Below are 57671 nucleotides of genomic sequence, written 5' to 3'. Positions count from 1 at the left end.
GTGCCAGTAGCCCGACTGCTCACGCATCAACAACTTCAACTCGGATTTCGTCCCCATGAAACCCGTTTTTTTAATCACCTCGGCAAGATACTGCACAGCCCTTGACCTCTACCCTAACGCTGAGACTGACACACAACTAGAACATACAACAACCGTAATAATACGCATGACGAAATTAAGTGAATGAAGGATGCAACTTTTCGTCTGTCCGCGATCGCTGGAATCCAGAACCCTATATTTTTATTAAACACCCATCGGCAAGTGTTCAGCAGTGGCCTGAATCACTCGGTCGGGGACTGGAGAATTGCCAAGGCCAAGGTGGTTGAACTATTGGTCATTATAGCGAAAGGAGGGTTGCTACCCGCCAAAAGTCATTAATGTCATTAATCATCGCTGGCAGCGGGCATCCAAGGTTGCTGTGGCAAAAAGACGCGATCGCGCGGCAGGGGGGCAACGGGTTCTGTGAGGGTAAAACGACCACTGTGGATCCAGTCTTTGAGGACTTCGGCAATGCGCTGACTAAAGTAAAGACTCGTTAGGGGAGCGGTGCGCACAGTTTTGCCTTCAATCTTGATTTTGCCTGACTTGAGTTGAGCATAGTTGACCATGCCAAAGGTGGGACGCACGCGGCGGGGAATTGAAAAGTCAATAATCGGCGCCACCACTTCCTCATCGCGAATGGCACAGCGGGCAATGACCTCTTGATCCAGCACCGGCAGCGGAACCCCCACCCCCAGCATCAGGGACGCTCCATAGTGCTTGAAATAGCAACCGCGCACCCAAAAGGGATCCATCTGTTTGGCATCACCAATCAGGGCAAGGGTGGCCGCTGGACCAATGGGGGTGTCGTTAGCCAACCGTTTTTGCAAGGGGAAGTGTTGAGTGCCTTCCCACGCCACATAACCAATGCCGCCGCCGAGAAAAATGCGCGTGCCAATCCCCACCAGTCGCAAGTAGGGATCATTCAATAGAGGTGAAAGGGCACCGCCACAGGCATAGACAGCATTCCCCAGTTGCGGTTGCAGCGGACCAAGGTAGGTATAGAGCGGGCGATCGCCCCCATTGACACCGACAATAAAATTTTGATAAAGATTGCGGGGGTTATAGAGATAGAACTGATTGATCGTCTCTTTGCTAATCACCGTTTCTAAACTGGCGCGGGGATAACAATCCGTGACATAGCCCACTGCCCGTAGGGGAATGGCTTTACCCGCAATCAAATCGGCAATGACATGGCCCCCCCCGCGCTCCCGCAGACTGTCGGCTTCGCCCGCTTCGGAATTGGGATCCAGCGATTGGGCTGCCCCCAAGTACAGATCGACGGCGCCAAAACCACTGTAGGCAGGAATGCCATCGAGCCAACACTGCCGCAGTTTAATCGGTGGATCCGTCGGCCCCAAGTTAATCATCGCCCCAGACGATTCCATGGGTTCAAACGTGCCCGTCGTGATCACATCCACTTGGCGCGTTGCTTCCGCAATGCTCAAGCTTTCAAGGCGGGCTTTGAGTTCTGCCAATGTCCAAACGGTGGCTTTGCCTGCTGTAATCTTTTCATTGATTTCGGCAATCGTGCGTTCCACAGGCGTTACCGCAGATCTTCAGGATGGCGGATTTGCCAAGTGCCGTCAGGCAGCCGTGAGACCTTACCTCCTAGACGTTCAATATTCTCGATGGCCGTTTGTCGCGAGCGATCGCTGACCGCATTCACCAGTGCCCAAATCCAGGCATTGATCTGTGCCATCCGACTATCGGGATCCCGCCGTAGGGTTTGTGCCAAGGAGCGATAATACTCTGCTGCGGCGCGGACTTGTGGATCTGGATTCATTTCTGCCCAAGCCGCCGCGCGATCGTAGGACTCTGCTGCCGCTTGCCCCTTGCCCAAAAAGAGCAATTCATCCATCGCCCGAAATACCCATGCCAAGTAAGCTGTCGGTTGATAGGCAGGATCCATCGCTGCCAGACCCCGATCCATCAAGGCCACAGAGGTTTGCGGCTGTCCTGCATACACCGTAATTGCCGTTGAAAGATAGGGATAGGTTGGGGCAAAGCGGGGGTCTTTAGCGATAATCACCGCAAAGAAAGCAGGTGCATCGTCGTAACCCGTGACTTGGCGGGCAGCGGAATCACCAAAAAACTGCAAAAATTGCAAAAACGCCCAATCGGCAACTAAATTGTCAAAACCAAAGGAAGGGAGATTTGCCAAAAGCCGCATCTGTGTAATGGTCTGGGCATTCTGGCGCTCATATTCAGCATCAGTGAATTGTTCTCCCGTTTGAGCCTGTAACTGACGCAGGGCATCCTGCTGCATAAAGGCAATAATGCTCAAGGCCACAACCGTCAGACCTAGACCCACAGCTTCTGACCAGTGCCAGCGTTTTTGAAGCATGGCCCACCCTCAAGCCAGTTAAGAATTTTTGTTGCTTGCTTCTCCCGGTTCAGTAATCCGCTGAAAGAGATAGCCTGTTCCCCGTGCTGTCAAAATTAATTCTGGATTACTGGGGTCTTCCTCTAGCTTAGCCCGCAAGCGGGAAATGTGGACATCCACCACCCGCGTATCCACATGGCGTTCTGGCGTGTAGCCCCACACCTGCTCGAGAATTTCTCCCCGTGAGAAGGGTTCCCCCGAGCGTCCCACCAGCAATTCCAAGAGCATAAATTCCATACCCGTGAGGCGAATGCGCTCATCCCCCTTATAGACTTGGCGCTTGTTGGTATCAATGCGAATATTTCCCACCTGAATCACCCCAGAGCTAGGGATACCAGAGGTGCTAGTTTTCTCAATGCGTCGCAGCACCGAGCGAATGCGGGCTTCCAACTCCTTGGGGGAAAAGGGCTTGACCACATAATCATCGGCGCCCAGTTCCAGCCCTGTAATGCGATCGGCGACATCGCCAAGGGCAGTGAGCATAATGATGGGGACATCAGATTCTTTGCGCAGTTCTTGACAGACGCCATAGCCATCGAGTTTGGGCATCATCACGTCAAGCACTACTAAATCTGGCTGCTCCTGCCGAAATGTGGTCAGGGCTTCCTCGCCATCGGCAGCAGTGACGACGGTATAGCCAATCATTGACAGCCGAGTTTCTAAAATGCGGCGAATACTCGCTTCATCATCAACAACGAGTATCTTTTCTTTGTGGCTCTCCAAAGTAACGGACACTCCTACTCAATGAGAACAGTAATGGATAAGAAATTAAAATGTGAATTTTTTGTACTCTATCATTTTTTTACTGGCTATAGAAAGACTCCCAGCCCTCACTAGGACAGGATTTTGCCGATTTTTCAGAATTGAGAATCTTTAAGATATTTTAATGTGGTCTTGTCGAGAAAAAAAGCGGACACCCCTGCAAGAGCATCCGCTAGTGTATTGATTCACCAGTGGTTAGTGGCAGCGTTCCCTAGTCGCGGTGGCTTGGCTGAATCCCCACCAACGAGGGCGAGAGGCTTGACCAAGACTGCTTCACCAAGTCGGCCTCGGCCTTGACACTGCCAATGTAGTTGCCCGCTGGCAGGGTGGGGAAGCGTTTGTAGGGCACGACATCTTCGCCAAAGTAGCGGCTGTACTCAGGGCTATTCACCATCGTTTCGACAGCAGCCTTGAGGCCTTGATCCGCCAAGATTTTGTTGTATTGGCGAATTTCCGCTTGGGTGGCCGGGGCGCGACCGAGGAGGTGACGGAAGAGGAATTCAATCACCTTGGTGTTGGGATAGGGGGTGTAGAAGCGGTTGCGATAGATCTCCGAGCTGGCCAAGGTACGCACAAACTCGCGAACCGTAATTTCACCGTTGCGCAGGCGGCTCTCGAGATCAGGGCGCCGGAACTGGCTGGGCACTTGGCCACTGAAGACATCCATCACTTGGCAGTAGATGGCATTGATCACCAGTTCCACTTCAGCACTAGGTGCACCCACGGTCATGCGGAAAATGCGAGCAGGACGGCGACGGGTGGTACCGACCCCCACTTCCACCGATTGACCATCGCCATTGCGGAAGGAGCGTCCCAATTCGATAAAGCGGGGTTTGCTGGGATCCGCTTGACGCGCTTCGGCCTCTTGTTCGGCGATCGCCCGACTGAGGAGCGGCAGCTTCGTGTTATCGAGGCGAGGTTTCACGGGTGCGAAGCTGGGCACGACAATCGCATCACTTTGCTTCGTGAGTTGATTGTGCAATTTCTCAGTGTTGGGGAAGTTGGCCGCCGGCAGGGTGGGGAAGCGACGATAGGGCACCGTATCCTCACCAAAGGCTTCAGCGTATTCAGCACTACTGACGAGGGCTTGGACAAAGGCCTTTAAGCCTTGGGTGGCCAGAATTTGGTTGTAGCGGCGAATTTCCGCTTGATCAAGGGGCGCTCGACCTAAGAAGTGCTTGGTGCCCAGTTCGATCACCTTGGTGTTGGGGTAGGGGGTGTAGAACTCCTTCTGATAGAGTTCCGAGCAACCCAAGCCCTCGATAAACTCCTTGAGGGTAATCTCGCCGTTGCTGAGCTTCGATTCAAGGGCAGTAAATTCATCGCGGACAATGTAGGGCGCCACATCCCGCTCAAAGACCTGACGATAGGCCGCCTGAATCACTAGTTGCAGATTTTGCTTGTCATTGAGATCTGTGAGCTTAAAGACCTTGGTTTGGTCGCGGCGCTTGCTCACCCCTTGATTGGCACGGAACTGAATTGCTGGCTCGGTTCGTAGTTCGGTCACCGCCCCCAGTTCGACAAAGCGAGGTGTTTCTTCTTTTTCAGGGGGTACGCCAGTTTCACCAATCGTGCCAGTGCGGAGCGATCGCAGAGCCAGACCTTGGGGCGTAATGTAGCGCTCGTAGGGAACCGTATCTTCGCCAAAGGCTTCGCTGTACTCTTGGCTGTCAATGATCGCATCCACTAAGCCATAGAGACCTTTCTTCGAGGCAATGTCGAAGTAGGTATTCATCTCTTGGCGACCATAGGTGGGACGACCCAAGAGGCGACGGTGAATATATTCAATCGCCTTCGTGACGTACAGCGGTGTCCAGTAGAGGCTGCGGAAGAGGTTTGACTTGGCCAAAATCCGCACAAATTCACGCACAGAGATTTCACCATTTTCCAGTTTGATCTCGGCCACTTTTTGGCGCTGCCCTTCATAGACATCGCGGCCAAAGACTTGCAGATAAGCGGCACGAATCACCCGCTGGGTCGAACTTTCAGCAAATTTGACGCTGTCGCCGCCCGTCGCGATCGAGCGTTTGCCAATGCGGGCATTGATGCTGGGAAGCTGATCCAGTTTGAAGACTTTTGGCCCTAGGCTGCCGGGGGCGACCCCACGCGCTGCGGGATTGCTCACCTGATTGTTGATCCCTGGCCCGCGCGTAATGAGAATGCGGCGGGTGTCTTTGTTGAAGGGTTGGGGGCGAGCATTGGGATTTTTCTTCTCTTTCGGGAAGATGGCGCCAAACTGAATTTCCAAGGGATCGTTGCCCGCACCGTAGGGGTGTTGATCCGGCAGCGGCTGATCCTGAGCGGCAAAGGTGGTGATGAATTGCGGGACTTTACGGAAGGGAGCACTGTACTTGAAGAGATCCTGTTGGGCACCCCAGTTGCGGCACTCTTGAGCCTCTTGACCCAGACCCCGCAGATAGGGCACCGTCTCTTCACCAAAGTAGTCGCTGTATTCCTTGGAATCCACAAGGGCATCCACTAAGGCTGGAAGACCCCCTTTGGAAATAATGGCAAAGTAGGTTTGCACTTCCTCACGGCTCGAAGGCCCACGACCCAAAATATGGCGGAAGGCCAATTCTAGGGCACGGCTGTTGATATAGGGTTCGTAGAAGTTTTTGCGATAGAGGGGCGATTTGGCCAGTTGGCGGATGAACTCCTTCATGGAGATGGAGCCATTTTTCACCTTGGATTCAAGGTCAGAGATGCCCAAGCCGTAGGCACGGGAGATGTCGCGCTCAAAAACTTGCCGATAGGCGGCTTTGACCACTTCGTTTTTCTCGGCAGCGGATAGCCCCGGCTTCATCACAAATTTGGGACGGCGCTCGGCGGCATTGAAGTAAATCTGGGGTAGTTGCAGACCTTGAAGATCCGTGGAGTTGCGCTGCCGCACTTTATCGGAGGGGGCAGGGGCAATAAATTCGTTGATCAGAACTTCAAAGTAGGTTTCCACAATGCCCTTGGCTTCGGCGTCTTTTTCAAAGTAGCTAAGAGCCGCCCGCCGCATTTCCTGTAGGGCAGCAATGGTGGCATCAGTGGAGCAAGCAGCCTCAATAATTTCCCGCAAGCCGCGCGTATTCACCGCCAGAATGTTGGGATCGCCAGCCACAATGGCATAGGTGGTATAGCGGAGGAACCAATCCAAGTCGCGCAGGGATTTTTCCATGCGGGCAGGGCCATAGCGGGCAATGTTGATCGGCTTGAAGCCCACGGGTGCACCACCACCAGAGGCACTAAAGACGGAGCGCAAGCCCTCTAGGAATCCACCACGGGTGTCCACATAGGTTGCGGTTCCCAACTTCATGGCTTCTTTCATGTCAATGGCTTCGCCCCTTGCCCCAGTGGTGAATTGGGGGGCTTCTGCAGTTTGGGGACGGGAGAGGAAGGCCATGGGGGAACCACCGACAAAGATGCGGTTGGCAGCACGGGAAACAATGATGTCGGCGTTGCGGGTGAGGGTGGTGGCAATTTCAAGGCGTTTTGCCCCAGAGCGCAGATAAACAGCGAGTTCATCCAGCTCACCCCGATTCAGGAAGCGATCCTGCTGTTCGGCTTGAATAATCGTTGAAACGGGGACTGTTTGATAAAGTTGCGGGCGGGCAACCGAGCTTCCACCACTTGCTTTGACAACCATGGTTACTAAGAGGCTCCCTTTACTTTTAGTTAACGCGCTAACTTAGATTAGAACGATTCGGGGGTAGCTCGGTATTTTTTTAAGAAATGTATAAATTTATGGGGATTTATCGGCGATCGCCCCTAAGCTTTATGAATTTTTGTAATATTCCTTGACGGCGGTGCCCGACCTCAACACCCATGCCTGCTTCAGGCAACTAATTCGCCCACTCAACCGATCGCCTAAAAGTGCTGAAAAAGTTGATCGGGCTGCAGGGGCAATAATTCACCATTGAGCTTGAGTTGCACTCTCTTTTCAGGAATCATTTCCCCAACAATGGCGGCTTGCTCACCCGCTGCCCTACAAAGTTCTTGAGCCAAGTCTGGGGCAAGGCACAACACCAGTTCAAAATCTTCACCGCCATAGAGTGCCCAGTTCAAGGCCTGCGGGCGATCGCTATAGCCCACCATCGGAATTTGCTCTGCCCAAAGAATCGCACCCACCCCACTGGCTTGACAGAGTTGCAAGACAGCTGCCGCGAGGCCATCACTACTATCCATGCCAGCCAGACGCGGCGGGGGCACCTGTTGGCGCAGCCATTGCACAATATCCAATCGAGGTTGAGGGCGTTGATGGGCTTGGATCCACGCTTGCCGTAGTTCTGCGGACACAGTACTGGCCCACTGCGGATACAAAAGGCACTCGAGACCAGCGCGGGAGGCACCATGAACCCCCGTCACGACAATGACATCCCCCACCCGGGCGCGATCGCGATAAATAATCCGTTCTGGCGGCGCACTGCCCAAGACGGTGATGCTGAGACTGAGAACGCTAGAGCGACAGGTATCACCACCGATAATGCTGGTGCCATAGGCCTGACAACAGGCGGCCATGCCTTGATAAATCTCCTCAATTGTTGCCACAGGACAGTTGCGCGGTGCCGCGAGACCCACCGTTAACCCCAAGGGCAATGCCCCCATGGCTGCAAGGTCGGATAAATTGGCGGCCAGCGATCGCCAGCCCACATCCACTGGCGTCATGGTCACAGGGGTATCGCCCATGCCTAAACTAAAGTGCACCCCCTCCACTAGGACATCGGTACTGACAATCAGTTGCTCCCCAAGGGGTAGCGACAGAACCGCGGCATCATCGCCAATCAATTCCCTGTGGCAATAGGGGCGCAGGCGCTCAATCAATTCCAGTTCGCCACAGTCGGTGAGGGTGAGCATCACTAGTCAAACATCCGAAAATAGGGGGGGCGAATGGGGGCGCCGGGTTCTTTTTCGAGATCAAAGTTAATCACATCCCAGCGCTCCTCTTGGCTAGCGGGGGGGCTAAACTCAACGGGCAAACCAAAGAGGCGCAGCATTTGGGGATCCGTGGAGCCTCGCCAAGGGGTGCTGCGTTCGAGGTAGGCACAAAAGAGATCCCGATAGCGTTCGGCAATAATGACTTTGGTGGCGCGGTAGCCTTGGGTGTAGAGGCGATCGAGGGCATCGTGAATTTCAAAGCGAATCCCGTCGGGGTGGGTGTGCTGGCGATACCATTCGCCGTTCCAGAGGCGCCAAATGCGGCCGGATTGTAGGTGCATTAATTCCCCCGTTTTGGCATCAGCTTCAAAAGGACCGTGGCGCGGGCACAGGTACGTATCGGTGAGGGTCAGGGCGGGAATGACTTGCCGACAGTGGGGACAACGAATTTCAGGACCAAAGATCGGGTAGTGAGAGCCGGATGAGATCATGGACAGTTACCACACAGCGGCAGCAAATCCACCGCGATCGCCCTTATTATAACGAGTTGACTTCAGGAGCGGAAAACAAGGCGCCGTTCCCCCTCAAGTGGGTGGTTTGGGCTACCCTTAAGGGGTGGCAGATGCCAAGATAAAGAAATGTGTAAATTGGGATTGAAGCGTCAAGAATGATCCTTGGGGATGAACAGCGGGACATTTTGATTATTGGTGGCGGCACCATGGGGCTGGCGATCGCCATCGAATTGGCATTGCGGGGGGCACGACCCACCGTTCTCAGCCGCCAGTTTCGGGAAGCAGCGCTCCATGCCGCAGCGGGAATGTTAGCCCCCCAAGCAGAAGGCTTGCCCGCAGGCGCCATGTGGAATTTGTGTACGGCGAGCCGCAATCTCTATCCCAGTTGGATTGATAAGCTTGAGCAACTGACGGGCATGGATGCGGGCTACTGGCTCTGTGGTATTTTGGCACCCGTGACCGATGAGCGGCAGCGCGATCGCGCCCACCCTATGGAACCCGACAGCCGCTGGCTCGATGCATCTGAACTTGGGAACTATCAACCGGGCTTTGCGGAGAGTGTGCTAGGGGCTTGGTGGTTTCCCCAAGATGGGCAGGTGAATACGCGCAACTTGGCTAAGGTCTTGGTGAGTGCCGCTCGCATTCTAGGAATCGAAGTGATTGAGGGCATTAGTGTCCAGCGGTTTCAGCAAACCCCCCAAGGGGAAATTACAGCCTTGGAGAGCGATCGCGGGCGTTGGTCTGCGGGGATTTACATTCTGGCCACAGGCGCATGGGCACAAAGCCTACTTCCCCTACCCGTCACCCCCCGCAAGGGGCAAATGTTAGCCCTAAAACCGCCGGGGCAACCCCTACTGAACCATGTGATCTTTGGCGATCAACTCTATCTCGTGCCCCGTCGCTCTGGCAAAGTGGTGGTGGGTGCCACCAGTGAGGATGTGGGTTTCCAAGAGGGAACTACGGTTGCTGGCCTGCAAGCACTGCTGAATCGTGCCACCGCCGTTATTCCAGAGTTGGCCAGTTACGAGGTGATTGATACGTGGTGGGGCTATCGTCCAGCCACCCCCGATGATTTACCGATTTTGGGGGAAGGGCCAGCGGCGAATCTTTACTTGGCCACGGGGCATTACCGTAATGGCATTTTACTTGCCCCGATTACAGCGAAGCTGATGGCCAACTTGATTTTGCATCGGACGGGCGATCGCCACCTGAAAGCCTTTTCGTGGCAGCGATTTCAAACTCCGTCGGCAGCCAGTGCCTAGGCCGTCACCAACTCAGGACTAGGACGTTTGCTATGGCGGATGCCCGCGATCGCTGCTGCGTAATCCGGTGCCTTGAAGACCGCTGAACCAGCCACAATGGCATTGGCACCGGCTTCGAGAACTTGCCACGTATTTTCCGCCTTGAGACCGCCATCCACTTCGATCCATGGGTCTAAACCGCGCTCTTCGCACAGCTGCCGTAGCCGCCGAATTTTTGGCAAAACCGCTGGAATAAATTTCTGGCCGCCAAAGCCAGGGTTGACACTCATAATCAGCACGAGATCACAGACATCAAGGACGTACTCAATGAGTTCAAGAGGGCTAGAGGGGTTGAGCACTACCCCCGCCTGTTTACCCAGTTCCCGAATTTGACAGAGGGTGCGATGCAGGTGAGGCGAGGCGTTGTGTTCCGCATGGACAGAGATAATATCCGCCCCCGCTTTGGCAAAATCCGCCACGTATTTTTCTGGCTCAACGATCATTAAGTGCACATCGAGGGGCTTTTGGGTCAAGGGGCGAATTGCCTCAACAACCAATGGCCCAATCGTGATATTGGGAACAAAACGACCATCCATGACGTCGACATGGATCCAGTCGGCTCCCGCCCGATCCACCGCTTGGATTTCTTCACCCAAACGACTGAAGTCCGCAGAGAGAATGGAGGGAGCAATCACGACGGGCTTAGCACTCATGACCGATTCATTCCGTAAATAACGTTACAATTGTTTTTCAGTGTACCGAGCGATCGCCCCCACAGCAACTCTCCACCACCCAGACCACTTTGGCAAGTGCCTATGCATAGCCACTGCAGACCAACGGTACATTTTATAGTAGGCAACAATAGAGTTCGTCTGCACCACCAATATCATCAGCCAAAGGTGAGACACCAAATGTTGAAACAGCGCGCCACGATCATCACCATTGCCATTGGGTTGCTGGCCTCAGGCATGAGCGGCTGTGGCTTTATCGTCACTGAAGTCGAAATAGACCCTACCAATCAACCCAATCAAGCGGTGGCGCCACCGGCAGCAGCTGCCCCAGACCTTGAACCCGAACCCCCCAGTGTCACCGCATCTGCGGTTGCGGCATTAATTCCTCCTACCAACCCTAAAACCTATGTTGAGGGACTGACAAATGTCGGTCGTGCGAATCCCTTCGCCCCGCTGCTTCCCCCCAACAGGAACGAAGCTCCCAAGGGTGAAACGCCAAACGGTGCGCCCGCCGCTACGGGTAATGCGGGTAACGGTTCTCCTCAAACAGCTGCTAATGGAACAGGTACTCCCGCTGCCGCCATTCCACCCACCCCATCACCCCTGCCGCCCCCAGTGGACGCCCAAGCGGTGAAGGTTTTTGGTGTGGCTGCCGTAAATGGTCGCCTACAGGCAATTATTCGCTCGCCCAAAGAGAATGTCACCCGTACGGTGCAGGTGGGGGATACGATCGCTGGCAATGTGCTTGTGCGCGCCATTGATGCCTATGACACCACACCCGCAGTGGTTTTAGAACAATTTGGTCAAACGGTGCGCCTTACGGTCGGTCAGCCCACCACTGCGCAAGAGGCAACGCCACCCACTATCTAAGGCTAACTGTGCATACGAGGCAAGGGGTAGGGCGTGCTGAGAATCTCACTCTCAAGGACAGCCAACTGCTGCAATCGCTCTGCTAGCACCTCTTGACCAAAGGACTCATAGGCCAAGTACCAATAGGTGCCATAGTGGCGTGCCTCAGAGGTCACAAGGCTGGCAAAAAATTCTGCTAACTCCCGATCTGGGCAATGCTGAGCCAACAGTTGCAACCGCTCATGGCTGCGAGCTTCAATCAACGCGCAAACCAATAGGGTATCGAGAAAGCGATCGGGTTCCTGCGGGCGGACAGCGGCATTCAAGCGAGAGGCGTAGGGGGGTGCACTGAGGGGGGCAAGGGCAATGTGGCGGCGTTCCAGTTGCTGATTGACTTGACGGAAGTGATCGAGTTCCTCTTGGGCAATATCGGTGAGGGCATCTACCAATCGCTTGTGGGAAGGATAGCGAAACATGAGATTGATAGCTACGCCAGCCGCTTTGCGCTCACAGTGGGAGTGATCGAGCAAAATCGTATCCAAGTGAGCGATCGCCTGCACCACCCAATCGGCACGGGTGGGTTGCACAAGAAACTTAATGCGAACGGGCGTCTCAATCACGGCGGCGCTGAACGGTGAGCACAGAACAGGGGGCATTGTGGAGCACATAGTTGCTGACACTGCCAAGGAAGAACTCGCTCAAGCCCTTGAGACCCCGCCGCCCCAGCACAATCAAATCACTTTCCCAATCTTTGGCCAGATCACAAATGGCCCGACCCGCATCCCCTAAGGCTTGGGTAAATTCTGTGGGTACCCCTTTTTCAGTGGCAATTTGGGTGAGGTTGCGCAGCATATCCAAGCCTTTTTGCTCAAAGTTTTCCCACTGCTCCGCATAGGCACGCATCACTTCCTCGTGGAGTCCCACATAGACCCCGGAAGCGAAGGGGGTGGTAAAGATGGGGTCAGGATAGGATTCATTGGTGGGTGAAAGGACATGAATCAGCATCATGCGGGCTTGGTAGTGCTGTGCCAAATCCAGCGCCGTTTGAAAGACCTGTTCTCCCAGTTCACTGTCATCCACTGCAACGAGAATTTTCTTGTACATAACGCCCTGCCCTCCAATTTGCCTACCGCCTTTTTCACAGTCATGGAGTCCTGCTCAAGACTGCCCAAACCCATTCCTATTCCTAAAAGCGAATCTCACTCCTGACTCCTCAACTGTTCATCAAAAAATAGAAAAAGGCTCTATCTCTAGCTTAGAAGATTCCCACGGGGCTAAAACCTACATTTTGTAACATAGATTACTTTTGCGCAACAGTAATCGCCATTAGCCCGCCCAAGAGGGGATAGTGTTTCACGTGCTGAAAACCCACGTTTTGAATTAGATCACAGAGGGTGGCTGGGCTGGGGAAAGCCTGAATACTCGGCCACAAATAGTCATACTCTGCGGCCAAGCCATACTGACGGGCGGTGGGCACCACCCACTGTTGCAAGTACCATTGCTGAAATTGCTGGAGTGTGGGGGTTTGGGGATGGCTAAAGTCAAGAATGGCGACTCGCCCAGCGGGAATCAGCAGCCGAAACATTTCCCTGAGAGCTTGGCGAATATCCACGACATTGCGCAGCCCATAGCCCATGGTGATTCCTTGAAAGGTTTGATCTGCAAAGGGCACAGCCAAAGCATCCCCCTGAAGCCATTCAATTTGCGGGTAATGGCAACTGCGCTGACGGGCGATCGCCAAGGGTGCCGCCGCAAAGTCTAACCCCACCACCCGCCCCTGCCGCCCCACCCGCCGCGCCAGCACACGAGTCAAATCCCCCGTGCCACAGCAGAGATCTAAAGCCGTTGCCCCTGCAGGCAGTTCGAGCCAGTCCACGGCCATCTGTTTCCAGACATGGTGAAGGCCAAAGCTGAGTTGATCATTGAGGCGATCGTAGAGGGGGGCAATGCGCTCAAACAGGGCTTGGATATCGGTCATGGTTTAGCCTTAGCGCTGGCGACGCTGACGCAAATAGTTCGCCTCACGGCGTAATTGCTGAAAGTACTCCGTTTCGGTAATTTCTGCCACCTGCTGCCGCCGTTTTTCGTGATCAATTTCCACCCTTAGCTCTTCGATTTGCTGCTGCATCGCTTGCTCACGCTGTTTGCGCTCAGTAATGTCCTGCACCAATCCTTCATAGTAGAGAATCTTGCCCTCGGCATCCCAGACCGCCCGCATATCCAATTCGACCCAGATGATCTGGCGATCGCGCCGATAGGCCTTGAATTCAAAATGTCCCGTTGTTCCTCCAGTTGCAAAATGATTCAGAATCTCATCACGGGTGCTGGCTTCCACATAGATTTGGTCGCGAATACTGGTGACGCTCTGCACCATTTCTTCAGGAGAGTCAAAGCCAAAAATTCTGGCCATGGCGGCATTGACCCGAATAAACCGATTTTCTGTTGACGCCTGAAAAATCCCCTCAAGGGCATTCTCAAAAATACTGCGGTAGTTTTCCTCAGCAATGCGCAGTGCTTCCTCGGCGCGAATGCGATCGCTAATATCAATACCGACGGCAACCGTATGGGTACCCTGCATGTATTTTTGCAAAGCCACGAGGTAAAATGCGGTTTGACCATTGCGCTTAACGGAGATCACGCGTGAGGCAAATTGATCGGGAGAATCCACAAACTCCTGCATAAAGGCTGCCAACTCTCTATCCTCACGCAAAAAGCCCAAGGGACGACCAATAAACGCCTCTGGTGGCAAATTCAAGGTTTCTGCCAACTTGCGATTCACCCCCTTATAGATGCCCTCGGCATTAATCCACGAGATCGTACCCGGTACCGCATTGAGTACCGCCTCAAACTGTTCATTGGCCTCAAGCAGTTCATCACGAATCTGCTCAAGGGAGTGGTTTTTCTGGGCTAACTCCTCAAAAGAGATCCGCAACTGGCGCATCATGGCATTAAAGGCATTGGCCAGTTCCCCCACCTCATCAAGGGAGTGCACCTGTACCAGTGTCGTCAAATCGCCTGCCTGCACGCGGCGGGTCGAAGTCGCCAAGGATTGAATGGGTTTGACAATGGCATTGGCCGTGAGATAGGCCCAAACACTGGCCAACAACAGGGCACCAAGGGTAATGGCAAAGGCCACCAACCGTTTCTGGGTGGTCATGGTATGAATCCACGCTTGGGACTTCCCCACAAAGGCGATACCAATGGGCGGTGGATGCGGCAAATCGAGCTGCTGGCGAAAGTCCTGCAATGGACTGTAGATCGTTACATAGGGAGAACCCAAAATGTCAGTTGTGCCGAAAAACGTTTTGCCCTGATTGAGCACTTGAGTGGCCACTTCGCGAGCAACGCGGGTACCAAGGGCGCGAGTCTGACCATCGGTGTAAGGTACATTGGTGGCAATCCGCAAATCTTGGGCAAAAATTGTTGCCACCGTATCTACCGTGGACCATTCTGTGGTGGCATCCACAAGATCCGGCATATTGTTGAGTAAAATGCCCGTCAGAATTAGCCCCTGAAATTGGTTGTTTTCATAGAGAGGCTTTGCGGCAAAGGCCAGTAAGCCAATATTGCCGTCCGCAATGGGGTAGGTACCGACAGGGGCTGGCCGTTGCTTGGCGGGTAGAGTTGCAATGGGTTGAGGACGCAATGTGATCTTGGCCTGCTGGGCTAAGCCCAGTTCTTGTAACTGCTCACGACTGAGGAGCACCAGACCGCTAATCATCTGCTGGCGATCGCGAGCCACTTGAAACATCGGTAAGTGAGCAATACTGCTGGCTTGATGTGAGCTGAGACGATAGTAGGAATGAGTTTCGGGGGTCAAGTCGAGGAGTGCCTCTCCCGTTTTAGCCAAGACCATTGTTTGCTGGGCGAGTACCTGACCACTAGCATCGCTCACCAGCATCAGATTCATGGGACGCTCAGTGGGATCCACCTCCTCAAGCAGATCGCGGATAGTGGAGGGATTCATCATACGGGTGAGGGGTTGACCCACGTGCTGCACATACATCCCATTGGCAATCAAGAGGGCTTGAATGCGAGACTCATAGGCCAAGTTATCAATTTCCCACTGCAAATCCTGCAAACTAGAGCGCAGTTGCTGCTCAAGTTGACGATCGAAGTTATGATCACTGACCTGAATCAGGGCTTCGGTAATAATCACGGCTGGAAAGAGCGCCACAAGAGCCAAGGCCAAGGTAAATTTCCAACGCAGACTTAACCGCTGCCATGCGGTCGAGAATCGTTGAGATAAGGCTCTAGCGGAATTTTTCATCAAGATTGATACCGAGGCTACTGCAACTGCCGCAATTGCTACTTTCCAAGCTTGAGCGTTGCTGGCAGTACATTGATCTTAGACGACCTTAAAAACGGTAACGGAATTCAATAAAGCCTGTGCCCTGACCACTGGTGCTCACCTGTCCGCCAAGGCGAATCTGCTCTGTCACCTGAAACCCAAGGTTAAACCGCGTCGGATCACTGGGAGCGGTGAGCAACTGCAAGAGGGAAACCGAGGTAAAACTGTTCACTTGAAAACCCAGTTCAGCCCCTAGGGCAAGGGTTGGGGCTTGGCTTTGGGCCTGGCGATCGGGGGGCACGACGGCTGGAAACATCCGAAAGGAAGTGCGGTTACCCGTGGCCTGATCAATCAATGCCTGTAGGTTGTTGAAAAGAGCTGATCCGGCAAGACTGGCCACCGCCGCTTCTCCCCCCACTTGGTTGAGATCCGCAATTGAACCACCGCCCATCAAGGCAAGGAGTTCGGTCGTGCTGCGCGAAGGGGTACTGGATAGCTCAAGCACCGCAGGCAAATTGGTTTGCAATTGACTGGCACGACCATTGATACGGGCAGTGATCCGAATGGTGTTCAATGTTCCCAGACTGGTGGCTGTGAGGGAACCCGCATCGGAGAGTCGCGTCACGGTGCCGGGGGTATAAACTTCAGTGGCAGTGGCAGCAAGGGTGAGGTTGAGTTCGGGATCTAAGCCATTGGCGGGGGTAAAGAGCACATAGTTATCCGCTCGCCGCTGGAGCAAAAAGAGGGTGGTGAACAGATTCAGTTGCCCGCCTGTGAGGCGAATTTTGCCGTCAGGCTGGAGACTATTGAGACCCCCATTGAGGGTTAAACTGCCAGTGGCCGTTAGGTTGAGAACGGGCGATCGCGTCACCCGCAAGGCATCTGAGATATTAATTACCAAGTTATCAAAAGCTAGGGGTTCAAAGGGACTGTCAGCAGGAGTGGCTAACCCATTGCCATTGACCAAACCATTGATGGCGCCTAAATCCAAACGGCCTTGGCTGAGTTGGACACTGCCCCCCAAATCAGGACTCAGGAGCGTATCCGTAATCACGAGGGTGCCATCTACGGTGCCGCGATAGATATTGCCGGCATTCACTTGCAAGCGTCGCAAGGACGCGGTGAGGGGTGTGGCAGTATCGGGATCATCTGAGGCTAAGGGAGTCTGAATTGGTAACACCCCTGCCATGGTAATTTGCCCTTGGCTAAAGAGACCTTGAATGCCATCCACCCGCAGGCGATCGCGATCGAAGCGCACCCGCGCACTGAGATTAGTCACCGGTTCCTCAAAGGCGGGAGTTTTAATCACCGCATCATCCACACTCAGGACGCCATTCACCATCGGCTCCGCCCACGTTCCCCGCAGTTGGGCTTGGAAAACTCCCCTTCCTTGTTGCCATTGCACCTGATCGGTAAAGAGGTTGATCAACGACAATCCCTCATCCTTGACACTCACATCTAGGGCTAACTGCGGGTCCACCACGGGTCGCGGGTCAAGGGGATAGATCAAGGGAACCGAACCTGTCACCATGAGCGGTTCTGGCGTATCCAAGCGGGCGATCGCCTGAAGGGCAAGACGATTTTGGGCGTAGCGGAATGTGGCATTCGCTGCCTCCAAGGGACGTTGATTCAACCGACCCTCCGCAAGGGTCGCCTCACCGGCGAGAATGGGCTGCTGCCATGAGCCAGTCAACACCGCTTGGGCATTCACCTTACCTTCCACATCCACCCCCGGCGGCAAAAGACTTGCCACAAGACTCACAGGGAATTGCTCTAGCCGCAGTTGGGCATTTTGCTGGTTACCGCCAAGAATGCCATTGACGTTTAATTGCCCACCATTCACAAGCAGATTGAGGGTTGTCAGCACCAGTTGATTTTGGGCAAAGCGACCGCGACTCAGAAACTGATCAACTGCGTAATTTCCCCACTGCCAATTGGCGCCCTTAAGATCAAAGCTGGCCACCAGACCCGACTGCGGGGTTTGACTCAGATTGATTTGGCCATTAAAAGTCCCCTGAAGTTGCTCCAAGGGGGGCAGCAGCTCCGGCCGCCGCACCAAAGCCGCTTGGGCTTGTAGCATCTCAATTTCGGCAAGGCGGCGAATTTGTGTGAGCAGTGAGACTTGCAGACCTTCCCCTGCGGTGGGTGTGCCCAAATCTGCGGCAGTCCCCCGAGCGGTGGGTTGGCCAATCCCGAGGACGATGGCGAGTCCCGTTAAATCCGCTAAATTGCCTTGGGCAATCGTCAACTGCGCCCCCAATTGTTGAGGCTGGAGATCGGCAGTGAATTGATAGCGACTTTCCCCTTTTGTAAAAAGGCCAGATTGAATCGTCAGGCGATCGCGACTCAGACGGAATTGCGCTTGCAGGCGATCGCCCCGCCATGCCCCTAACCCCGGTCGCTCTACGGTAAAACTACCCTGCCCCCTCGTCCAATTTTGCAACTGGAGATTGCCTGAGGCCACTCCTGCGAGAATGGCTTTTTCGGGGAGTTCCGGGAGCCGTAACCGCAGGGATTCCACAGGAAACTGCTGCAGACGCAGATCAAAGCTCTCCCCTTGGCGCTGGCCGATCAGTTGCGCCTGTTGCCGTTGAACCAGCAGTGAGCGGGGTAAGCCATCAGCATCCAAACGAAATGCCAAGCGATCGCCCCCCCCCTGTACATTGAGGGCTGCCCCCTGTTGTTGGCTCAAGGTAACCGTGCCCGTGAGTTGAGGGGCAAAGCGCAAATCATTCACCGCCAATCCTTGGGTGAGCAGTGCCCCCTGAAACTGGAGCCTATCGAGGCGGCCTGTGAGTTGGCCTTGAAAGGACGTGGTACCGGCAAGGGTGAGGGGAACGGGGAAATTCGGTTCCAAGAAAGTGCTTAAGGTACTCAGGGGGAGATTTCTGGCTTGGATGCCCAATTGAATGTCAGTGGGTTGTAAGGCCGCTAAATCAACACCAATAGTGCCCTGGGCGCGGATCGCACCGAGAGTGGCTTCTTGCACTTGCAATTGCTGACCATCCCAGTTCACAACTGCAATCAGCGGATCACCCGTGGGGGTTTGATCCACTTGCAGATTGGCACTAGCTCGAATCGCTGGTAGCGTTAGTTGATCCACCCGTCCTTGGGCGATCGCCTGGCCACTGAGACGACCTTGTAACTCTTGATTCAACTGCCGTAGGGGAATATTCTCAGCCTGAGCCTGCAACTGCCACTGACCGGCGGCGGCTTGCACTTGACCCCGCAGACGCCCCCCTAAAAACTGCATTTGAAACTCCGGAACGAGCAGTTGAGTTTGCGTCAGACGGGCGGTGCCCCGCAGTGGATACTGAGCCGTCGGTAGTTGAAAGGCGGCATTGGCCTGCCAAGCCTCTGGGGTACGCAGATTGCCAGCAAAGTCCAGTTGTGCAAACCCCTCCCCTAGGGACACGGGCGGAGCCACATCGTAGCGGCGGGCGATCGCCTGCAGATTCACCTGCTGCACTTGTGCTTGGCCACGAAACTCGCCCGTGGGTTCTACCCCAACCGTTGCCTGTACCTCACCGCCATCCACCAACTGGGCGCGAACCTCCATCAGCCTAACCCCTTGCTCAAGGGACGCCATAAACGGCAGCCGTACCTGTTGCAGTTGCAGTTGATCCACTTGGAGCAGCGTTTGGCTGCGCAGTTCACCCCTGACTTGGGGATTCTCCAGATCCCCCTGCACGCGAAGGGTGGGAACTTCCACTTGACCCCGCAGGGGAACCGGTGGCGTAATCTGCAAGGCCGTTAAGGTAGGGGCGAGATCAAACCTCGGCACTTGCGCTTCAATGTTCCAGCCGCTTCGGAGACCGACGGTGCCTTGAGCCTGCCAGCGGACATTGGCGATCGCCCCGCGCAAATAGTGCAGCTTTGCCTGATTGCCCTGCAATTGCACATGGGCTTGTAATCCCTTGATGTCTTGGGGCACAAAGGCCGTGCGTAAAGTACCATCCCGCAACCAAATTTGACCCGTGACTTCGGGGGTTTCTGGTAAAGGCAGACGAACCCGTAATTGCCCCTCCAATTGGCCGCCTTGGACACGAATGGTCTCTGGCAGAATCTCATTCCCGAGCCCAAGGGGAATCTTACTGAAGCGCAAATCCAGTTGTCCTGATTCTTGGGGTTGGTTCCAGTCCCCCTGCAATCGCCATTGGCCACCCCCGGCCAGTTGTCCCTCCGCTTGACCTTCGAGGGCAAAATTCTGGCGATCGGGCGTCAGGGTCAATCCGCCATGAATTTGGTACAGCAGGTAGGCAGGACGCCGAAAGGGTTGAACCAGCACAGAGCCATCCCGCACCTTCACCTTGATTTGATTCAGTTGAAAAAAGCTCGGCTCCTCCTCTGGCAGCTGAACTTCTGTGCGCCACCACCGCCCTTGGGCATCCTGAACCACCGTGAGTTGGGGTTGGTGGAGAGTCACATCGAGATCTAGTTTTTGACCTGTCAGAAGCTGCCATGGATTAAAGGCGACTTCAATGCCATTGATTAGCGCGTTGTCCAACTCGGGAGTGCCATCTTCTGACGTGTAGCTGGGAACCGCTGAGGAGCCAAAACGAACAACATTCAGCCCGACGTGCTCAACGTCGCCAATTTCCACTGGCCGATTGAGACGCTGTTGTAGTTGTTGGGCAATTTCAGGAGCCAATTCATAGTGCACAAACCACCACGCCCGCGTTCCACCGAGCACCACCAAGGCAATCATTCTCCATCCCCACTGACGAGACCAAAGGGTAAAGGGGGGTTGTGGTTGCTGCGTCATTCATCCCAACTCCGTCACACCTAGGCAAGACGCTTAACAGCTCAATCCTAATACGCAGAACAAAGGCTCGTCTTTCTAAATTTGATTGCCCAAGCGATGGGTAGGTTCTGGGCAATTCAAGAAACGCTAGGATAAAAGGATGAACGTAAAGAAATGTAACAAAATGAGTGTCTTAGCAGATCGTGTGGTGTTAGTGGTGGGTGCCACAGGTGGCATTGGTCAAGCCGTTGTTGAGCAACTCCAAGAAACGGGTGCCAAGTTGGTCTTAGCGGCTCGCTCGAGCGATCGCCTGCAAGCTTTGGTAGAGCAGCTTCCCTCCTCAGTCACCGCACAAATTCAGCCCTGTGACATCACCCAGCCGGCGCAAGTGAGCGAATTAATGCAAGCCATCCGCAGTGAGCAGGGACGACTCGATGTATTGATCAACGCGGCGGGGGCTGGCCTCCTCAAGCCCTATCAAAAAATTACTGCGGCTGAACTGGATCAGATGTTGGATCTCAACCTTAAGGGTTGCTTTTACACCAGCCAACAGGCTGCCGAACTCATGAAAGAGCAACAACAGGGACACATCTGCACCGTTGTCGGTATCCTCGGTAAACATTCAATGGCGATGGGGTCAGCCTACTGTGCTGCGAAATTTGGAGTCGTGGGCTTCAGCAAGTGTATGGCCGAAGAACTCAAGCGCTATGGTATTCGCTTTAGTCTATTCTACTTTGGCGGTGTGGATACGCCCTTTTGGGATGCCGTCAGCCTCAAAATCGATCGCCAGAAACTGCTGCGACCGGCCACCGTTGCCCGTCTGATTCGCGCTACCCTAGAAACGGATCCCCATGCGGTTCCCCTTGAGTTGAGCTTGATGCCCGATAGCCACGTCTTCTTCTAAGCAGAAAGCGTAGGCAGCGAAGAAGGATGCAGGAGTAGTTCAGCCGTGGAGCGTTTTTCCACCATTTCGGGCGTGATGGTACATTCGCGCAGGTCTTTGCGGGAAGGCAGTTCGTACATCACGTCCAGCATAATCTCTTCAACAATGGCGCGCAGGGCACGGGCACCGGTTTTACGACGGTAGGCCTCTTGGGCGATCGCCTCTACCGCCGCCGGTTCAAAGCGCAACTCCACACTGTCCATGCGCATGAGTTTTTGGTACTGCTTCAGGAGCGCGTTTTGAGGTTGGGTAAGAATTTCTGCCAAGGCGGCCACATCCAACGGCTCTAGCACGGCCACCACGGGAATACGGCCAATGAACTCTGGAATCATGCCGTACTTCACCAGATCGTGGGGTTCCAGTTGCTTGAGAATATCCGCAGAGCGTTTTTCCTTGGGGAGGGGTTCGCCATCGCGGACAAAGCCCATTGCCTTCTTGCCCACCCGCTGCTCAATGGTTTTCTCTAAACCAACAAAGGCGCCCCCACAGATAAAGAGGATATTCGTCGTGTCAATTTGAATGCAGTCTTGGTAGGGATGCTTGCGCCCCCCCTGCGGCGGCACATTGGCGATCGTCCCCTCTAGCATCTTCAGCAGCGCCTGCTGTACCCCTTCCCCGGACACATCACGGGTAATTGAGGGATTTTCACTTTTGCGGGCAATCTTATCAATCTCGTCAATATAGATAATCCCCCGTTGTGCTTCCTCCACATCCATATTGGCGGTTTGCAGCAAGCGCAGCAGGATATTTTCCACATCTTCCCCCACATAGCCGGCTTCCGTGAGGGTAGTGGCATCGGCAACGGCAAAGGGAACATCGAGGAGCTTCGCCAATGTCTGAGCTAAGAGGGTCTTGCCAGAACCCGTCGGGCCAATCAGGAGAATATTGGACTTTTGCAGTTCGACGTTGTCATCGCCCCGCTGATCACCATCCAAAAGACTCAGGCGCTTGTAGTGGTTATAGACCGCAACTGAGAGGATTTTCTTAGCTTCATGCTGGCCGACCACGTGCTTATCAAGAAATTCCTTGATTTGCCGAGGCTTGGGCACTTGGCTGAGGGGCCGACTGCGGGGTGTGCTGCGGGGCGATCGCGACGGTGTAGCCTCTCGACGGGGAGCCGCCGCATTGGGAACGGTGGCCAATTCCTCATCGAGGATTTCATTACACAGTTCTACGCATTCATCACAGATATAGACCCCAGGGCCGGCGATGAGTTTACGCACCTGTTCCTGTGACTTACCACAAAAGGAGCACTTGAGGTGGGTATCATATTTGGCCATAGGGAACCTCTAGGGTTGCACGTAGGGTGTACTTAGTGGCTAGGGAGGGTCTGCCGCGTCACCACCTGATCAATCAGACCGTAGGCCTTGGCCTCTTCAGCGGACATAAAGAAATCCCGCTCCGTATCAGCTTCAATGCGCTCGATGGGTTGCCCCGTGTGCTGTGACAAGAGTTCATTGAGCTTGCGCTTGTGGTAAAGAATTTCCCGCGCTTGGATTTCAATATCCACTGCCTGACCCTGGGCACCTCCGAGGGGCTGGTGAATCATGATCCGCGCATGGGGCAGCGCCATCCGTTTGCCGGGGGTACCGCCAGACAGTAAGAAGGCACCCATACTCGCCGCCAAGCCAAAGCAGAGGGTACACACATCGGGGCGAATGTGCTTCATGGTGTCGTAGATGGCCATGCCGGCTGTAACCGAGCCACCCGGTGAGTTGATGTACAGGTAAATGTCTTTTTCCGGATCCTCGGCATCAAGGAATAGAAGCTGTGCCACGATGGAGTCAGCAACCGCATCATCAATGCCGCGGCGATCGCCCGCACCCCCCCCTAGGAAGATGATCCGCTCCCGCAGGAGTCGCGAGTAGATATCAAAGGCTCGTTCACCCCGCCCCGACTGCTCAACCACCATCGGCACAATATTGGCATGGGTAGGCGGCAGGTTGAGCGCTGGAGAGCGCAGAATGGCACTGAGGGGATGGTCGTAACGCGATTGCAGCATAGTTGCCTAGAATGACGGTTCGTTTGTAATTAATTGTAACTAGCGGTTTGTCCCCGTAGGGATCATCACTTTCATTATGCCGAACTATTCTTGGGCTGGGGCAGAACTTGCTTTTTTCCCAGAGCGTTTTTGCGGCTTAGATGGCTTTTCAGCAACGGCCTCCGTCTGGGTATCTTTGGGCGCTTCAGCAGTCGCTGTGGGCTGCTCAGTGGCTGTGTCGGACTGCACTGGCTGAAATGTATTTTGCTCTAGGAGCCAGTTGAGGGCTTCCTCCTGCTGCACTTCATCGTGGGCAAATTCGCGGAGTCGTTCTAGATCCTTGGCTGTTTGGTTGCCCAACACCTCTTTGTAGCGGTTCAGCCGTTCCTCCACTGCGTCGGGACTAGGTTCAATGCCCTCTTGACGAGCGATCGCCCTCAACAATAAACGGGAGTGTACCTCCTTCGCTGCCCCCGGCTCTGCCTCTTGACGCATTTTTTCGTAGAGTTCCTCGGTCATGATCTTGTTGAGATCAACGCCTTGGGACTGAATTTGCATCAGCGTCGTCCGCACCTTCACATCTGCCTCTTTGCGGATCAGGGTTTTTGGCAATTCAACTGGATTTTGGGCAATGAGGGTATCAATGAGGGCAGCTTCTCTCGCTTTCTTGTCTTGATTTTCAGCTCGCTCCTGATGGTTTTGTTCTAGATAGGCCCGCAATTCTGCCATCGTACTGAATTCACTGTGCTCAGCGGCAAAGGCATCGTCTAGGGGGGGCAGTTCCGGTGCTTTAATCCCTAAAAGTTCAATCTCAGCAGTCAATTGTTTGGGGATGTCTGCTTTCCCTTCCTTGACTTCCTCGGCAACAGACACCGTCACCGTTTTGGCTTCACCGACACTCATGCCGACAACAGCAGCAGGAATTTCTTTAATCAAAAAGGGTTGCTCTTCATCGAGGGACAGGGGCAGTTCATCTGCTGAGAGTTCCTTCACCACCTCGCCATTTTCATCTTTGGTCACCAGTTTTAGGGTGACATCATCGCCCCACTGAGCGGGTCGGTCTTCGACAGGAATGAGGGTGGCGTGCTCCCGTTGGTGCCGCTGCAAGAGCTTCTCGACAGTTTCGGGATTGTAGGTGACGGGAGTGTACTCAATGGTTAGCCCTTTATAGGCTGTGACTGTCACTTCTGGTTCGACATCAAACGTGACGCTGAAAGAAAAGTTGTCGCCCGGCTGAAATTGGTTCAGTAGCTCTGTAATATCCCCTTGGAGTTCGAGGTTGCCTAGATAGGGGATGTTGTTCTTTTCGACGGCGGCTTTGACGGTATCCTCAATCAGTTTTTCTATGGCCACATAGCGCAGCCGCTCTTTGCCAATTTGCTGCAAGACAAGCTGCCGGGGGGCTTTGCCCTTGCGAAATCCGGGTACCTGTGTATGGCGAAGGAGATCATTGACCACTTGGTTATAGACCTGTTGAGAGTGTGCCCCCGAAACCTCAATCGTGGCGAGGAGTTGGCTATTGGCACGGGGTTCAGTCGTCATGGAAATGATGTCAGTCACGTCAGTCAAGGTCATTCCCCTTCGCAAATGGTGTCAGTGTAGTGTCAGTTGGCTGTGCGCGATCGCACAAATTATAATTTTAGCGCAGATTTCCCCTGCTCTTTGCAAATGGAGTTGCGCTTAAAGACACAGGACAATGGGTGTAATGTCAAGGTTTGATGACAAAACCAATCGTCAAGATCCCCACTGCCTATAGAATAAAAGTTTGTCATGGGTGCCGTGTAGCCCACACCTAACTATTTTCACAAATTGCAACGATTTCTAAACAACCCCTATGAGTTCAACCCTGCGATTCCTCATGTGCCCTCCCACCCATTATGAGGTGGACTATGTGATCAATCCTTGGATGGAGGGAAATATCCACAAGTCCTCCCGCGATCGGGCACAGGAGCAGTGGCAAAAACTCTACGAAATTATCCATGCTCGAGCCACGGTTGACCTGATTGAGCCGCAGCCGGGCTGGCCGGATATGGTGTTTACGGCGAATGCGGGCTTGGTGCTCGGCGATCGCGTGGTGCTCAGTCGCTTTTATCATCCAGAACGTCAAGGGGAAGAACCCTATTTCAAAGCGTGGTTTGAATCTCAGGGGTATCAAGTTTTTGAGCTACCGAAGCAACTGCCCTTTGAGGGAGCCGGAGATGCCCTCTTGGATCGTGAGGGTCGCTGGCTGTGGGCAGGGTATGGCTTCCGTTCAGAATTGGATTCCCATGCCTATTTGGCGAAGTGGCTGGATATTGAAGTCCTCTCCCTGCGGCTCATGGATGAGCGTTTCTACCACCTTGACACATGTTTTTGTCCGCTCACGGATGGCTACTTACTTTACTATCCTCCCGCCTTTGATGCCTACTCCAACCGCCTGATTGAACTGCGGGTACCAGCGGATAAACGAATTGCCGTTAAAGAGGCTGATGCAGTCAACTTTGCTTGCAATGCCGTCAATATCGATCGCACGGTGATTCTCAACTGTGCCAGCCAAGAATTGAAGTCTGCCCTTGCCCAAGTGGGCTTTGAGGTGGTGGAAACGCCCCTGACAGAATTTCTCAAAGCGGGGGGTGCAGCTAAATGCTTGACCTTGCGGGTGACCGAACCCGTGCGCGAAGAACTCCATGCCACGGCGACAATTCCCAGTCGGGTCATTCATCTGGAGGGACACCTCCTCGACTCTGGCCTTGTGAACCGTGTCCTAGACACAATTGTGGAAAGTGGCGGCAGTTTCCAAGTCCTGCAATTTAATCTTGGCGAACAACGGCAAAGTCCCTCCCAAGCGGATATTCGGGTCATGGCGCCCGATGCCGAGGTCATGGATGCGATCATGGCGCAGTTGATCACCCTCGGTGCGATTTTACCGCCCTCAGAGGTGTGTGATGCGACCCTCGAAACCGTCACCCAAGCGGGGGTTGCCCCGGATGACTTCTATGTAACCACGATTTATCCCACAGAGGTACGAGTTGCCGGCGAGTGGGTTCGGGTTCAAAACCAACGCATGGATGGGGCGATTGTGGTGCGCTCAACCCCGGAAGGCACGGTGGCGGAGTGTCGCATTCTGCGGGATTTAGAGGTGGGCGATCGCGTGGTCGTGGGCGTCGAAGGCATCCGCACGATTCGGAAAACGGAAAGCCAGCGCAGCACCCAAGAGTTCACCTTCATGGGATCAGGGGTCTCCAGTGAACGCCGCGTCGAACTGGTGGTGGAACAAATTGCTTGGGAACTGCGGCGCATCCGCGATCAGGGGGGCAAAGTGATTGTGGTGGCCGGCCCAGTGGTTATCCACACCGGCGGTGGTGAGCATTTAGCCAAGCTGATCCGTGAAGGCTATGTCCAAGGACTCCTCGGCGGTAACGCGATCGCGGTGCACGATATGGAGCAAGCCATCATGGGCACCTCCTTGGGGGTGGATATGCAGCGGGGCGTTCCTGTGCGGGGCGGTCACCGTCACCACCTGAAAGTGATCAATACCATTCGTCGCTGTGGCAGCATTGCCAACGCCGTGGCTCAGGGCATCCTCACCAGTGGCGTGATGTATGAGTGTGTGAAGAATAATGTGCCCTTTGTCCTAGCGGGGTCAATCCGTGATGATGGCCCACTGCCCGATACCCTCATGGATTTAATTGAGGCGCAGCGGGAGTATGCCCGCCTGATTCAGGGCGCAAACATGATTTTGATGCTCTCGTCAATGCTGCACTCCATTGGTGTCGGCAATATGACCCCCGCCGGGGTGAAGCTCGTCTGTGTGGATATTAACCCAGCGGTCGTCACTAAACTAGCGGATCGGGGTTCTGTGGAATCCGTGGGCGTGGTCACCGATGTGGGACTGTTCCTCAGCCTGATGGTGCAGCAGTTGGAGCGGCTGAATCGTCCCTATACCCTTGCCTAGAAGCTTTTCAGCCAATGGGGTAGGATCGAAAGGGCAATTTTTGTATTCGAGGTCAGCAGTGACAGTTCGTGTTCGTTTAGCACCGAGTCCGACAGGAAATCTGCACATTGGGACTGCCCGTACCGCTGTGTTCAACTGGCTTTACGCCCGCCATCGGGGAGGGAAATTCATTCTGCGGATTGAGGATACCGATCGCGAGCGGTCTCGACCTGAATATACCGAGAATATCCTTGAGGGCTTGCAATGGCTGGGGCTGACGTGGGATGAAGGCCCCTATTTCCAGAGCGATCGCCTTGATCTGTACCGCCAAGCGATTCAAACCCTCTTGGACAAGGGACTTGCCTACTACTGCTACTGCACCCCCGAAGAACTCGATGCCCTGCGAGCCGCACAAAAAGCCAAGGGACAAGCCCCGCGCTACGACAACCGTCACCGCCATTTGACCCCAGAGGAGCAAGCCGCCTTTGATGCCGCAGGACGCACCCCCGTCATTCGCTTCAAAATTGAGGACGATCGCCAGATTGAATGGCAGGATCTGGTGCGCGGTCGAGTGAGTTGGCAGGGGGCTGATCTGGGGGGCGATATGGTGATTGCGCGAGCTGCCCCCCGCGGCGAAATTGGCTACCCCCTCTACAACTTGGTGGTGGTCGTCGATGACATTGCCATGGGCATTACCGATGTCATTCGCGGTGAAGACCACATTGGCAACACACCCAAACAAATTTTGCTCTATGAAGCCCTTGGCGCCACTCCCCCCAACTTTGCCCATACTCCCTTGATTCTCAACTCAGCGGGGCAAAAACTCTCGAAACGAGATGGGGTGACCTCCATTTCTGACTTCCGAGCCATGGGGTATTTAGCCCCCGCCTTGGCCAACTACATGACACTCTTGGGTTGGTCGCCCCCTGAAGGGATAGGGGAACTCTTTACCCTTGATCTGGCGGCGAAGCACTTTAGTTTTGAACGAATTAACAAGGCAGGTGCCCGCTTTGATTGGGATAAGCTCAATTGGCTCAATCGTCAGTACATTCAGCAACTAGAGCCAGCAGAACTTTTGGCGGAACTGATTCCCTTATGGCAGGGGGCAGGCTATGCCTTTGATGAGGGGGGCGATCGCCCTTGGTTGCTTGACCTTGCCCAACTCCTTCAACCGGGTCTCAACACCCTCAAGGAGGCCATTGATCAAGGGGCAGTTTTCTTTGTACCCACCATCACCCTTGATGCTGAAGCAATGGCTCAACTGAGTCAACCCCAGAGTGCGACGATTTTGGCGTACCTACTAGCACACTTGCCGACAGAGCCAAAGCTGACGGTGGAGATGGGACAACACCTGATTCAACAGGCCAGCAAAGCCGCAGGGGTGAAAAAGGGAGCAACAATGCGATCGCTGCGCGCTGCCCTCACGGGTGCTGTCCACGGTCCTGATTTAATGGCCACGTGGCAAATTCTCCACCAACGGGGCTGGGATCAACCGCGACTTGCGGCAGCATTGAAACAGGCACAGGTTACTTCCTAGGGGCTGGGGGGCGATCGAAGATCGTTTGGCTTAAATTAGCCCCACTCAAATTTGCGCGATCGAGATCTGCCCCCTTCAGGTTTGCAGCCGTCAAATTCACATCAATCATGTTTGCCCCCTTCATGACCGCATTCTCCAAATTGGCACCGCTAAGGTTGGCATTGACAAGGTTGCTAAGGGTGAGGCGTGTTCCCACCAGTTGTGCCCCTGCCAAATTGGCATTGACCAAAATCGCTAGATAGAGACTGGCACGGTTCAAGTTTGCCCTTTCCAAATTGGCGCCAAAGAGATTCGCACCCGCCAGATAAGCGCCCTCCAAATTGGCACCTGCTAAATTCGCCTTAAACAAATTGGCATCCATTAGGTTCGCGCCCCGCAGATCACAGTTTGGACGCCAAATCGCTGGGCACGGTCGATTAAACGGTCATCGGGATGGGCAGCAACATCGGCTGCTAAGGCCGCCCAATCCAGCTTCCAAGGACGACGGGGGACAACTGTGGGGGCTAAGTCCTCTCGCTTCAGCCAGCGATGGATAGTGGCGCGGCTCACCTGAAAAATTTGAGTGGCTTCACTGATTTTGCCACCTTGCTTGATGTAGGAGACAACCCGCTCTCGTCAGTCCAAGCTATAGCTCATATTCTTGAGTAACATTCATGACGCTTTGAGTATAGCCTATCCCTCTTGAAAATATCTCATCTCCTTTCGAAATGGCTATAGTTCGTGACCTAGCAGGTCAGCAATAATCATTTCCTTAACTAACCCCGGCTGCAGTAGGTTGCGAATACCAATTGTTTGAGCAAGTTGAGAGGCTTGACGGATCAGAGCAACAATTTGACGATAAACTTGCTGTTTCACCAATCAAAAAGCCTCCCCGCGATTTCATACTCTGCCTCACGTAATCTCTCGTTTGCTGCTTGGACAAACTTTTGATCTTGCTCAATAGCAATGAAATGCCTTCCCAAGCGTTTACAAACTACAGGGGCTGTACCGACACCGGCAAATGGATCAAGCACTAAGTCACCCTTATTAGAGCTTGCCTTGACTAAGCGTTCAATCAGCTGCTCTGGCTTTTGAATGGTATTGAGTGCTTCGCGAGCTACTAGTTTTTTTGATTTATACGTGAGCTGTTTAATATCTCCCCAGACATCTCCTGGGTTTTTACCTTCTTCATTGAATTTAGTTTTGCCATACTTACCATTAATCACTGATGGTACCCGCTCACAACGACGACGGTGCTCTAGCTCTACTAGCTGTGGTACCCGAATAGCATCTAAGTTAAAGGTTTTGGGACGCTGGCCTTTAATAAAGTAACAAATAAGATCATAGTTATTTGTGTAGTTGATCCGTCCTTGGGCTAGGCGACTGGGCTGATACCAGACAATTTTTGCCTGTAAGTTAAGAAATGGACGGTAGTCAATAAAGTCAATACAATCAGGTTTACCAAAAAGGTAGAGTGCTCCTCCCTCTTTCAATTTTTCAGCAAAGATAGTGATGAGTTTGAGGTTAAACTCTTGGATGTTAGAGATGCGATCCCATGGATTGGTGGTTACACCGTAGGGGCCGTCGCAAATAATGAGATCAATGCTCGCACTTTCAATCTGGGGCAAGAGGGTAAAAGCATCAGCTTGGTAGATACGATCAATCTCTAGCATGCTTTCGCTCAATGATCTAAAACATCCCTTCTAGGGCGGCTTGACAGCGATCGCACAACTGGGGATGCAAGGCCGATTGTCCCACACTTTCAGCATAATTCCAGCAGCGGACGCATTTCTCACCCTTGGCATGATCGACGCCAATCCACAGCCCTTCCTCTTCTAGGACATAGGGCACGTCAACGGCATGGGGTTGTGCCATGATCGCCACTTGGGAAACCAAAAAGAGATAGCGCAGTTCATCCACCCCATTGCCACTGAGGGCATCGCTGGGATTCATGTCCTGAAGGCGATCGCGCCACTGTGGATCGGCAACATAGAGCCACACTTTGGCTTCCAAAGAGGAGCCAATGAGCTTTTCGGCACGGGCCTGTTCGAGCACCTTATTCACCTCTAGGCGTAGTTGCCGCAGGCGTTGCCACTCACTGGCTAGCTCCTGATCCTGCCACTGGGCAGGAAGCTGTACCCAGCCGCTTTGAAAAACCGAAAGATAGGGGGTTTTGAAGGGCAAATGCTGCCAAATATCTTCGGCTAAATGGGGAAGCACTGGGGCAATAGCACGGGCGAGGTTTTGAACGGCAACGGCCAGAACCGTTTGACAACTGCGCCGGCGATCGCTCGCGGCAGCACTGATGTACAACCGATCCTTGGCAATATCGAGATAAAAGTTCGACAGATCAACAACACAAAGATTTTGAATCGTTTGGAAAAAGCGATAGAACTGAAAGCTATCAAAGGCCGCCGTTACTTCGCTGAAGACTTCATGCAGCCGATGTAGCATATAGCGATCCAAGGCGGGCAGTTGGGCATAGGGAATGGCATCTTGATCGGGGTCAAAGTCGTGAAGATTCCCCAAAAGAAAGCGAGCCGTATTGCGAATCTTGCGATAGACATCCGCCAACTGCTTGAGGATATTTTTACCAATGGGGACATCATTGGCATAGTCCACGGAGGACACCCACAGGCGCAATACATCGGCACCATAGGCAGGGTCTTGCTTTTGGTTTTTGCCCCCCTCAATCACTTCGCGGGGATCCGTGACATTGCCGAGGGACTTGCTCATTTTCCGTCCCTGCTCATCGAGGACAAAGCCGTGGGTGAGGACTGCTTTGTAGGGGGCTTGGCCTTTAACGGCAACCCGTGTTAACAATGAGGATTGAAACCAGCCGCGGTGTTGGTCAGAGCCTTCGAGGTAGAGATCCGCCTGTTGATCGCCGAGAACCGCCGCCCAAGAAGAGCCAGAATCAAACCAGACATCCATCGTATCGGTGCCCTTTTCGTAGCGATCGGCTTGATCTCGTAGGGATTCAGGCAGCAATTCCGCAACGGAGAGTTCCCACCAAGCATCAGACCCGCGATCGCGAATAATGGCTTGCACATGGGCAATGGTTTCTGCCGTCAGCAGGGGTTCCCCCGTGGCTTTGTCATAAAAGACGGGAATGGGCACGCCCCAACTGCGCTGCCGCGAAATACACCAATCGGAACGCTCCGCCACCATTGCCGTAATGCGGTTTTCCCCTTGGGCAGGAATCCACTTCACCTCGGCGATCGCCCTGAGGGCGGCATCGCGAAAGCCTTCAACGGAAGCAAACCACTGCTCCGTGGCGCGGAAGATGGTTGGTTTTTTCGTGCGCCAGTCGTAGGGGTACTTGTGGACATAGGGTTCTTCCTTGAGGAGGGCGCCACACGCTTGCAGTGCCGCAATCACCGCCTCATTCCCTTCCTTGAGGACATTGAGACCGGCAAATTGTCCCGCTTCTGCTGTAAAGCAGCCATTTTCATCCACGGGCGACAGGATTGGCAAGCCATAGCGCTGACCCACCGCATAGTCCTCTAAGCCATGGCCAGGGGCCGTGTGAACCAGACCCGTCCCCGATTCAGTCGTGACATAATCGCCGCCAATGACAATTTTGCTCTCGCGCTCAAAGAGGGGATGGCGATAGCGCCCATTTTCCAAGTCAGCGCCTTTGGCGGTGGCCACCACCTTGAGGGTACAAGCAAGGGTTTGGCTAAGGCGCTCCACCAGATCCTTGGCTACGATCAAATATTTGTAGCGGGCACTGGGTTTGACTTCAACAAGGGCATAGGGGAGATCCGGATTGACACTCACCGCCAAGTTGGCCGGAATGGTCCAAGGGGTTGTCGTCCAAATGGCAACGCCTAATTGGCCGAGGGCTTTGTACCACGATTTGGCTAGCCCTTGCGGCAGTTCGATCACTTCAAAGGCGGCATAGAGACTGCGGGAGGTGTGGCCTTCGGGATATTCTAGTTCGGCTTCGGCGAGGGCGGTTTTAGAACTAGGACTCCAGTGGACGGGCTTGAGACCGCGATAGATGTAGCCCCGCAGCACCATTTCGCCAAAGACACCGATTTGTGCCGCTTCATAGTCGGGAGTGAGGGTCAAATAGGGGTGCTCCCAGTCGCCCCAAACCCCATAGCGTTGAAAACTCTGCTTTTGCTCGGCCACGGTTTTGAGGGCAAAGGCCTTGGCCTGTTGGCGGAGGGTCAGGGGGGTTAGCTGCGCACGCTGTTCGGGTTTCAGGTTTTGCAGTACCTTGAGTTCAATGGGCAGGCCGTGGCAGTCCCAACCGGGGCGGTAGTGAACCTTGCGTCCCCGCAGCAGTTGATACTTATTGATGATGTCCTTGAGGATTTTATTCAGGGCATGGCCAATGTGGAGAGCGCCATTGGCGTAGGGGGGGCCATCGTGGAGAATAAAGACCTCACCCGGATTGGTTTGCTGCAGGGTTTCATAAATTTTGTGCTCTGCCCAAAAGGCTTGCAACTGGGGTTCCCGTGTGGCTGCATTTGCCCGCATTTCAAAGGTGGTTTGCGGCAGGTTGACGGTGTCTTTGTAGTCGGGGGTCGCGTCAGTCATGGGTGGGTACAGCGGGGTATGATCGTTGGAGGGCAAGAAAAAATCGGGAATGGATTCAATTGTAGGAGAACTGTTCTTATTCACTCAAGGATGATTTCCGTTCTAGGTTTGGATCTGGGGCGCAAGCGCATTGGTGTGGCAGGGTGCGATCGCTTGGGGCAGTTGGCCACAGGCATTACAACTATCCAGCGGCGGAATTTTGCCAGTGATGTGGCGCAGCTTCGCCAGATTTGCCAAGAGCGAGGGGTAGAGAAGCTAATTGTGGGCTTGCCCTACACCCTCGATGGTCAACTGGGTTCCCAAGCTCGGCAAGTGCAACATCTAGCGGAAAAAATTGGCGCGGCCTTGAACTTGCCCGTGGAATATATGGATGAGCGACTCACCTCATTTCAGGCGGAAGAGATTCTCAAACAGCGGCGGCGATCGCCCCGTCACCACAAGGACTTAGTGGATCAAATTGCTGCTGCCCTCATTTTGCAACAATGGCTCGATGCCCGTTCTCAAGCCGCAAAAGCAACACTGGCACCCGCTGATCCGCAGCTATAACGGAGGCTCAAAAGTTGTCTGCTCAAATTCTTGGGCACGGGCTACCATGTGCGGGGCTGAAACTGCGCATCATTGAGAATCGCCACCCCATCTCCCGACTGCGCCAACACAAACAAGCCCTGCCGATAGGCGTAGCGAGCCACCTCAGGGGGCACGATCATCCCTGCCACCGCTCCCAAGAGCTGGGTGTCTCGATACTGGTGTGCCAAACGACGAAATTTCGCGATCCGCTCTAAATGCTCATCCACATCCCCTTGGCTCAGTTTGGTTTTCACCTCGACGAGAACCGCTTGATTGGTGTTGACGACTAGCAGATCAATTTCTAAACTCTCATTGCCATCTTGGAGAATGACATCGCTGTAAAGCTGAGAGACGGCAATGCCGCGACTCTGAAATAGGCGCAGCACGGCGGGGCGCACCTGCCATTCCACAAATTCCCCAAGGCGATTCCCCAGTTTCCCCAGTTGCTGATTGAGTTGGCGCGCTTCTTCCCGCAACAAGCGTTCCGTTTCTTGAAATCGCCGATCCGTCTCTTGAAATCGCCGATCTGTCTCCTGAAATCGCCGATCCGTCTCCTGAAATCGCCGATCTGTCTCTTGAAATCGCCGATCCGTTTCTTGGAAGCGGCGCTCTGTTTCTTGAAAGCGGCGCTCTGTTTCTTGAAAGCGGCGCTCTGTTTCTTGGAAGCGGCGCTCTGTTTCTTGGAAATGGCGTTCGGTTTCCTTTTGAGCTTCTAACAGCTCCCCTAGTAATCGCCAAACATCGTCAGGAGTGTATGCCTTTGTCATGACTTAATTGACAGGATTAATTTACCGAGCCGTGCTTGCAAGTGCCGCCCCTTGAGTGGGGGAATGAAAAGGGGACTTGCTACAGATCTTTATCTTAAATCCTTTGCGGTAGCATCTATCTATCGCTCTGCAATCACTATCGATGAACCTAGAGACACTGCGCACCTACCACGACACCTACCCCGCCCTACTGAATAAGATCTACCTCAACTATGGGGGACAAGGGCCGCTGCACCAAGACACATGGCAGGCCATCATCCAGAGCGATCGCCACATTCAAGAGGAAGGCCCCTTTGCCAATCGCGTCTTTCCGTGGCTGAGCCAACAACTGCAAACCCTGCGGCAAGAACTGGCACAGCTTTTGGGGACGAGCGCCGAGACCATTGCCCTCACAGATTCTGTAACCACTGGCTGCAATATCGTTCTCTGGGGGATCAACTGGCAAGCGGGCGATCGCCTGCTGATTTCTAACTGTGAGCATCCGGGGGTAGTGGCGATTACCGAACAATTGGCGCGGCGGTTGGGGGTGGTGGTGGATCGAGTGGCCTTTTGGCCTTGGTGTGACGATGAGGTGGCCGCCATTGAAACCCAACTTCATCCCCGCACACGCTTGGTCATCCTCAGTCATTTGCTGTGGAATACCGGGAAACTTTTGCCGTTGGAGAAAATTGTTGACCTTTGCCACCGTCGCGGCATCCAAGTCTTGGCGGATGGTGCCCAAAGTGTGGGTATGGTGCCCCTCAATTTACCCGCCTTGGGGGTGGACTACTATGCCTTTACAGGACACAAGTGGTGCTGTGGCCCTGCGGGTCTTGGCGGGCTGTACATTCGGCGCGATCGCTTGGCCACATTGGAACCCACCTTTATTGGCTGGCGCGGCATTCACCAAACCCGTGATGCCCAACCCGCCGGCTGGAAGGAGGATGCCAGTCGCTTTGAAGTGGCCACAACCGCCTTTTCCTTGGTACCGGGGTTAACCACTGCCCTGCGGGTGCATGATCAATGGGGGACTGCCCAAGCGCGATATGAGCGCATTTGTGAGCTGAGTCATTATCTTTGGCAACAGTTACAGGGCATGGTGGGTTTGACCTGCTTGAGTCTCGTGCCGCCGCCGTCGGGCTTGGTGGCCTTTCAGTTAGCTAATGGTCAGCATCGCCAATTGGTGCAAGACCTTGAGGCAGAGAATATCTTGGTGCGGGAATTGCTCTATCCTGCCTCGGTGCGAGCCTGTGTGCATTACTTTACGCTGCCGCAGGAGTGCGATCGCTTTGTTGCTGCCCTCAAACACTGGCTCCAGAATCATCCTTAGGACGCTTGAGAATTGAATTAGAGCGATTAGAGTCACCTACCATGTACGGGGCTGAAACTGCGCATCGTTGAGAATCGCCACCCCATCTCCTGATTGCGCCAACACAAACAAACCTTGCCGATAGGCATAGCGAGCTACTTCAGGGGGTACGATCATTCCTGCTACGGCGCCCAAGAGCTGGGTGTCCCGATACTGGTGTGCCAAACGACGAAATTTCGCGATCCGCTCTAAGTGCTCATCCACATCCCCTTGGCTCAGTTTCGTTTTCACCTCGACGAGGACGGCTTCATCAGTATTGACGACTAGCAGATCAATTTCTAAACTCTCATTGCCATCTTGGAGAATGACATCGCTGTAAAGTTGAGAGACGGCAATTCCCCAACTCTGAAATAAGCGCAGCACGGCGGGGCGCACCTGCCATTCCACAAATTCCCCAAGGCGATTGCCCAGTTTCCCCAGTTGCTGGTTGAGTTGGCGCGCTTCTTCGCGCAGCAAGCGTTCCGTTTCTTGGAACCGTCGGTCAGTCTCTTGAAATCGCCGATCCGTTTCTTGGAAGCGGCGCTCTGTTTCTTGAAAGCGGCGTTCGGTTTCCTTCTGAGCCTCTAATAGTTCCCCCAATAACCGCCAAACATCTTCAGGGGTGTATGCCTGCGTCATGACTGGATTAACAATTGCTCACGGATACATCCCCAATCCTAATCCGAATCAATGCTCCCCACTGAGAAAAGGATGCTGACGCAATTCCCAAGCCAATCAGAAAAGCGGGTGGACCCTCGCCCTGAGAGATCCTTACTATTGGCTAAGGATCAGCAGGAAGCTTGTGATTGCCGCGCGGCAATGTCGGCGATCGCCTGCTTGAGAATGCGGTGTTCTTGGACTTGAATGCGGGCGTGGAGGGTGGCGGGCGTATCATCGGGGAGAACGGGCACTGCTGCTTGGACTAAAATTGGGCCACTATCCACTTCCTCTTCCACCAGATGGACGGTACACCCAGTAATTTTCACACCTGCTGCCAAGGCCTGCTCAACGGCATGCAATCCCCGAAAACTGGGGAGCAAACTGGGATGCAGGTTAATTACCCGCTGGGGGTAGGCACTGAGGAGAACAGGCGTCACAATCCGCATCCAGCCCGCCATCACTACCCACTCGACCCCATAGGCTTTGAGGGTTTCGACAATGGCCGCATCCAGACTTTCACGGCTGGGGTAGTGGCGATGGTTGAGCAGCACACTGGGAATCTGCCACTGTTTGGCGCGCTCTGCCACCAAGGCATCGGGATTGTTGTAGATCAGAACTTGAATTTGGGCAGCCAATTCCCCTTGGGCGATCGCTTCGGCGAGAGCAGCAAAGTTGGAGCCATTGCCAGAAGCTAAAACGCCTAACCGCAGGGGATGGGGCGCGGGCGCGATCGCTGGAGCAGAAGGGACAACAAGAGCCTCACTGGACATGACGGGCGTTACTGATTTTAGTGCTCAATAATTCTAAGGCCTTGGCCACCATTGGATCCGTGGGTCGTGCCACCAAGTTGGGATTGAGCCGCAATTCCAGATCACTACTGGGATCGACCGTCACCAGTACATCGGGGGTGATCCCCCCTGCGGCAATATCGCGCCCCTTTGGCGTCAGATAACGAGCTACTGTTACCACGAGGGCAGAGCCATCCCCCAGTTCATGAACTGCTTGAACCCGCACCTTGCCAAAAGTTGGTGTCCCCACCACGGTTGCGCGCCCCTGATCCTGCAAAGCAGCGGCTAAAATTTCACTGGCACTGGCGGAGGCCTGATTTACCAAGACCACGAGGGGCAACTGACTCAAGGCGCGTTGGCGGGCACGAATCGTCTCTTCTCGCTGGTTTTGCTGAATGCGCACAATCACCCCAGAATCGAGCCATTGGCGGCTAATTTCAATGCCGGCTTCTAGGAGTCCCCCCGGATTGTGGCGCAAATCCAGAATGAAGCCTTGAACTTTCTCCCGTTGCAGGATTTGGATCGCCGCTTGCATCTCTTGTTGGGAGCGGCTATTAAAACCACTGAGGCGGATGTAGCCCACCCGAGGATGATTCAGAACCTGAAAATTCACTGTACGCGGAATTTCACCGGCGCGGGTGAGTTCGACACTAAAGGGTTGGGGTTTGCCCTCACGGCGCACCAGTAGGCGCAATTTACTCCCCGCTGGCCCTCGCAACGCCAGATTGGCTCGCTCCAAGGTCAGGCGATCGCTCCCCCGACCGTTAATGGCCAGAATTTCATCTCCCACTTTCAAATTCGCCTTGGCAGCCACTGACCCCGCTTGGATTGCCTGAATGCGAAAGAGTTCCCCCGACTCCACGAGGGTGAGACCCACATCCACCTGCTGGCCTTGGGTTTGCAGGAGCAGTTGGCGGTACGCTTGGGGCGGCAGAAAGCGGGTATAGGGATCATTGAGGCGGACAAGGGTTTGTTGAATCACCCGATAGGCGGCCTCGCGATCGCCATAGGGTTGGGAGAGCAACTCCTGACGAATGGCCTGCCAATCCAGACGATTGAAACTGCGATCCAGATAGCTTCTGTAGATAATTTGCCACGCCTCATCGACCAAGGCCTTGGGAGCATCCTTGAGCGTACTGGTGCCCCCCAGTGCTGACGGCATTCCCAATAGTGCAACACCGACGCCGAGAATTGCCCAGTATTTCACCCCACAAATCCATTGACAACGCCTCGCCCCTATTCTATCGTTCCCACATAAAAAAATCCCCCTCACAGGGAGGGGGAAACAGGTCAGTGCGGATTTAGAAGCTAAAGGTTGTCCGCACAGCGCCAACAACAATGGGGTCGTTGTTTGAGTTGCTGTTGGGGTTGAAGATGGCAATCACCCCAGGGGTAATCGAGATATTGCGACTCACGGCAAAGCGGTAGAAGCCCTCTAAGTGATAGGAGTTGAAGCGCGTGTAACTTCCATCGCCAAAAGTAGGAGGGACGTTTGTGATGCTAATGAGCTGCGGGGGCTGGCCAAAAACAAGACCCAGCAGATCTCCCTTCCGCCAGAGGTCAGGGGAAGCAAAGGTAATGGCCCAGTTGACAATTTCAGCCTCACGGCGGCCACTTGGCACAAAAGCATTCGGTCGAACACCATAAACATTGGCATACCCTGCCCAGCCCGCAACATTCAACTGCTTGATCGGGCGATAGGTAAACTGGAAGCCCACCGCATCCGCTGCTTGGTTAGGCACGTTGTTAGCTACACTAGGTGGTGGTGGAGCCCCCAAAGGGTTTGCCGCTGAGCGGAAACCAGAGCTACCTGTTCCCCCAAAGGGATCAAGGCCATAGGAGTGGGTGTAGGTCACCCCCAAGGCGAGGTTTTTAATGGGGCGCACATCCACCTGAGCCAAAGCAGCATAGGCACCATCAAAGAAGCCATTGAGGCCATTGTTCGCGACTCGATCAGGGTCGTTGGCAAAGGGTGCAAGGTAGCCCACATTGAGGGTGACGCCGGTGCCCCGTTCTTTATTTTGGATGAGGTCGTACTTAAAGGTCACACCCGCAGCATTGGCAGCACTTCCTGCACGGTAGATGGGATGGTAACGCCCAAAGCGAGAGAGGGCACCCGTATCACTGGATTGGAGGAAGGGGTTGAAATTGTTGACATTGTCGTTGAACTCACCCCCCACAAAATCTAGGATCATTTGACCGCGACGGGTCACTGGAAAGCTGTAGAAGGCTTTTTGCAGTTCAAATTGGTTATTATTATTGCCATCATAGCCAAGGCGCCCCATATTGGTGCCCATCAATCCGGCATAACTAGTAATATTAGCTGCTTGCAAGCGCAACCGTAGGCGATCCTTGCCATAGAAGCTGGTATCGAGGTTGAGACGAACGCGGTTGTTAACAACAGTGTTGTCATCAATTGGGGGTTGCACACCACCTAGACCAGGACGTAGTGCCCGCTCGTTCGTCAATATATCGGAGACGTTGAAGATAACCGTAGCGTTGAGCTTAGTGAGGGTGGCAAATTGAGTGGCTTCGAGGTTGGCAACGCGGCCTTCAAGGTTGGTGACGCGGCCTTTGATGACGGCGAGTTCATTGGCAAATTCCTGCATCAGGCGGCGCAGGGTTTCAAGGTCTTCCTTGGTGGCAAAGCGATCGCTAATTACATCGAGGCAGGCATTCAAAGCGGCTGCCATTTCATAACGAGTAGCGGCACGATTGCCACGGAAGGTGCCATCGGGATAACCGGCAATACAGCCGTATTTCTCGACAAGGGAGGCTAAGGCTTGATAGGCCCAGTCTGTAGGGCGCACATCCGAGAGTTGGCTAACGGAGGTCACTTGACCCATGCTCGATGTCGTAGGGACACGCCCCGCTTCTAGTTCAGCCACTGAGGGCACAGAGAGGTTGCTGCGGCGATTTTGGGCAACAAGTGTCGTGCTGGTGGGCAGTGTGGTTAGGGATTCAGTACCAGCAGTAGGGGTTTGAAACTGAGTGCTACTGAAGTTGGTCAAAGAGGTATCAGCGGCTGTCGCTGCACCTGCCAGCACACCCAACAATAAAACAGGCGAGGTCAAAACCAACCCCGGAAAAATGCGGGACATAACGTCTTACTCCTTCACTCCTCAATGAACTTGTCCTAAAGAACGAGTCCCTAAGACAGAATTCTCCTTCAATTATTGATCCTACTGAGATGCTCGCTAAAGTTATTCATCTGCCAGCAAGCTGAGCTATCAGGCTTTCTTACAGAGGCTTTAGCACATCTCATAGAAACTATCCCCCAAGGGGCAGAGATAGTTACTTACCAGCCAGATTCTAACACCGTGTTCGTTGGCTTAAGGTTATCTCAAGGTTAGGAGTCGTTTAAGAATTAGGCCGGCTCAAGGTTTGGATGAGGTTTTTTGGGCTTCAGAACGACTCCAGCCACTGCTAACGGATTGACCAATTCCCTGCAAAATGCCGCGGCCAATCAGCCCCAAACCGCGACCAATCACCTGCGTCAGCAGATACACCACTCCCTTGCCGACCCAAGCCACCACTGCCCGTACTGGGGGGGCTAAAGCATCACGCGCCTCCAGCGCCAAGGTTAGAGCGTAGGGAATCCCCTCGAGTTGCATCAGTTCCTGTTGACGGGGGACGGTCAGCGCTAGTTCCTGAATTCCTCGCTCCGTGAGCCGCAGTAAGACCAAACGACTTTCAAAGATATCTTGGGGTTCCTTGACCCAGCGCCGCCAGCGGTAATGCCAAGAGAGAGCGTTGCGAAAGCGTTCCATTTCCCGCGTTGAGGTGTATTGCGGCTGAAAAAATGTCTGTTGAATCACTGCACTATAGCAACACCGATTCAGCAGCGGATAAACAATGCCATTGGCGACAGTGAGCAACCAGTGATCGAGGAGGGCATCGAGGATCTCCAAGGCGGCAGCAGTGCCGTAGCGATAGGTCTGCTGATGGAGGGTGAGGGGCTGTTGCACCAGTAAATGAGCCAGCATCTCCGCCACAAAGGGGATTGGCTTCAGATAGACGCTGGCCACAGTTTCTCTTTCTGTGAGCAATTGCTCAATCAGGTCGGCGTCACTGCCGAGGGCAAAACGATAGGGACGAAAAAACTCCCGCAGGCTCTGTTCCCACAGGTCTTGCAGTAGGGAGCTACCCCGCTGGTGCAGAAATTCAATACTGGGTGGTGTTGCTTGTAAAGTGCGCACGAGGAGATCCCACTGCCGCAGGATGGTATAGAGCAGTTCCCGCCGCTGTTGTAGGGTGAGCACCTCTAACTCCAAAGGCCGCGACGTTAGGTTCAAGAGATCCGACTGCATCCGTTGTAAGCAGCGATCCACCAATTGGGAAATGATCTCAATCTGCGGACGCACGGGGGACACTACTGGCGCAGGAGGGGCTTGAGTTGGCTGTGGCAAGAAACGGGAGACTAACCAGCGGGCGGCACGAATTTCCCGATGGCGACCTTCACACACCAGCCGTTCGAGGGCAGAGAGGCGCGATCGCCCCAAGTACTGATCCAAACCCTGTAACCACGCATCCATTTCCCCCAATCCCTGCTGCAAAACCTGATACCGCCAACGATCCCACGGATTGGGAAAGAGCACACTCAAGGGGGGTTTTGGGGGCGTGACGGTGTGAACGATTTCCCCTTGGGCAATGGCCAGAATTGCCGCCAAGAGATCACTCAGCGCCGTATTGCGATGGTAAATGCCTTCGACACCCGCCTGTTGGGCAAGGGAAACTAACTCAAGGGCAGCGGGTCGGACAGTGAGAATTATCCGCAGGGCAGGATAGTGCTGCTTCAACCACTGCCACAGCCAAGGGGTAGTGGCATCATTCACTGTGAGTTGGGCATCACAGAGAACAATCCAAGGCGTGCGTTCTTGATCGAGGGGCGTGTTTTCCAGATAGGTGATCAGACCATGGCCATCGTGAAAGACCAGCGGCTCAATCCCCAACTGCTGCTGAATTCCTGTCCAAAGGCCAAGGCGCACCACATCCTCTCCCTCGACAATGATGAGACCAAAGTTGGGGGAGGCATCAGCAGTGATAGGGGACATCGACATTTGCGCAAGACTTAGTTGGGGTTGGGACTATTCAGATATTGACTGACAAGCCGCGCCATGACAATTTGCCATGACAATTAAGGAATTCTTTTTAGGACTCACCTAACTCAACGTCTGCATAGAGATCACTGAGTTTTAAGGAAGTCTGTAACGAGGGCAGTAGTAGTTCCTGCGTAATATCTTGCCAAATCGTGAGCAGCCATTGATATTCAGCCTGCCGCAAATATTGTTCAACACAGGGGCGATCTTGGCTAATCAGGAGATATTCTTGCAGGGTTGGAATCTGACGATAGTCGAAAAATTTTGTCCCGCGATCGCGATCCGCTGTCGAAGGCGATAAAACCTCAGCAATGAAAATCGGCTGCATCACCACATCGTTGCGTCCCGCCACTAGGGGCACCGGCTTCGGCGTCACCATGACATCAGGATAGTAGTACGACTGCGTTTCCGGAATCCAGAGGCGTTGATCTGTGACAAAGACGCGGTAGGGCTGTCCCTTGAGTGCCAAACTCAACAGAACAGTTAAGGAACGAACCAACTCATTATGATTAACGCTGCCCCCGGGCATAGTGTAAAGTTCTCCTTGGCGATACTCATGGCGCTCCGTTGCCACCACTTCTTGAGCTAAGTAAGCTTCCGGAGTGAGGTACGTGACCGCTGGCTCCAATACTGTGGTCATCAGAGTTCCCGTCAACGCGATAGTTCAATCCTAAGCAATTCAACGCCCCTTTCTAACATATGGGGTACACGGTGAAATGTTCTTCTACTAGGGTTTTGAGCGTGGTCAATTCTTGGGACAGAGTCTGTCAGTGAAACGTCGCCAAATCAACCGCTTACTCCTCTGGGGAAATGCAGGCTTGGTAGCCAGTTTGACCCTCCGCTAATGGCGTGAAGCCCAAACGCGGGTTCCCGATGACAGCGAATTTCACCTGTTGTTTGGGACGGCAAGGTCTATATTGCCGCACGGGATGGTTATCTCTACTGTTTGGGATAGGCTATACTGCTGAAGCTGTGGTTTTCGCCGACCAATGGAGCCAACGCCTGACTTTGTTTTGCCCATTCCGGCTGCGGATACTCCCCTCTCTGAGGAGGAATTTCTTCAACAGGTGCGCCAAGCGTGGCAGGTGTGTGAGCGCTTTGATCTACAAACAGAGATCTGGCGGGGGCAAATTCTACGGGCGGTGCGCGATCGCTATCGCCATCAAGGGGATGAGCGGGGTATTGGCTTTCAGCAGTGGCTCCAGGAACACGAAATCAGTAAACGCCGTGCCGATGATTTGATTCAGTTGGCCGATCGCGCCGATGAATTGCTCAAGGAACGTCCCCTGCCTCCCGAAGCCATTTCTCGCTTTAGTAAACGCGCCTTTTTGGAAACCGCCGCAGCGGATCCTGAGGTGCAAGCCCTGATTACCCAAGCCGCAGCAGCGGGCGATCGCATTACCCACCGTGAAGTGCGCCAACTCCAAGCGGAATGGACGGCTCTGCACTCTGATCTGCTACCGCCAGTGGTGCGCCAAAAGGCCAGCGATCGCACCCTTGCCCCCCGCTACGTTGCCCCCTTAGTCAAAGAATTAGAAAAGCTCCCCCCCCAACAGCAGCAGGAACTCTCCCAAGAACTGGCCAGCGATCCCAGTGTGGAAACGGTTAAGGAAATCACGGCGACGGCTCGCCAACTCAGCCGCTATCTTGAGGCCGCTCCCCAAATTCAAGCCCTCAAGACCCACCCTGTGGATCTGGAACAAGTCCTGATCGAAGCCCAGCGCCTTGAGCAACTGCAAACCGTTGCCGATCTCCTGCAGCAGGCCGCCCAACTGGAAAGCACCATTGCTCGGCTTTATACCACGTGGCAGCGCCTCAGCCATTTGAGCGATCGCCTCTACCAAGAATCGGGTGCCAGCACACCGCAATTACAAGCCCTATTAGAAGCCTTGGATTTTCTTTCTGGCGATATTGTGCAAATTGACTTAGCGGGACAAACCATTAAATTACATATCTTTTCTGAGAGTCAAACTCGCGCCCCCGAATTCTAACCCAATGGATCACCGATGTCCCCATTACTGGTAACGTGGTATGGAAGCCATTCAATGGCTGGCGGAGTAATTATCGATTTCAGCACGGTTAGCATGAGAGTCCTCGTAATTGGCGGTGATGGTTATTGCGGCTGGGCGACAGCCCTCTACCTTTCAAATCGTGGCCATGATGTGGCGATTTTGGATAGCCTGATTCGGCGCCACTGGGATGCCGAACTCTGTGTCGAGACCCTCACCCCGATCGCCCCCATTCAGCACCGTCTGCAACGCTGGCAGGATCTCACTGGCAAGAAAATTGGCCTTTATATTGGCGATATTTGTAACTATCACTTCCTTGAGCGCGCCATGCTGGAGTTTCAGCCCGAGGCGATCGTCCACTTTGGCGAACAACGCTCCGCCCCCTACTCCATGATTGACCGGGAGCACGCCGTCTTTACCCAAGTCAATAATGTTGTCGGCACCCTCAACCTGCTGTACGCCATCCATACCCACAACCCTGACTGCCACCTTGTCAAACTAGGCACGATGGGTGAATACGGCACCCCCAACATTGATATTGAAGAGGGCTACATCACCATTGAGCACAATGGTCGCAAGGATACATTGCCCTATCCCAAGCAGCCCGGTAGCTTCTATCACCTCAGTAAAGTTCACGATAGCCACAACATTCACTTTGCCTGCCGCATTTGGGGACTGCGCGCCACCGATTTGAACCAAGGGGTAGTCTATGGCGTGCTCACCGAAGAAACGGGCATGGACGAACTGTTGATCAACCGCCTTGACTACGACGGTATCTTTGGCACCGCCCTCAATCGCTTCTGTATTCAAGCTGCCATTGGTCATCCCCTGACGGTCTATGGCAAGGGCGGGCAAACTCGCGGTTTCTTGGATATTCGCGATACCGTGCGTTGTATCGAATTGGCCGTTAACAACCCCGCCGCACCGGGTGAATTCCGCGTCCTCAACCAATTCACAGAACAATTTAGTGTCGGTGACCTTGCCCACAAAGTCCAAGAAGCGGGTAAAGCCCTCGGCCTCAAGGTGGAAATCCAGCACCTCGAAAACCCCCGTGTTGAAAAAGAAGAGCACTACTTCAACGCCAAAAACACCAAACTGCTGGATTTGGGACTGCAACCCCACTACCTGTCGGATTCGCTCCTCGACTCCCTGCTGAACTTTGCCATCAAGTACAAAGACCGGGTGGATGTTAATCACATTCTGCCCAAAGTGAAATGGCGCGCCTAAACCCACGGCCGCTATGACCCCCTATGCCGTAACGGCGTCTTGGTTGGCTGAGCATTTGGCCGATCCCACAGTGGTGATTGTGGATTGCCGCTTTGACCTCATGGACATCACCCGCGGGCAACGGGAGTATGATCAGGGGCACATTCCAAGAGCCTACTATCTCGACCTAGAGCAGGATCTCTCCAGCCCTCGGCAAGAGCGTGGCGGGCGTCATCCCCTACCCGATCCAGAGAAGTTGGCAGCACGGCTCAATCAAATGGGGATTACCCCAGACACCTTGGTGGTGGCCTACGATGATTCGCGGTTTGCCTATGCCGCTCGCTGCTGGTGGCTCTTACGTTGGCTGGGACACGATCGCGCAGCGGTGCTTGATGGTGGCTATCGCGCCTATGTCGAAGCCGGGTATCCGACAACCCCTGAGGTTCCCTCGCCTCGACCGGGCAATTTCCAGCCCCATCCTCATTCGCAGTGGGTGGTGGATCGGACTGGCGTGATGGCTGCTCAAGCTGACCCCCAGACAGTGATTGTGGATGCCCGCGAACCCCGTCGCTATCGCGGTGAAATTGAACCCATTGATCCGATCGCGGGTCATATTCCCGGAGCAGTGAATTATCCGTGGCAGGCCATCTCCGATGCACAGGGGCGCTTGAAATCTGTGGCGGAACTGCAAGCCCACTGGCAGCCTTTGGCTGAGGCTGAGCAAATTATTGTCTATTGCGGATCGGGGGTAACGGCCTGTGTGGATATTTTGGGGCTGGCGATCGCTGGCCTGCATCAAACCAAGCTCTATGCGGGCAGTTGGAGCGATTGGTGTTCCTACTTGGCGGCACCTCATGACCGTTCGCTATGATCAAGCCTAAGCCCTCTTCCTCACCCGACCATGGAACGTCTTCCCAGTAATGCCCCCCCACCATCCCATCGAAGTACGACCCAGCCTCTCCACCGTCTTGGCCGTGAACTGCAACGCTTTGGCTGGATTGGCTTTTGGACACAGGTCGTCCTTGGCTTTGTCTCGCTGTTGATTATTATCATTGTTATCTTTAGTCGCCAATTCAATATCAATCGTCCGCAAAATGGCATGAATAGTCCCACACTGGGCTTAGTGCTGGCGATTATTGGTCTAGTGTTTTTGGGCGTGAGTATTTACTGCTGCTATCGCTATCCGCAACTGGGACGACGCTTGGATCGCCCAGAAAAACGCCCGACCAAGGAGCACGTGATCCGCAGTTTGAATATTGGTCTCTGGGTAAATATTGCGGGCATGATTTTTACGGTGGCTGCCGCAGAGTGGAATGTGGGCATGTTGTTGCTCAAGGTGCTGTCAATTCCCCAAGGGGCGGCGGTCTATGCCACTAATGTCTTGATTGAGCCGTTGGAGATTTTTGTGATTCAGGCGAAGGTGAATACGATTGCCGCTCAGTTGACGGGTATTATTGTGGCGCTGTGGTTGTTGCGCTGTGTGCGCCGTCCCCTGTGAATCGTCTGAGGAGATCCAAGAGACTTGTTTAATTCTCAAGAGGCTGTTGCCAGCAAAATTATTGTGGCCTTGGATGTGCCCAATTTGGAGGTCGCGATCGCCACTATTCATACGCTGCCCCAAGTGCAATTTTGGAAGGTGGGGCTAGAACTCTTTTGTGCCAGCGGGCCGATTATTCTCGATGTCCTCAAGGATCAGGGGAAGCGTATCTTTCTCGATTTGAAGCTCCACGATATTCCCAATACGGTGGCCGCCGCAGCCCGGGCGATCGCCCCCTATGGCGTGGACTTTGTGACTATCCATGCGGCAACGGGATTAGCGGGTCTGAAAAGCGCGCAGGCGGCTCTAGGGGGAAGCGCCACCCAACTCATTGGGGTGACCTTGCTCACCAGCATTGACGCAAACACCCTGCAGCAAGAACTCCAGATTCCCCTTGATCCGGCCACCTATGTTGAACGCATGGCTGATCTAGCCCATCAAGCGGGACTGGCGGGCATTGTCTGCTCTCCTCAGGAGGCGGCACGGGTAAAACAACGCTGCGGAGAGGAGTTCTTGAGAATTTGTCCGGGGATTCGCCCCCTTGGTACTGCCACAGGGGATCAAGCGCGATCGCTGACGCCCAATGCCGCCTTTGCTGCTGGTGCCTCTTACCTTGTAATTGGCCGTCCGATTTTACAAGCAGCGGATCCCGCCGCAACCTTTGATGAAATTTGCCGCAGCGTTGTTTAAGGCAATTTACAAAAACCTGCAATCCAAGATATGATTAAGAATTGTCTGAACTAGGGCGATTAGCACAGTGGTAGCGCACTTCCTTCACACGGAAGGGGTCACTGGTTCGAATCCAGTATCGCCCATTGCTTAGTTCAAGTTATAAGATGAACATAATCAGACGAGTTTAGGACTCTGCCATGAGTACCCCGATTCCGCCGATTCAGCTTCCCCCTTGTGGTGACTGCACTGCGGATGCGGCATGGTTGGAGGCAGCTCTTCTCGATTGGCTCAACACCGAGTATTTGCCAGAAGCTGTGAATCGAGCGATCGCCCAGCGAGCCGCCCAAGTGTACCGCCGTCAGCGGCTGGAAGGGGAGCATGATCTTGGCGGCATTCTCTTGGCTCTGGTCACGGAGTTGCAAGAGTTTGATTTTTCCCAAAGCTTCTATAGCGAGTTTGCGGTTGCTAATGCGGTGAGTGATCTGCTCCTGCGGCGGCTGGGCATTGAACCCTGCTGTGGGGCGGGCTAGGCTTTGGGGTGCCAGTTGGGCTTGACCACTTGACGACAGCGGGCAATGACAAGGGCATTAGCCGGTACATCTTCTGTCACCGTTGAACCCGCCGCCACCGTAACATTTTCGCCAAGGGTTACCGGAGCCACTAAAACACTGTTAGCCCCGGTCTTGGTGCCGCTACCGATATGGGTGGGGTGCTTGCGCACGCCGTCGTAGTTGGCGGTAATGGTTCCTGCCCCGATATTGACGCGATCGCCCAAGGTGGCATCGCCTAGGTAGGACAGATGAGAGGCCTTGGTGTCACTGCCCAACTGCGCTTTTTTTAGCTCGACAAAGTTACCAATGCGGCAGTGATCGGCAACCAGGCTTTGCTGGCGGATGTGGGCAAAAGGCCCCACTTGGGTATCATGGCCAATCTCACTGTCGCTAATCACGGCATAGCGAGCCGTTACCCGTTCGCCAATCACACTGTTTTCAATCAAAGTGCCGGGGCCAATGATGCTACCACTGCCAATACGGGTTTGGCCGCGCAGGTGAGTTTGGGGTTCAATCACCACATCGGGAGCCAGCTCCACGGTGTCCTCAATGGTAATGCTGGCCGGATCAATCAGGGTCACCCCCGCCTGCATCCAAGCAGTTTTGATGCGATTTTGCAGCACTTGATAGGCTGCCGCCAACTGCACGCGATCGTTAACGCCCAAAATTTCCTCATAGTCTTCCACGTCTACCGCCATCACAGGACTGAGGGCATTGACGGCATCGGTGAGGTAGTATTCCTGCTGATCATTGTTGGATTGGAGATGGGGCAACACAGCAGCCAGTTGGGGCCAGTGGAAACAATACACCCCAGCATTGATGCGGCGGTTTTGCTTTTGGGCTGTGGTGCAGTCACGGTCTTCAATAATTTGCTTCAAGATATTCTGACTGTCACAAATCACACGGCCATAGCCCTGGGGGTTGGGAATTTGTGCCGTTAAAATCGTGGCCGCATTGTTGTGTTTCTGGTGGACTGCGAGCAACTTCGCCAGCGTCTCCCCACGCAAGAGGGGCACATCGCCATTGAGTACCAAAAGATGGCCTTCATAGTCCTTGAGGTACGGCAAAAGCTGCTGTACCGCATGACCCGTTCCCAGTTGTTCCCGCTGCTCGACAAACTCCACGTGGGGTTGATCCGCTAAGGCAGCCCGCACTGTGTCGCCTCCATAACCAATGATCACAAACTGCCGTTGCGGTTGCAGAGATTGAACTTGGTGCAAAACCCAGCCCACCAGCGATCGCCCACCTAGGGGATGGAGAACTTTTGGCAGCGAGGATTTCATCCGTGTGCCTCGTCCTGCCGCTAAGACTGCCACAATGACCATGGATTTGTTGTGCCTCAATGCGCAAAGGGATGGCAAACGAGCAATACTGGGGAGAAGCAGCCCAGCCGCATCAGCGCCATGCACAATTGGAGTATACCAAGGTTGCGGTAGCCAAAGATAGCAGCGCCACAGGCGAGTCCATGCGCCCAAGATGCATCAACGACCCCAAAATCCAGTAAGGTTGATGCAGTAGTTGACGAGTCACTCACAGTCCATGACTGCTTCAAAATCAACCAAGCGACCTGTCCCCTTGGCGGCTCAGTTCCTAAAATTGGTGGGAATCATCCTGCTCCTCACCTTTTTGGTCGAGTGGAGCATTCTCTTTATTACTCCCCAGTTCAATAATAGCCAGTGGCAACTCACGGTCGTTAACCAATTCATTGAGCGCGGTGCCACCCCCTTGATTGGGTTTGTCTTTATCTACACTGGCTTTTGGATTCAAGCGGTTTCTGGCAGTACGACGCAGCCGGAGCCGGGGGAACCTGCCCTCAAGGATTGGCGATTTTGGGTCTTTGTCCTCTCGAGTTTGCTAGGATTGCTCTGCCTGCTGGGGATTCCCCTCTACCTATCGATTACGGGGCAAATTACGGAACAGGCGGTCAACCAAATCAATCAAGAGGCGGCACAGGCAGAAATTCGGGTTGAGCAGGAACAGCAGCAAATTAAACAATTGGCCAGTAGCGGTCAACTGGAGCAACTCCTGAAAAGCAATCAACTGCCCCCCGATCAACAGGCGATTCTCGAGCAGTTACAAAAAGACCCCCAAGCCCTTGATAAACAAGCGGGTCAGGCACGGGAGCGCATCCGCAACCAACAACAGGAAGCGGTGAATCGGGCGCAACAGGAAGCCTTTCTGAATCGTCTCAGGGTAGGACTTCGTAGTTTTCTATTGGCAGTGGGCTTTATTACCATTGGTTGGAGTGGTCTGCGCGAACACCGCTAGGCATCGTCACCATTGCCGCCTACCTGAGGAGTAGAATATGCTTTACCTCATTGTACGTTGGCGTCTTCTGTCGCAGTCGCTGGGTCTCGGCTGCTTGATCAGCCTGCTGCTCCAACTGACGGCCGCAGCAGTGGAATTGCGGGTCGCGGTTTTAGATCGGGTACGCCAAGTAACAATCAGTAGCTCCACCCCAGCACAATTACGGGATGAGGCGGGTCGGGTGCTGACAGTGGCACCGCAGCAGAATATTACGGCTGTGCTCACGGGGGCGGGGGTACAAGCAGGGGGTGTGCAGGGGCGGCAAGTTTTCCTCGAACCTCGAGACCATGGCCTCGTGCGGGTGGGCGATCGCTGGTATCGCGGGCGGTTGCAATTGGTGAGTACCAGTGAGGGGATTATCGCCATCAACCTCGTGGATTTAGAGGAATATCTGCCCAGTGTCGTGGGCAAGGAAATGTATCCCTCTTGGCCGCTGGAAGCCCTCAAAGCTCAAGCGGTGGCCTCCCGTTCCTTTGTCCTCTTTCGGCGCGATCGCGAACGCCGTCGTCCCGGTAGTCTTTTTGATGTCGGTGCCACCGTCACCCATCAGGTGTATCCGGGGGTCAGTTCAGAAACCGCCAGTACCCTAGCTGCCGTTGCCGCCACACGCGGTCAAGTGCTCACCTACAATGGCCAAATCATTGAAGCCGTCTTCCATGCCTCCTCAGGGGGTCACACCGAAAATTCAGAGCACATTTGGCAAAATGCCGTTCCCTACCTGCGCGGTACCCCTGACTTTGACCAAATCTCCCCCAACTTTCAGTGGACGGTGCGTTTCACGGCGGCACAACTGCAACAACGCCTCCCCGGTATTGGTACCATCGTTGGCTTTCGCCCCTTGCAATTGACTCCCCAAGGGCGAGTCATGGCAGTGCAAGTGGTGGGCACAGCAGGTAGCCGCACCATTTCAGGTAGTGAACTACGGCGGGTGTTGGGATTGCGCAGTACCCTACTGACGATTACGCCAGAGTATGGCAACGTGGCCAGTCAAAGGGGGCAAAGTGTGCCAGTGGCCTTTACAATTACTGGCCGGGGTCACGGTCATGGCTTGGGCATGAGTCAATGGGGGGCTTACGGTATGGCATTACAGGGCTACACCTACGACCAAATTTTGGGGCATTATTACCAAGGCGTTACATTGAGTGTATTGGACACGACTCAGCGTTGACGAGCTTTGTGCCCCTCGACTATGCTGCCCCTAGCGGTATGGGGTGAAGGTTGTGGTCTTAACACTCTATTTCTTGCGCCACGGGCAAACTAGCTTTAGTCGCGCCAATGCCTACTGTGGAGAACTGGATCCACCCTTAACGGATGCCGGTCTAGCGATGGCTGAGGCCTTTGCCGAACACTATGCTCAGTTGCCTTGGCAAGCCGTCTTTGTCAGTCCAACGTTGCGCACTCGAACCACGGCACAGTTTTTGTGCGATCGCGTGGGTCTTCAAATGCAGGTTCGCGATGGTCTGCGGGAAATTTACTATGGTCAGTGGGAAGGCCTCTCCCCGGAAGAGGTGAATGCCAAGTTCCACGATGATTATGTGCGCTGGCTGGCGGATCCGGGCTGGAATGCGCCCACAGGGGGTGAGCGGGGGATTGACATCTACTACCGCAGTAATGCCGTTCTCTTAGAAATTGAGCGGGAGTATCCCGACGGCAATGTTCTGCTGGTTTCCCACAAGGCCACCATTCGGATTATGCTCTGTGGTCTTCTGGGTATTGATGTGGGACGATTTCGCGATCGCATTGCTGCCCCAGTAGCCAGTGTCAGTATTGTCGAATATACCTCCCGTGGGCCATTGCTCCTTGCCCTTGCGGAGCGATCGCACCTGAGTCTCGAACTGCGGCACTTGCCGGGCACCTAGCCTATACGGTCATAATGTCCTTTTCTTTCTCGGCGAGCAGGGCATCAATTTTACCGATGTATTTATCGGTGAGCCTTTGCACTTTCTCTTGCAAGTCTTTCACTTCATCTTCAGTGAGTTCGCCGGCTTTGCCCTCTTTTTTGATGTGATCAATGGCATCACGACGGATGTTGCGAATGGCAACTTTGCCCCCTTCGGCAATTTTGGCGGCAGTTTTCACCAGTTCTTTGCGTCGCTCTGTGGTCAAGGGCGGAATATTGAGGCGGACGCTGGAGCCATCGTTGTTGGGCGTCAATCCTAAGTCAGAGAGTTGAATGGCTTTTTCAATGCTGGCCAATGTGGAGCGATCGTAGGGCTGAATCAAAATCGTGGTTGCATCGGGGGTAGAGATGTTGGCCAAGGAGCGCAAGGGGGTTTCCGTGCCGTAGTAATCCACCATCACCCGGTCTAATAACGCCGCGTTGGCGCGACCCGTGCGGATACTATTAAAGTCATGCTGGGTTGCTTCAACCGATTTTTGCATCCGCTCTTCGACATCAGCTAATTTCACAGGAGCCTCCAACCATCGTACCAATGGGTTCCCCAGTCAAGGCACGGTAGATATTACCGGCCGTTTCTAAACTAAACACAATGATGGGGATATCATTATCTTTACACAGGGCGATCGCTGTACTGTCCATCACCGCCAAGTTATGGGTGAGGGCATGGGTGTAGGTGAGACTGCGGTAGCGACGCGCATTCGGATTTTTGTAGGGATCGGCATCATAGACGCCATCGACTTTAGTGGCTTTGAAAATCACTTCGGCATCAATTTCGGCAGCTCGCAGGGCGGCTGTTGTGTCAGTGGTAAAAAAGGGATTTCCTGACCCGGCTCCAAAGATGACCACCCGTCCCTTTTCCAGATGGCGAATGGCACGGCGACGAATGTAGGGTTCGGCCACCTCCTGCATGGCAATGGCAGTTTGCACCCGCGTAGGGACATTGATCTGTTCGAGGGCATCCTGCAGGGTCAGGGCATTCATGACAGTGGCAATCATACCAATGTAGTCTGCGGTCGCCCGATCCATGCCAGCCGCTGCCCCTTTCATACCACGAAAGATATTGCCACCCCCCACCACAATGGCAGTTTGAACTCCCGCTTGCACCACCTGAGCAATTTCGCTGGCAAATGCCTGCACCACTTTTGGATCGATGCCGTAGTTCAGGTTGCCCATGAGGGCTTCACCGCTCAATTTGAGCAATACGCGGCGATATTTAGGACTCATTGCGAGGATTCTTGCACTCCAATACGCTCCCCATCAACGATAGCAGGTTAGACGCGCCCGGTTGGACTCGAACCAACGACCAATCGCTTAGAAGGCGAGTGCTCTATTCCGCTGAGCTACGGGCGCATTTTTGAACATTTTCCCACAAGGCATAAGCTGAAAGTAAGATCTTCATAGTAGGGATGATTGAGATGGAGCTAAATTCTCCCCCTTCACGTTTACTTTTGGTCTGCGCTGACAACCCCTTGTCACAGCGCATGGGGCAAGACCTCCAAGCCGCAGGTTATGACCCCGTGATTGCAACAACGGAAAAGGAATGTCACTTGGCCTGCGCAGAATGGCAGCCTGCCCTGATCATCATGGATCGCTATTTGGGGCGGCTCAACAGTATGGAGTTGTGCCAGCGGTTGCGCCAGCAGGGGATTAGTTTGCCAATTCTACTGATGCTGGAGAGCGATCGCCTAGAGGATCGGGTGGCGGTGCTGGAGTCGGGTGCCGATGATTACCTACTGCTGCCCTATAGTCCCAAGCCCTTTTTGCAAATGATTCAGCTTTATCTGAAGCCGCCAGTCACCCAAAGTGAGGTGTTGCGATTTGATAATTTGACCCTTGATCTCTTGACGCGGCGGGCGGAGCGCAATGGACGCACGATCGATCTAACGATGAAGGAGTATGAACTACTGAAGTTTCTCATGGAGCATCCCCGCGAAGTCCTTACCCGTGAGCAAATTTTAGAAAATGTCTGGGGCTATGACTTTTTGGGAGAATCCAACGTCATTGAAGTGTATATTCGCTATCTGCGGTTGAAGATTGAACCTGATGGCGAAAAACGATTGATTCACACAGTGCGAGGAGTGGGCTATGTTCTCCGTGAAGCCTAAGTTACGCTGGCTGGTTCTGGGATTGGTCACGTTGGGGTTACTGCTGGGCTGTCAAAGTCTGAGCCAAGGGGATCCGTCCGCACCCCCGCAAGTGGTTCGCGGCATTCCGCAATATCTACCCATTACGGCCAAGGCGCGCATTCACGATACATGGATTCAGTTGGAAGTGGCACGCACGCCGGCACAGCAGCAGTTGGGCTTGATGTTTCGTTCGGAGTTACCCCCCGATCGCGGGATGCTGTTTCCCATCTCTCCGCCTCAAGTGGCTAGCTTCTGGATGAAAAACTGTCTCATTTCCTTGGACTTGATTTTTCTTAGGGACGGTAAAGTGGTAGCGATCGCCCCCGCAGCGCCCCCCTGCAAAACCCTGCCCTGCCCCACCTACGAATCTGGGGTTCCAGTCGATGCCGTTTTAGAACTGGCAGGTGGCCGCGCCGCTGAATTGGGACTTAAGGTCAATGATTCTGTAAAGATACAGTTTACTACTGAACCCGAAAGTACTCGAAGATAGCTGAAGCTACAAGGCTAATTAATCCTTAAAAAGTGTTATCGCCCCAAAACACCTTGCTTAAACTTCGCGATGTCACCTTGATAAGAGACTCCTGTAGTTTCTTAGCCTCTTCTGCAGCTTTTATATCTCCTCTATTTTTACTTCTCTTTTCTTCAATCGCGGTAAGAATTAGACCCACTATGCCAATAGTGGCCATCGTCTTGGGATGTGTCAGTGCCTTAAACATCTTGTCAAGCATATTTCAAATCCTTGCAAAGAGTTTTACCACTAGCATGCTTAATATGCTCAAATCAGTACCAAAACTCTGTCAAGGTTTGTTTCACATTTTTTACACTAATTCTTGGGCAAACTGAAACAAGTCTTCATCGATCAGTTGCATTGGCTGAGGCAGCAGGCATTCATTATCCTGCGGTGGTGGGTATGGTGTTGTCAGCAGCCATTAACCTTGCGCCTGCCATTGTCCACCTCAATCAGCCCGTCAGTCTCATTCTCAATAGCGTGCTCTTGGTCTTTTCCCTTGTGGCGATTACGCGCCTCAAATGGCACCCAGCGATCGCCCTTGCTGTGGGAGCAACAGTTGGATTATGCGGTGGCCAATGGTTAACTGGCACGGCCTAGTGAAGAAAACTCAAACTTGCTGGTACGGGGCACTTTTCGAGTTTTGTAAGGGTCTGGGGTCTCAGGTTCAAAATTTCTTTAAGGTGAATGAGAGACTGAAAGGGAGATTGAGTACGAAACTCAATAATCTCTTTGATATATTTTCGACGGCTTGTTTCACCTACTCCTGCATTTATAAGCCACTGTTGGATTTCGGCTCTGGAGCCTTGATTAAGCAAGCGTATTTTTAACTGAGGTTGGTTGCGATCTACCGAGGAGCCTGATAGTGTTGTTGTTGGTGTGGGGGGTGACACCTGTGGCAGTGGTAAGTTATCTAGTTTGGCATTGATGTTTACTAGGGCTGCCTCCATTTCTTTTAGGGACTGAAAAATAGCTTGATTTTGCTCTAGAAGCTGCTGAAGGAGTGTCTTGGTAAGATTTCCGTTGGAGTTGCTCGCTGGTGAGTCAAAAGCTAAAGGCTCTGTAGTTTGTTCTTGGTTTTGTGCTTCTGTTACTTCAGAAATTGTGGAGTTAGACTGAATTTGACTGAGAATTGCAGTTTCTATTTCTGGCGTATCATTTTCTTCAATAATCAGGGCATTGATTTCTTTAAGATTGGCTTTTTGGGCAGCATAATACTGCTGATGACCTGACAAGAGTTTGAAGTGATGACAGGCTAAGCGATCGCCCAAACGCCGCACCACTAGCGGTGGAAAACAGATACCTGCTTTGAGAATTGAACTAGCCAGTTCCTCTATCCTTCCCTGATCTGCGGGCACAAGGTCAGGGCTCAGTTCAATCGCTGTCAATTGAATACGTTTGCTATTGACCATTGCATTTTAGGGTTGACTAGGACTGAGTAATCCAATTGAGTTCATCTACCAAATCATTGAATTCACGGGCAGAATTTGAATTGGGCTTAAAGCGAAAAATAGATTGGGGGGCTGGTATTTCACTATCGCCACTGGCAGTCACGCGATTGAGGCTATTGGATAAGTCAACAGATTCGGTGATAATTGTCTCTAGAATTTTCAGAGGATACTTATTCGTAATTGCTTTTTGAACAGCAATAAACTTACTTGAATTCTTAGTTCGGCCATGAATTTTTGAGGGCAAAATTCCCACAATATCTAAGGGTTTTTTACCCAACTTGACCCGCAAGTCTGCAAATCGTCGATTAATATCTTTCACAAACGACATGACGTACTTTAGGCCTTGATTGGCAAAGGGCTTAAAATCTGAGGGAATAATGAGATAATCTGAGGCAATCAGGGCAATTTCGGCGTAGAGATCCCAAGCTGGCGGTGCATCTATGATGACAATATCGTAGGCATCCTTGAGTGCTTCTAACTTCATAAGCAGTTGTAGATGAATGGCATCAATCTCCTTCAGGAGATCACGGGTTTCAATGCTCACTAAATCAATATGGGCAGGGACAACATCAATCTCTGGGTGATTAAAAGACTGGGATTTCCTAACCACTTTTTCAATGGGATACTCATCGGCATATCTGAGCACATGGAAGATATGAGCATCCCGCAGTGTATCCTCCTCTTCAAACAGAAAACTCATTAAGCCAGTGGCAAAGGTCGTATTGGCTTGAGAGTCCATGTCAATAACCAAAACCCGCTTTTCCCGACAACGAAAGGCAGCTGCTAAGTTGACAGCAACAGTAGTTTTCCCTACACCACCCTTGTTGTGATAAATGGTAATAACTTTCACGCTTCTTTCCTGTCGAGTCGGTTGTCG

General features: G+C 53.7%; 53 protein-coding genes, 2 tRNA genes and 1 pseudogene (2 of these 56 running past the window's edge). 21 read left to right on the top strand and 35 right to left on the bottom strand.

The window, feature by feature from the left end:
- The 7 genes from hmpF to RHK62_RS07100 all read right to left on the bottom strand — a co-directional run.
- A protein-coding gene (gene hmpF / locus RHK62_RS07130) for a pilus motility taxis protein HmpF (RefSeq protein WP_206200159.1) crosses the window boundary here: on the bottom strand, positions 1 to 96 show its 5' end (the start). It extends 1590 nt beyond the left edge of the window; the window shows 96 of its 1686 coding nt (coding positions 1–96); the start codon lies at positions 94 to 96; its stop codon lies off the left edge, out of view.
- 287 nt (positions 97 to 383) lie between these two features.
- Positions 384 to 1580, bottom strand: coding sequence for a homocysteine biosynthesis protein (locus RHK62_RS07125; protein WP_206200158.1), 1197 nt, complete (start codon positions 1578 to 1580; stop codon positions 384 to 386).
- Between the two features lie 5 nt (positions 1581 to 1585).
- Complete coding sequence (locus RHK62_RS07120) at positions 1586 to 2386, bottom strand: hypothetical protein (protein WP_310453492.1); 801 nt, start codon at positions 2384 to 2386, stop codon at positions 1586 to 1588.
- 18 nt (positions 2387 to 2404) lie between these two features.
- A complete protein-coding gene (gene rpaB / locus RHK62_RS07115; RefSeq protein ID WP_149821735.1) occupies positions 2405 to 3148 on the bottom strand; it encodes a response regulator transcription factor RpaB in 744 nt (247 codons plus the stop codon).
- A gap of 250 nt (positions 3149 to 3398) precedes the next feature.
- Entirely contained in the window at positions 3399 to 6818 is a 3420-nt protein-coding gene (locus tag RHK62_RS07110; protein WP_310453491.1) for a phycobilisome rod-core linker polypeptide, read from the bottom strand.
- Positions 6819 to 7039: 221 nt separating this feature from the next.
- Positions 7040 to 8026 (bottom strand): thiamine-phosphate kinase, encoded by a 987-nt coding sequence (gene thiL, locus RHK62_RS07105; RefSeq protein WP_206201692.1) that lies wholly within the window; start codon positions 8024 to 8026, stop codon positions 7040 to 7042.
- 2 nt (positions 8027 to 8028) lie between these two features.
- Positions 8029 to 8538 carry a TIGR02652 family protein gene (locus RHK62_RS07100; RefSeq protein WP_206200155.1) on the bottom strand — a complete coding sequence of 170 codons (510 nt, stop codon included), beginning with the start codon at positions 8536 to 8538 and terminating at the stop codon, positions 8029 to 8031.
- Between the two features lie 176 nt (positions 8539 to 8714).
- Here RHK62_RS07100 and thiO point away from each other — a divergent pair, with 176 nt between their 5' ends.
- Positions 8715 to 9821, top strand: a complete 1107-nt coding sequence (thiO, locus tag RHK62_RS07095; RefSeq protein WP_206200154.1) for a glycine oxidase ThiO — start codon at positions 8715 to 8717, stop codon at positions 9819 to 9821.
- Here the strand turns inward: thiO and rpe are convergent.
- Positions 9818 to 10513 (bottom strand): ribulose-phosphate 3-epimerase, encoded by a 696-nt coding sequence (rpe, locus tag RHK62_RS07090; RefSeq protein ID WP_302677601.1) that lies wholly within the window; start codon positions 10511 to 10513, stop codon positions 9818 to 9820. The two genes, thiO and rpe, sit on opposite strands and share 4 nt — an antisense overlap.
- Before the next feature lie 198 nt (positions 10514 to 10711).
- On the opposite strand from rpe, the gene RHK62_RS07085 reads away from it, so the two are divergent.
- A complete protein-coding gene (locus RHK62_RS07085; RefSeq protein ID WP_310438524.1) occupies positions 10712 to 11401 on the top strand; it encodes a hypothetical protein in 690 nt (229 codons plus the stop codon).
- 2 nt (positions 11402 to 11403) lie between these two features.
- Here the strand turns inward: RHK62_RS07085 and miaE are convergent, their stop codons facing one another.
- From miaE to RHK62_RS07060, 5 genes are all read right to left on the bottom strand, one after another.
- The gene (gene miaE / locus RHK62_RS07080; RefSeq protein ID WP_310453490.1) at positions 11404 to 12036 is read right to left on the bottom strand and encodes a tRNA isopentenyl-2-thiomethyl-A-37 hydroxylase MiaE; all 633 of its coding nucleotides are present in this window, start codon (positions 12034 to 12036) and stop codon (positions 11404 to 11406) included.
- Positions 11993 to 12484 carry a universal stress protein gene (locus RHK62_RS07075; RefSeq protein ID WP_310453489.1) on the bottom strand — a complete coding sequence of 164 codons (492 nt, stop codon included), beginning with the start codon at positions 12482 to 12484 and terminating at the stop codon, positions 11993 to 11995. The genes miaE and RHK62_RS07075 overlap by 44 nt, the downstream gene beginning before the upstream one ends.
- A gap of 196 nt (positions 12485 to 12680) precedes the next feature.
- Positions 12681 to 13358, bottom strand: coding sequence for a bifunctional demethylmenaquinone methyltransferase/2-methoxy-6-polyprenyl-1,4-benzoquinol methylase UbiE (ubiE, locus tag RHK62_RS07070; protein ID WP_310453488.1), 678 nt, complete (start codon positions 13356 to 13358; stop codon positions 12681 to 12683).
- A gap of 9 nt (positions 13359 to 13367) precedes the next feature.
- Positions 13368 to 15650, bottom strand: coding sequence for a cache domain-containing protein (locus RHK62_RS07065; RefSeq protein ID WP_310453487.1), 2283 nt, complete (start codon positions 15648 to 15650; stop codon positions 13368 to 13370).
- Between the two features lie 88 nt (positions 15651 to 15738).
- Positions 15739 to 20436: a translocation/assembly module TamB domain-containing protein gene (locus RHK62_RS07060; RefSeq protein ID WP_310453486.1), complete on the bottom strand. Its 4698-nt coding sequence runs from the start codon at positions 20434 to 20436 to the stop codon at positions 15739 to 15741.
- Positions 20437 to 20599: 163 nt separating this feature from the next.
- Here RHK62_RS07060 and RHK62_RS07055 point away from each other — a divergent pair, with 163 nt between their 5' ends.
- Positions 20600 to 21319, top strand: a complete 720-nt coding sequence (locus RHK62_RS07055) for an SDR family oxidoreductase (protein ID WP_310453485.1) — start codon at positions 20600 to 20602, stop codon at positions 21317 to 21319.
- On the opposite strand, the gene clpX is transcribed toward RHK62_RS07055, so the two are convergent.
- From clpX to tig, 3 genes are all read right to left on the bottom strand, one after another.
- Positions 21316 to 22638: an ATP-dependent protease ATP-binding subunit ClpX gene (gene clpX / locus RHK62_RS07050; protein ID WP_302677609.1), complete on the bottom strand. Its 1323-nt coding sequence runs from the start codon at positions 22636 to 22638 to the stop codon at positions 21316 to 21318. The genes RHK62_RS07055 and clpX overlap by 4 nt on opposite strands.
- Positions 22639 to 22670: 32 nt before the next feature.
- Complete coding sequence (gene clpP / locus RHK62_RS07045) at positions 22671 to 23360, bottom strand: ATP-dependent Clp endopeptidase proteolytic subunit ClpP (RefSeq protein ID WP_149819305.1); 690 nt, start codon at positions 23358 to 23360, stop codon at positions 22671 to 22673.
- 84 nt (positions 23361 to 23444) lie between these two features.
- Entirely contained in the window at positions 23445 to 24914 is a 1470-nt protein-coding gene (gene tig / locus RHK62_RS07040; protein WP_310453484.1) for a trigger factor, read from the bottom strand.
- 259 nt (positions 24915 to 25173) lie between these two features.
- Between tig and RHK62_RS07035 the strand changes: the two genes are divergently transcribed.
- Together RHK62_RS07035 and gltX are read left to right on the top strand one after the other, a co-directional pair.
- Positions 25174 to 27273 (top strand): TIGR00300 family protein, encoded by a 2100-nt coding sequence (locus RHK62_RS07035; RefSeq protein WP_149819303.1) that lies wholly within the window; start codon positions 25174 to 25176, stop codon positions 27271 to 27273.
- Between the two features lie 58 nt (positions 27274 to 27331).
- Positions 27332 to 28789, top strand: a complete 1458-nt coding sequence (gene gltX, locus RHK62_RS07030; protein ID WP_206200143.1) for a glutamate--tRNA ligase — start codon at positions 27332 to 27334, stop codon at positions 28787 to 28789.
- On the opposite strand, the gene RHK62_RS07025 is transcribed toward gltX, so the two are convergent.
- The 5 genes and pseudogenes from RHK62_RS07025 to ileS all read right to left on the bottom strand — a co-directional run bounded on the left by RHK62_RS07025 (position 28779) and on the right by ileS (position 33319).
- Positions 28779 to 29150: a pentapeptide repeat-containing protein gene (locus RHK62_RS07025; protein WP_302678276.1), complete on the bottom strand. Its 372-nt coding sequence runs from the start codon at positions 29148 to 29150 to the stop codon at positions 28779 to 28781. The genes gltX and RHK62_RS07025 overlap by 11 nt on opposite strands.
- Positions 29150 to 29392 (bottom strand): annotated as a pseudogene (locus tag RHK62_RS07020) (IS630 transposase-related protein); the annotation flags it as partial. The gene RHK62_RS07025 and the pseudogene RHK62_RS07020, both read right to left, overlap by 1 nt.
- 108 nt (positions 29393 to 29500) lie before the next feature.
- Positions 29501 to 29644, bottom strand: coding sequence for a hypothetical protein (locus RHK62_RS07015; RefSeq protein ID WP_310453483.1), 144 nt, complete (start codon positions 29642 to 29644; stop codon positions 29501 to 29503).
- Positions 29641 to 30441 (bottom strand): site-specific DNA-methyltransferase, encoded by an 801-nt coding sequence (locus RHK62_RS07010; protein WP_310453482.1) that lies wholly within the window; start codon positions 30439 to 30441, stop codon positions 29641 to 29643. Before RHK62_RS07010 ends, RHK62_RS07015 begins: the two co-directional genes overlap by 4 nt.
- A gap of 16 nt (positions 30442 to 30457) precedes the next feature.
- Complete coding sequence (ileS, locus tag RHK62_RS07005) at positions 30458 to 33319, bottom strand: isoleucine--tRNA ligase (RefSeq protein ID WP_310453481.1); 2862 nt, start codon at positions 33317 to 33319, stop codon at positions 30458 to 30460.
- A gap of 90 nt (positions 33320 to 33409) precedes the next feature.
- On the opposite strand from ileS, the gene ruvX reads away from it, so the two are divergent.
- Positions 33410 to 33865, top strand: a complete 456-nt coding sequence (gene ruvX, locus RHK62_RS07000) for a Holliday junction resolvase RuvX (RefSeq protein WP_149819291.1) — start codon at positions 33410 to 33412, stop codon at positions 33863 to 33865.
- Between the two features lie 41 nt (positions 33866 to 33906).
- Here ruvX and RHK62_RS06995 read toward each other — a convergent pair whose 3' ends face one another.
- Positions 33907 to 34653: a hypothetical protein gene (locus tag RHK62_RS06995; RefSeq protein ID WP_206200139.1), complete on the bottom strand. Its 747-nt coding sequence runs from the start codon at positions 34651 to 34653 to the stop codon at positions 33907 to 33909.
- 142 nt (positions 34654 to 34795) lie between these two features.
- On the opposite strand from RHK62_RS06995, the gene RHK62_RS06990 reads away from it, so the two are divergent.
- Positions 34796 to 35962 (top strand): aminotransferase class V-fold PLP-dependent enzyme, encoded by a 1167-nt coding sequence (locus RHK62_RS06990; RefSeq protein WP_310453480.1) that lies wholly within the window; start codon positions 34796 to 34798, stop codon positions 35960 to 35962.
- A 36-nt stretch (positions 35963 to 35998) separates the two neighbouring features.
- On the opposite strand, the gene RHK62_RS06985 is transcribed toward RHK62_RS06990, so the two are convergent.
- The 6 genes from RHK62_RS06985 to RHK62_RS06960 form a co-directional block, all read right to left on the bottom strand.
- The gene (locus tag RHK62_RS06985; RefSeq protein WP_310453479.1) at positions 35999 to 36619 is read right to left on the bottom strand and encodes a hypothetical protein; all 621 of its coding nucleotides are present in this window, start codon (positions 36617 to 36619) and stop codon (positions 35999 to 36001) included.
- 149 nt (positions 36620 to 36768) lie between these two features.
- On the bottom strand, positions 36769 to 37410 hold the full coding sequence (purN, locus tag RHK62_RS06980) for a phosphoribosylglycinamide formyltransferase (RefSeq protein ID WP_310453478.1): 642 nt from the start codon (positions 37408 to 37410) through the stop codon (positions 36769 to 36771).
- Positions 37400 to 38635 (bottom strand): S41 family peptidase, encoded by a 1236-nt coding sequence (locus tag RHK62_RS06975; protein WP_310453477.1) that lies wholly within the window; start codon positions 38633 to 38635, stop codon positions 37400 to 37402. The genes purN and RHK62_RS06975 overlap by 11 nt, the downstream gene beginning before the upstream one ends.
- Before the next feature lie 94 nt (positions 38636 to 38729).
- Positions 38730 to 40529 (bottom strand): iron uptake porin, encoded by a 1800-nt coding sequence (locus RHK62_RS06970; protein ID WP_310453476.1) that lies wholly within the window; start codon positions 40527 to 40529, stop codon positions 38730 to 38732.
- A gap of 276 nt (positions 40530 to 40805) precedes the next feature.
- Positions 40806 to 42482 (bottom strand): DUF3685 domain-containing protein, encoded by a 1677-nt coding sequence (locus RHK62_RS06965; RefSeq protein WP_310438513.1) that lies wholly within the window; start codon positions 42480 to 42482, stop codon positions 40806 to 40808.
- Positions 42483 to 42579: 97 nt separating this feature from the next.
- Complete coding sequence (locus RHK62_RS06960) at positions 42580 to 43167, bottom strand: Uma2 family endonuclease (RefSeq protein ID WP_286627127.1); 588 nt, start codon at positions 43165 to 43167, stop codon at positions 42580 to 42582.
- Between the two features lie 243 nt (positions 43168 to 43410).
- Here RHK62_RS06960 and RHK62_RS13095 point away from each other — a divergent pair, with 243 nt between their 5' ends.
- From RHK62_RS13095 to RHK62_RS06925, 8 genes are all read left to right on the top strand, one after another.
- A complete protein-coding gene (locus tag RHK62_RS13095) occupies positions 43411 to 43482 on the top strand; it encodes a PQQ-binding-like beta-propeller repeat protein (protein ID WP_206201689.1) in 72 nt (23 codons plus the stop codon).
- Between the two features lie 34 nt (positions 43483 to 43516).
- Positions 43517 to 44518 carry a hypothetical protein gene (locus tag RHK62_RS06955; protein ID WP_302678269.1) on the top strand — a complete coding sequence of 334 codons (1002 nt, stop codon included), beginning with the start codon at positions 43517 to 43519 and terminating at the stop codon, positions 44516 to 44518.
- Positions 44519 to 44611: 93 nt separating this feature from the next.
- Complete coding sequence (locus tag RHK62_RS06950; RefSeq protein ID WP_181494710.1) at positions 44612 to 45763, top strand: NAD-dependent epimerase/dehydratase family protein; 1152 nt, start codon at positions 44612 to 44614, stop codon at positions 45761 to 45763.
- A gap of 13 nt (positions 45764 to 45776) precedes the next feature.
- Positions 45777 to 46613: a sulfurtransferase gene (locus RHK62_RS06945; protein WP_302678268.1), complete on the top strand. Its 837-nt coding sequence runs from the start codon at positions 45777 to 45779 to the stop codon at positions 46611 to 46613.
- Positions 46614 to 46643: 30 nt separating this feature from the next.
- Positions 46644 to 47240, top strand: a complete 597-nt coding sequence (locus RHK62_RS06940) for a DUF3611 family protein (protein WP_302678267.1) — start codon at positions 46644 to 46646, stop codon at positions 47238 to 47240.
- Between the two features lie 24 nt (positions 47241 to 47264).
- Positions 47265 to 47969, top strand: a complete 705-nt coding sequence (pyrF, locus tag RHK62_RS06935; RefSeq protein ID WP_302678266.1) for an orotidine-5'-phosphate decarboxylase — start codon at positions 47265 to 47267, stop codon at positions 47967 to 47969.
- 53 nt (positions 47970 to 48022) lie between these two features.
- Positions 48023 to 48094, top strand: a tRNA-Val gene (locus RHK62_RS06930).
- Positions 48095 to 48148: 54 nt separating this feature from the next.
- Positions 48149 to 48481 carry a hypothetical protein gene (locus RHK62_RS06925; RefSeq protein ID WP_206200129.1) on the top strand — a complete coding sequence of 111 codons (333 nt, stop codon included), beginning with the start codon at positions 48149 to 48151 and terminating at the stop codon, positions 48479 to 48481.
- On the opposite strand, the gene glmU is transcribed toward RHK62_RS06925, so the two are convergent.
- Positions 48478 to 49827: a bifunctional UDP-N-acetylglucosamine diphosphorylase/glucosamine-1-phosphate N-acetyltransferase GlmU gene (glmU, locus tag RHK62_RS06920; RefSeq protein ID WP_302677618.1), complete on the bottom strand. Its 1350-nt coding sequence runs from the start codon at positions 49825 to 49827 to the stop codon at positions 48478 to 48480. The genes RHK62_RS06925 and glmU overlap by 4 nt on opposite strands.
- Positions 49828 to 50041: 214 nt before the next feature.
- Between glmU and RHK62_RS06915 the strand changes: the two genes are divergently transcribed.
- The 3 genes from RHK62_RS06915 to RHK62_RS06905 are packed head-to-tail and all read left to right on the top strand — an operon-like array spanning position 50042 to position 52668.
- On the top strand, positions 50042 to 50770 hold the full coding sequence (locus tag RHK62_RS06915; RefSeq protein WP_302678265.1) for an HpsJ family protein: 729 nt from the start codon (positions 50042 to 50044) through the stop codon (positions 50768 to 50770).
- A gap of 37 nt (positions 50771 to 50807) precedes the next feature.
- The gene (locus RHK62_RS06910) at positions 50808 to 51977 is read left to right on the top strand and encodes a SpoIID/LytB domain-containing protein (protein ID WP_302678264.1); all 1170 of its coding nucleotides are present in this window, start codon (positions 50808 to 50810) and stop codon (positions 51975 to 51977) included.
- A gap of 52 nt (positions 51978 to 52029) precedes the next feature.
- Positions 52030 to 52668, top strand: a complete 639-nt coding sequence (locus RHK62_RS06905) for a histidine phosphatase family protein (protein WP_310438509.1) — start codon at positions 52030 to 52032, stop codon at positions 52666 to 52668.
- A gap of 1 nt (position 52669) precedes the next feature.
- Here the strand turns inward: RHK62_RS06905 and frr are convergent, their stop codons facing one another.
- The 3 genes from frr to RHK62_RS06890 form a co-directional block, all read right to left on the bottom strand.
- Positions 52670 to 53218: a ribosome recycling factor gene (gene frr / locus RHK62_RS06900; protein WP_310453475.1), complete on the bottom strand. Its 549-nt coding sequence runs from the start codon at positions 53216 to 53218 to the stop codon at positions 52670 to 52672.
- Complete coding sequence (pyrH, locus tag RHK62_RS06895) at positions 53205 to 53933, bottom strand: UMP kinase (protein ID WP_310453474.1); 729 nt, start codon at positions 53931 to 53933, stop codon at positions 53205 to 53207. Before pyrH ends, frr begins: the two co-directional genes overlap by 14 nt.
- Positions 53934 to 53985: 52 nt before the next feature.
- Positions 53986 to 54059, bottom strand: a tRNA-Arg gene (locus tag RHK62_RS06890).
- Between the two features lie 65 nt (positions 54060 to 54124).
- Here RHK62_RS06890 and nblR point away from each other — a divergent pair.
- The 3 genes from nblR (at position 54125) to RHK62_RS06875 (ending at position 55943) form a co-directional block, all read left to right on the top strand.
- On the top strand, positions 54125 to 54814 hold the full coding sequence (gene nblR, locus RHK62_RS06885; protein ID WP_149819255.1) for a response regulator transcription factor NblR: 690 nt from the start codon (positions 54125 to 54127) through the stop codon (positions 54812 to 54814).
- A complete protein-coding gene (locus RHK62_RS06880) occupies positions 54795 to 55325 on the top strand; it encodes a DUF192 domain-containing protein (protein ID WP_310453473.1) in 531 nt (176 codons plus the stop codon). The genes nblR and RHK62_RS06880 overlap by 20 nt, the downstream gene beginning before the upstream one ends.
- Before the next feature lie 378 nt (positions 55326 to 55703).
- Positions 55704 to 55943 carry a hypothetical protein gene (locus tag RHK62_RS06875; protein WP_302678260.1) on the top strand — a complete coding sequence of 80 codons (240 nt, stop codon included), beginning with the start codon at positions 55704 to 55706 and terminating at the stop codon, positions 55941 to 55943.
- Here the strand turns inward: RHK62_RS06875 and RHK62_RS06870 are convergent.
- The 3 genes in view from RHK62_RS06870 to clpB are tightly spaced (at most 40 nt apart) and all read right to left on the bottom strand, a layout consistent with a single transcriptional unit that may run on beyond the window.
- The gene (locus tag RHK62_RS06870; protein WP_310453472.1) at positions 55940 to 56731 is read right to left on the bottom strand and encodes a ParB N-terminal domain-containing protein; all 792 of its coding nucleotides are present in this window, start codon (positions 56729 to 56731) and stop codon (positions 55940 to 55942) included. The two genes, RHK62_RS06875 and RHK62_RS06870, sit on opposite strands and share 4 nt — an antisense overlap.
- 40 nt (positions 56732 to 56771) lie before the next feature.
- Positions 56772 to 57644, bottom strand: coding sequence for a ParA family protein (locus RHK62_RS06865; protein ID WP_302678258.1), 873 nt, complete (start codon positions 57642 to 57644; stop codon positions 56772 to 56774).
- On the bottom strand, positions 57641 to 57671 hold the final stretch of the coding sequence (gene clpB, locus RHK62_RS06860; RefSeq protein ID WP_302678257.1) for an ATP-dependent chaperone ClpB. 2681 nt of this gene lie beyond the right edge of the window; 31 of the gene's 2712 nt are visible here — the last part of the coding sequence; the start codon falls outside the window, past its right edge — the gene reads right to left on this strand; the stop codon is at positions 57641 to 57643. Before clpB ends, RHK62_RS06865 begins: the two co-directional genes overlap by 4 nt.

The sequence above is a fragment of the Thermosynechococcus sp. HY213 genome (assembly GCF_031460975.1).
Classification (GTDB): domain Bacteria; phylum Cyanobacteriota; class Cyanobacteriia; order Thermosynechococcales; family Thermosynechococcaceae; genus Thermosynechococcus.
This window is presented reverse-complemented; position numbering and strand designations above follow the sequence as displayed.

Coding starts and splice junctions, on each gene's coding strand:
- RHK62_RS06950 (WP_181494710.1), top strand. CDS start 44,612: ATGAGAGTCCTCGTAATTGGCGGTGATGGTTATTGCGGCTGGGCGACA.
- nblR (WP_149819255.1), top strand. CDS start 54,125: ATGGAGCTAAATTCTCCCCCTTCACGTTTACTTTTGGTCTGCGCTGAC.
- pyrH (WP_310453474.1), bottom strand. CDS start 53,933: ATGAGTCCTAAATATCGCCGCGTATTGCTCAAATTGAGCGGTGAAGCC.
- RHK62_RS06925 (WP_206200129.1), top strand. CDS start 48,149: ATGAGTACCCCGATTCCGCCGATTCAGCTTCCCCCTTGTGGTGACTGC.
- thiO (WP_206200154.1), top strand. CDS start 8,715: ATGATCCTTGGGGATGAACAGCGGGACATTTTGATTATTGGTGGCGGC.
- RHK62_RS07110 (WP_310453491.1), bottom strand. CDS start 6,818: ATGGTTGTCAAAGCAAGTGGTGGAAGCTCGGTTGCCCGCCCGCAACTT.
- RHK62_RS07035 (WP_149819303.1), top strand. CDS start 25,174: ATGAGTTCAACCCTGCGATTCCTCATGTGCCCTCCCACCCATTATGAG.
- RHK62_RS07025 (WP_302678276.1), bottom strand. CDS start 29,150: ATGGATGCCAATTTGTTTAAGGCGAATTTAGCAGGTGCCAATTTGGAG.
- rpe (WP_302677601.1), bottom strand. CDS start 10,513: ATGAGTGCTAAGCCCGTCGTGATTGCTCCCTCCATTCTCTCTGCGGAC.
- RHK62_RS06960 (WP_286627127.1), bottom strand. CDS start 43,167: ATGACCACAGTATTGGAGCCAGCGGTCACGTACCTCACTCCGGAAGCT.
- purN (WP_310453478.1), bottom strand. CDS start 37,410: ATGTCCAGTGAGGCTCTTGTTGTCCCTTCTGCTCCAGCGATCGCGCCC.
- RHK62_RS06915 (WP_302678265.1), top strand. CDS start 50,042: ATGACTGCTTCAAAATCAACCAAGCGACCTGTCCCCTTGGCGGCTCAG.
- RHK62_RS07100 (WP_206200155.1), bottom strand. CDS start 8,538: ATGATCTCATCCGGCTCTCACTACCCGATCTTTGGTCCTGAAATTCGT.
- RHK62_RS07055 (WP_310453485.1), top strand. CDS start 20,600: ATGAGTGTCTTAGCAGATCGTGTGGTGTTAGTGGTGGGTGCCACAGGT.
- RHK62_RS07120 (WP_310453492.1), bottom strand. CDS start 2,386: ATGCTTCAAAAACGCTGGCACTGGTCAGAAGCTGTGGGTCTAGGTCTG.
- RHK62_RS07065 (WP_310453487.1), bottom strand. CDS start 15,650: ATGAAAAATTCCGCTAGAGCCTTATCTCAACGATTCTCGACCGCATGG.
- RHK62_RS06880 (WP_310453473.1), top strand. CDS start 54,795: ATGTTCTCCGTGAAGCCTAAGTTACGCTGGCTGGTTCTGGGATTGGTC.
- RHK62_RS07010 (WP_310453482.1), bottom strand. CDS start 30,441: ATGCTAGAGATTGATCGTATCTACCAAGCTGATGCTTTTACCCTCTTG.
- RHK62_RS06990 (WP_310453480.1), top strand. CDS start 34,796: ATGAACCTAGAGACACTGCGCACCTACCACGACACCTACCCCGCCCTA.
- RHK62_RS07075 (WP_310453489.1), bottom strand. CDS start 12,484: ATGTACAAGAAAATTCTCGTTGCAGTGGATGACAGTGAACTGGGAGAA.
- ileS (WP_310453481.1), bottom strand. CDS start 33,319: ATGACTGACGCGACCCCCGACTACAAAGACACCGTCAACCTGCCGCAA.
- RHK62_RS06955 (WP_302678269.1), top strand. CDS start 43,517: ATGGAGCCAACGCCTGACTTTGTTTTGCCCATTCCGGCTGCGGATACT.
- ruvX (WP_149819291.1), top strand. CDS start 33,410: ATGATTTCCGTTCTAGGTTTGGATCTGGGGCGCAAGCGCATTGGTGTG.
- RHK62_RS06995 (WP_206200139.1), bottom strand. CDS start 34,653: ATGACAAAGGCATACACTCCTGACGATGTTTGGCGATTACTAGGGGAG.
- RHK62_RS07060 (WP_310453486.1), bottom strand. CDS start 20,436: ATGACGCAGCAACCACAACCCCCCTTTACCCTTTGGTCTCGTCAGTGG.
- ubiE (WP_310453488.1), bottom strand. CDS start 13,358: ATGACCGATATCCAAGCCCTGTTTGAGCGCATTGCCCCCCTCTACGAT.
- RHK62_RS07085 (WP_310438524.1), top strand. CDS start 10,712: ATGTTGAAACAGCGCGCCACGATCATCACCATTGCCATTGGGTTGCTG.
- miaE (WP_310453490.1), bottom strand. CDS start 12,036: ATGCCCCCTGTTCTGTGCTCACCGTTCAGCGCCGCCGTGATTGAGACG.
- glmU (WP_302677618.1), bottom strand. CDS start 49,827: ATGGTCATTGTGGCAGTCTTAGCGGCAGGACGAGGCACACGGATGAAA.
- clpP (WP_149819305.1), bottom strand. CDS start 23,360: ATGCTGCAATCGCGTTACGACCATCCCCTCAGTGCCATTCTGCGCTCT.
- RHK62_RS06940 (WP_302678267.1), top strand. CDS start 46,644: ATGGAACGTCTTCCCAGTAATGCCCCCCCACCATCCCATCGAAGTACG.
- RHK62_RS06965 (WP_310438513.1), bottom strand. CDS start 42,482: ATGTCCCCTATCACTGCTGATGCCTCCCCCAACTTTGGTCTCATCATT.
- tig (WP_310453484.1), bottom strand. CDS start 24,914: ATGACCTTGACTGACGTGACTGACATCATTTCCATGACGACTGAACCC.
- clpX (WP_302677609.1), bottom strand. CDS start 22,638: ATGGCCAAATATGATACCCACCTCAAGTGCTCCTTTTGTGGTAAGTCA.
- RHK62_RS06970 (WP_310453476.1), bottom strand. CDS start 40,529: ATGTCCCGCATTTTTCCGGGGTTGGTTTTGACCTCGCCTGTTTTATTG.
- RHK62_RS06945 (WP_302678268.1), top strand. CDS start 45,777: ATGACCCCCTATGCCGTAACGGCGTCTTGGTTGGCTGAGCATTTGGCC.
- thiL (WP_206201692.1), bottom strand. CDS start 8,026: ATGCTCACCCTCACCGACTGTGGCGAACTGGAATTGATTGAGCGCCTG.
- RHK62_RS06985 (WP_310453479.1), bottom strand. CDS start 36,619: ATGACGCAGGCATACACCCCTGAAGATGTTTGGCGGTTATTGGGGGAA.
- RHK62_RS06910 (WP_302678264.1), top strand. CDS start 50,808: ATGCTTTACCTCATTGTACGTTGGCGTCTTCTGTCGCAGTCGCTGGGT.